47 protein-coding genes and 1 pseudogene (2 of these 48 cut by a window edge) are annotated in these 57,671 nt (G+C 37.8%); 16 read left to right on the top strand and 32 right to left on the bottom strand.

The features are described 5' to 3' along the window. From EGI26_RS09890 to EGI26_RS09825, 14 genes are all read right to left on the bottom strand, one after another. Positions 1 to 2,956 carry the 5' portion of a glycosyl hydrolase gene (locus tag EGI26_RS09890; RefSeq protein ID WP_255077981.1) on the bottom strand. 341 nt of this gene lie to the left of the window's left edge, so 2,956 of the gene's 3,297 nt are visible here — the first part of the coding sequence; it begins with the start codon at positions 2,954 to 2,956; the stop codon falls past the left edge of the window. 45 nt (positions 2,957 to 3,001) lie between these two features. After that, positions 3,002 to 3,895 carry an alpha/beta hydrolase gene (locus EGI26_RS09885; protein ID WP_255077978.1) on the bottom strand — a complete coding sequence of 298 codons (894 nt, stop codon included), beginning with the start codon at positions 3,893 to 3,895 and terminating at the stop codon, positions 3,002 to 3,004. 63 nt (positions 3,896 to 3,958) lie between these two features. Further along, positions 3,959 to 4,819, bottom strand: coding sequence for a PHB depolymerase family esterase (locus tag EGI26_RS09880; RefSeq protein WP_255077977.1), 861 nt, complete (start codon positions 4,817 to 4,819; stop codon positions 3,959 to 3,961). Positions 4,820 to 4,823: 4 nt separating this feature from the next. Then, a complete protein-coding gene (locus EGI26_RS09875; RefSeq protein ID WP_255077975.1) occupies positions 4,824 to 5,117 on the bottom strand; it encodes a Dabb family protein in 294 nt (97 codons plus the stop codon). 29 nt (positions 5,118 to 5,146) lie between these two features. Beyond that, complete coding sequence (locus EGI26_RS09870; protein WP_255077974.1) at positions 5,147 to 5,926, bottom strand: SDR family NAD(P)-dependent oxidoreductase; 780 nt, start codon at positions 5,924 to 5,926, stop codon at positions 5,147 to 5,149. 233 nt (positions 5,927 to 6,159) lie between these two features. Beyond that, on the bottom strand, positions 6,160 to 7,056 hold the full coding sequence (locus EGI26_RS09865) for an AraC family transcriptional regulator (RefSeq protein ID WP_255077972.1): 897 nt from the start codon (positions 7,054 to 7,056) through the stop codon (positions 6,160 to 6,162). A gap of 103 nt (positions 7,057 to 7,159) precedes the next feature. Then, complete coding sequence (locus EGI26_RS09860; RefSeq protein ID WP_255077970.1) at positions 7,160 to 7,915, bottom strand: cyclase family protein; 756 nt, start codon at positions 7,913 to 7,915, stop codon at positions 7,160 to 7,162. A 109-nt stretch (positions 7,916 to 8,024) separates the two neighbouring features. Beyond that, on the bottom strand, positions 8,025 to 8,762 hold the full coding sequence (locus EGI26_RS09855) for an SDR family NAD(P)-dependent oxidoreductase (RefSeq protein ID WP_255077969.1): 738 nt from the start codon (positions 8,760 to 8,762) through the stop codon (positions 8,025 to 8,027). A gap of 88 nt (positions 8,763 to 8,850) precedes the next feature. After that, positions 8,851 to 10,140 (bottom strand): histidinol dehydrogenase, encoded by a 1,290-nt coding sequence (gene hisD / locus EGI26_RS09850; RefSeq protein WP_255077968.1) that lies wholly within the window; start codon positions 10,138 to 10,140, stop codon positions 8,851 to 8,853. Positions 10,141 to 10,229: 89 nt separating this feature from the next. After that, positions 10,230 to 10,532, bottom strand: a complete 303-nt coding sequence (locus EGI26_RS09845) for an antibiotic biosynthesis monooxygenase (RefSeq protein ID WP_255077967.1) — start codon at positions 10,530 to 10,532, stop codon at positions 10,230 to 10,232. Positions 10,533 to 10,824: 292 nt separating this feature from the next. Beyond that, positions 10,825 to 12,141 (bottom strand): MFS transporter, encoded by a 1,317-nt coding sequence (locus tag EGI26_RS09840; RefSeq protein WP_255077966.1) that lies wholly within the window; start codon positions 12,139 to 12,141, stop codon positions 10,825 to 10,827. Between the two features lie 11 nt (positions 12,142 to 12,152). Next, entirely contained in the window at positions 12,153 to 13,064 is a 912-nt protein-coding gene (locus EGI26_RS09835; protein WP_255077965.1) for an AraC family transcriptional regulator, read from the bottom strand. 633 nt (positions 13,065 to 13,697) lie between these two features. Further along, positions 13,698 to 15,512: a sugar phosphate isomerase/epimerase and 4-hydroxyphenylpyruvate domain-containing protein gene (locus EGI26_RS09830; protein ID WP_255077963.1), complete on the bottom strand. Its 1,815-nt coding sequence runs from the start codon at positions 15,510 to 15,512 to the stop codon at positions 13,698 to 13,700. Between the two features lie 4 nt (positions 15,513 to 15,516). Beyond that, positions 15,517 to 16,533 carry a zinc-binding dehydrogenase gene (locus EGI26_RS09825; RefSeq protein ID WP_255077962.1) on the bottom strand — a complete coding sequence of 339 codons (1,017 nt, stop codon included), beginning with the start codon at positions 16,531 to 16,533 and terminating at the stop codon, positions 15,517 to 15,519. Positions 16,534 to 16,788: 255 nt separating this feature from the next. Between EGI26_RS09825 and EGI26_RS09820 the strand changes: the two genes are divergently transcribed. From EGI26_RS09820 to EGI26_RS09765, 12 genes are all read left to right on the top strand, one after another. Then, positions 16,789 to 17,310 carry a DUF3237 domain-containing protein gene (locus EGI26_RS09820; RefSeq protein WP_255077959.1) on the top strand — a complete coding sequence of 174 codons (522 nt, stop codon included), beginning with the start codon at positions 16,789 to 16,791 and terminating at the stop codon, positions 17,308 to 17,310. 1 nt (position 17,311) lies between these two features. Further along, positions 17,312 to 18,199 carry a response regulator transcription factor gene (locus tag EGI26_RS09815; protein ID WP_255077958.1) on the top strand — a complete coding sequence of 296 codons (888 nt, stop codon included), beginning with the start codon at positions 17,312 to 17,314 and terminating at the stop codon, positions 18,197 to 18,199. 165 nt (positions 18,200 to 18,364) lie between these two features. Beyond that, positions 18,365 to 21,163 carry a TonB-dependent receptor gene (locus EGI26_RS09810; RefSeq protein ID WP_255077957.1) on the top strand — a complete coding sequence of 933 codons (2,799 nt, stop codon included), beginning with the start codon at positions 18,365 to 18,367 and terminating at the stop codon, positions 21,161 to 21,163. A gap of 302 nt (positions 21,164 to 21,465) precedes the next feature. Further along, complete coding sequence (locus tag EGI26_RS09805; protein ID WP_255077956.1) at positions 21,466 to 21,996, top strand: DUF3237 family protein; 531 nt, start codon at positions 21,466 to 21,468, stop codon at positions 21,994 to 21,996. Between the two features lie 57 nt (positions 21,997 to 22,053). Next, entirely contained in the window at positions 22,054 to 23,163 is a 1,110-nt protein-coding gene (locus tag EGI26_RS09800; protein WP_255077955.1) for a S9 family peptidase, read from the top strand. 169 nt (positions 23,164 to 23,332) lie between these two features. Then, positions 23,333 to 24,652 (top strand): MFS transporter, encoded by a 1,320-nt coding sequence (locus EGI26_RS09795; RefSeq protein WP_255077954.1) that lies wholly within the window; start codon positions 23,333 to 23,335, stop codon positions 24,650 to 24,652. Between the two features lie 20 nt (positions 24,653 to 24,672). Further along, positions 24,673 to 25,440: a crotonase/enoyl-CoA hydratase family protein gene (locus EGI26_RS09790; protein WP_255077952.1), complete on the top strand. Its 768-nt coding sequence runs from the start codon at positions 24,673 to 24,675 to the stop codon at positions 25,438 to 25,440. Between the two features lie 216 nt (positions 25,441 to 25,656). Continuing rightward, a complete protein-coding gene (locus tag EGI26_RS09785) occupies positions 25,657 to 27,450 on the top strand; it encodes a feruloyl-CoA synthase (protein WP_255077951.1) in 1,794 nt (597 codons plus the stop codon). A 116-nt stretch (positions 27,451 to 27,566) separates the two neighbouring features. Then, positions 27,567 to 28,334: a 3-hydroxyacyl-CoA dehydrogenase gene (locus EGI26_RS09780; RefSeq protein WP_255078068.1), complete on the top strand. Its 768-nt coding sequence runs from the start codon at positions 27,567 to 27,569 to the stop codon at positions 28,332 to 28,334. Between the two features lie 67 nt (positions 28,335 to 28,401). After that, entirely contained in the window at positions 28,402 to 29,508 is a 1,107-nt protein-coding gene (locus EGI26_RS09775; RefSeq protein WP_255077950.1) for a 5-methyltetrahydropteroyltriglutamate--homocysteine S-methyltransferase, read from the top strand. 172 nt (positions 29,509 to 29,680) lie between these two features. Further along, complete coding sequence (locus EGI26_RS09770) at positions 29,681 to 31,462, top strand: acyl-CoA dehydrogenase (protein WP_255077949.1); 1,782 nt, start codon at positions 29,681 to 29,683, stop codon at positions 31,460 to 31,462. A gap of 2 nt (positions 31,463 to 31,464) precedes the next feature. Continuing rightward, complete coding sequence (locus tag EGI26_RS09765; protein WP_255077948.1) at positions 31,465 to 32,331, top strand: amidohydrolase family protein; 867 nt, start codon at positions 31,465 to 31,467, stop codon at positions 32,329 to 32,331. Positions 32,332 to 32,425: 94 nt separating this feature from the next. Here the strand turns inward: EGI26_RS09765 and pcaF are convergent, their stop codons facing one another. The 9 genes and pseudogenes from pcaF to pcaH form a co-directional block, all read right to left on the bottom strand. After that, entirely contained in the window at positions 32,426 to 33,634 is a 1,209-nt protein-coding gene (gene pcaF / locus EGI26_RS09760; RefSeq protein WP_255078067.1) for a 3-oxoadipyl-CoA thiolase, read from the bottom strand. Positions 33,635 to 33,702: 68 nt separating this feature from the next. Beyond that, positions 33,703 to 34,062 carry a hypothetical protein gene (locus EGI26_RS09755; protein ID WP_255077947.1) on the bottom strand — a complete coding sequence of 120 codons (360 nt, stop codon included), beginning with the start codon at positions 34,060 to 34,062 and terminating at the stop codon, positions 33,703 to 33,705. A gap of 95 nt (positions 34,063 to 34,157) precedes the next feature. Next, complete coding sequence (locus EGI26_RS09750; protein WP_255077946.1) at positions 34,158 to 35,504, bottom strand: 3-oxoacid CoA-transferase; 1,347 nt, start codon at positions 35,502 to 35,504, stop codon at positions 34,158 to 34,160. A 64-nt stretch (positions 35,505 to 35,568) separates the two neighbouring features. Then, the gene (locus EGI26_RS09745; protein WP_255077945.1) at positions 35,569 to 36,780 is read right to left on the bottom strand and encodes a 4-hydroxybenzoate 3-monooxygenase; all 1,212 of its coding nucleotides are present in this window, start codon (positions 36,778 to 36,780) and stop codon (positions 35,569 to 35,571) included. 27 nt (positions 36,781 to 36,807) lie between these two features. Next, positions 36,808 to 37,209, bottom strand: coding sequence for a 4-carboxymuconolactone decarboxylase (gene pcaC / locus EGI26_RS21310; protein ID WP_409035361.1), 402 nt, complete (start codon positions 37,207 to 37,209; stop codon positions 36,808 to 36,810). After that, positions 37,204 to 37,986, bottom strand: a pseudogene (gene pcaD, locus EGI26_RS09740) (3-oxoadipate enol-lactonase); the annotation flags it as partial. The gene pcaC and the pseudogene pcaD, both read right to left, overlap by 6 nt. Continuing rightward, a complete protein-coding gene (gene pcaB / locus EGI26_RS09735; protein ID WP_255077943.1) occupies positions 37,979 to 39,289 on the bottom strand; it encodes a 3-carboxy-cis,cis-muconate cycloisomerase in 1,311 nt (436 codons plus the stop codon). The gene pcaB and the pseudogene pcaD, both read right to left, overlap by 8 nt. 4 nt (positions 39,290 to 39,293) lie before the next feature. Continuing rightward, entirely contained in the window at positions 39,294 to 39,818 is a 525-nt protein-coding gene (gene pcaG / locus EGI26_RS09730; RefSeq protein WP_255077942.1) for a protocatechuate 3,4-dioxygenase subunit alpha, read from the bottom strand. A gap of 2 nt (positions 39,819 to 39,820) precedes the next feature. Next, positions 39,821 to 40,528, bottom strand: a complete 708-nt coding sequence (pcaH, locus tag EGI26_RS09725; RefSeq protein WP_255077941.1) for a protocatechuate 3,4-dioxygenase subunit beta — start codon at positions 40,526 to 40,528, stop codon at positions 39,821 to 39,823. A gap of 236 nt (positions 40,529 to 40,764) precedes the next feature. Between pcaH and EGI26_RS09720 the strand changes: the two genes are divergently transcribed. The 3 genes from EGI26_RS09720 to EGI26_RS09710 all read left to right on the top strand — a co-directional run bounded on the left by EGI26_RS09720 (position 40,765) and on the right by EGI26_RS09710 (position 44,163). Then, entirely contained in the window at positions 40,765 to 41,637 is an 873-nt protein-coding gene (locus tag EGI26_RS09720) for an AraC family transcriptional regulator (protein WP_255077940.1), read from the top strand. A gap of 67 nt (positions 41,638 to 41,704) precedes the next feature. Further along, on the top strand, positions 41,705 to 43,012 hold the full coding sequence (locus tag EGI26_RS09715) for an MFS transporter (protein WP_255077939.1): 1,308 nt from the start codon (positions 41,705 to 41,707) through the stop codon (positions 43,010 to 43,012). Further along, positions 43,009 to 44,163 (top strand): glycosyltransferase, encoded by a 1,155-nt coding sequence (locus EGI26_RS09710; RefSeq protein WP_255077938.1) that lies wholly within the window; start codon positions 43,009 to 43,011, stop codon positions 44,161 to 44,163. Before EGI26_RS09715 ends, EGI26_RS09710 begins: the two co-directional genes overlap by 4 nt. Here EGI26_RS09710 and EGI26_RS09705 read toward each other — a convergent pair. Beyond that, on the bottom strand, positions 44,125 to 45,126 hold the full coding sequence (locus tag EGI26_RS09705) for a hypothetical protein (protein ID WP_255077937.1): 1,002 nt from the start codon (positions 45,124 to 45,126) through the stop codon (positions 44,125 to 44,127). The genes EGI26_RS09710 and EGI26_RS09705 overlap by 39 nt on opposite strands. Continuing rightward, on the bottom strand, positions 45,126 to 46,517 hold the full coding sequence (locus EGI26_RS09700) for an MBOAT family protein (protein WP_255077936.1): 1,392 nt from the start codon (positions 46,515 to 46,517) through the stop codon (positions 45,126 to 45,128). Before EGI26_RS09700 ends, EGI26_RS09705 begins: the two co-directional genes overlap by 1 nt. 98 nt (positions 46,518 to 46,615) lie before the next feature. Between EGI26_RS09700 and mnmE the strand changes: the two genes are divergently transcribed. Beyond that, positions 46,616 to 47,947: a tRNA uridine-5-carboxymethylaminomethyl(34) synthesis GTPase MnmE gene (gene mnmE / locus EGI26_RS09695; RefSeq protein ID WP_255077935.1), complete on the top strand. Its 1,332-nt coding sequence runs from the start codon at positions 46,616 to 46,618 to the stop codon at positions 47,945 to 47,947. 90 nt (positions 47,948 to 48,037) lie between these two features. Here the strand turns inward: mnmE and EGI26_RS09690 are convergent, their stop codons facing one another. The 7 genes in view from EGI26_RS09690 to EGI26_RS09660 are tightly spaced (at most 25 nt apart) and all read right to left on the bottom strand, a layout consistent with a single transcriptional unit that may run on beyond the window. Beyond that, a complete protein-coding gene (locus EGI26_RS09690) occupies positions 48,038 to 48,913 on the bottom strand; it encodes a hypothetical protein (RefSeq protein ID WP_255077933.1) in 876 nt (291 codons plus the stop codon). 13 nt (positions 48,914 to 48,926) lie between these two features. Beyond that, positions 48,927 to 50,684: a hypothetical protein gene (locus EGI26_RS09685; protein ID WP_255077932.1), complete on the bottom strand. Its 1,758-nt coding sequence runs from the start codon at positions 50,682 to 50,684 to the stop codon at positions 48,927 to 48,929. Between the two features lie 25 nt (positions 50,685 to 50,709). Further along, a complete protein-coding gene (locus tag EGI26_RS09680; RefSeq protein WP_255077931.1) occupies positions 50,710 to 52,113 on the bottom strand; it encodes a hypothetical protein in 1,404 nt (467 codons plus the stop codon). Further along, positions 52,110 to 53,846: a hypothetical protein gene (locus tag EGI26_RS09675; protein ID WP_255077930.1), complete on the bottom strand. Its 1,737-nt coding sequence runs from the start codon at positions 53,844 to 53,846 to the stop codon at positions 52,110 to 52,112. The genes EGI26_RS09680 and EGI26_RS09675 overlap by 4 nt, the downstream gene beginning before the upstream one ends. Positions 53,847 to 53,857: 11 nt before the next feature. Further along, positions 53,858 to 55,270, bottom strand: coding sequence for a hypothetical protein (locus EGI26_RS09670; protein ID WP_255077929.1), 1,413 nt, complete (start codon positions 55,268 to 55,270; stop codon positions 53,858 to 53,860). After that, complete coding sequence (locus EGI26_RS09665) at positions 55,267 to 57,639, bottom strand: hypothetical protein (RefSeq protein ID WP_255077928.1); 2,373 nt, start codon at positions 57,637 to 57,639, stop codon at positions 55,267 to 55,269. Before EGI26_RS09665 ends, EGI26_RS09670 begins: the two co-directional genes overlap by 4 nt. A gap of 12 nt (positions 57,640 to 57,651) precedes the next feature. Further along, a protein-coding gene (locus EGI26_RS09660; protein ID WP_255077927.1) for a hypothetical protein crosses the window boundary here: on the bottom strand, positions 57,652 to 57,671 show its 3' end. Its footprint extends 1,525 nt past the window's final position; the window shows 20 of its 1,545 coding nt (coding positions 1,526–1,545); its start codon lies off the right edge, out of view; its stop codon occupies positions 57,652 to 57,654.

Below are 57,671 nucleotides of genomic sequence, written 5' to 3'. Positions count from 1 at the left end.
TTCCTGAGAAATATTTCACATCTGAATCTGTATTTTCTGACCATGAACTTAATTTTTCAAACATTGTGTTTTTAGCTCCAAATTTCACTTTCCATGATGTCGAAATTTGAGCCAAAGTGGTTTCAGCCTTTTTCGGCAGTGTCAAACTGGTGCTTGTAGTTTTCTCTCTAAACACCACAAAGTACGCATCCCAAGACTCAAACTGCAATGGAACAACCGTACGACCGTCTTTTATTTGATAACTCAGTTTTTCGGTTTTTCCTGTTTGAGCATTCCAAAGTTCAGGTATTTTGTCAGTAACTCTAAAACTTACCTCGGCCGTTGTAGGAGCATCACTCCTGTTATTTAGCCAGTAAACCTCATGCCCCTGACTTGGCTGAGCAGAGCCAAAGCCCGTACTTCTATGCCTGAAAAGAATTTTATTATTTGTTCCTGAAATTTTTACATCTGGCTGAATATTAATATTATCAATAGTTGTGACTTTATTACTTTTCCAAATTTCATCAGCCAACTTTTGGAATTCTGAATCGCTATCAGCCATACTTGGAGACTTTTCCGGTCTAGCTCCTACTATTTTTACTCCACTATCTACCAAAGTTTTTATTTTCTTCAAAACCGGCAAAGTCATCAGCTTAGCACTTTCGTCGAGCATCAGAACTTTGTAGGTATTACCACTTTGAGCCACCAATTGTCCATTTTTAGCTTGAATGGCATTGATAAGAGCTGAAGAATTAACAAAATCAAATTCTAATCCTTTTGGAACATTCGGCAAACTTTTGCGGCTAATCCAAGTGATATTGGTGTTCTCGCCGTATAAATATAGAATATCAGCCACATTTTTGCCTTGTTGCAGCATATATGAACTTCTACCCAAATAAGCCATCCAAGCTTTGGCACCTGCCCCAGACCATGTTTCTAATCTTGAAAAATACTGACCAAATGGCCCGAGCGAAAAACCAGGAGATTTATCTAAAGGCTGATGAACAGAGGTATGAATCACAAATCGATTAAGGCCAGAGGCCAATTCTAGATCGGCAGTTCTTTTGAGTTTTTCTGGATATTCTTGAAAAGGCTTACCCACAGAAGTCATGGACTCGGCTGCCACGAAAGGTTTACCATAAATATTAGCTACAGATGCGGCTTCTCTAATGTCGGCTTCACTTCGCACTTCTTCGTCTGCACCAGGCACCAAACTACCTGGTGTCCACATGGCAGCCATCGGGATATCCGCATTTCTTTTCACATCCATACCGTCGGCCAAATAAATCCTACCGCCTTCATGTGACTCCGTATATCTTTTCATTCCTCGCTTGGCCAACTCCTCCCCTATAACATCATAATGATTTTCGGCTATCATTTCACCAATGGTTTTTCTGAAATCCCAAAGAAATTTCTCACTTTCATCCAAACCATTTACAACTCGACCAGTGAGTACAGGAAGATATTTGAACAAGCTATAACCACGTCTTTTCTGAAACTCCTGTGGCATATTTAGCGTCCAGTTCATGTGACCTGCCTCATAGCTATCCAAAATCATATATTCTAGTCCCTTGGCACCCATTTGGCCTCCAGTAGCATCTTTGTACAAATCCAAATACGTATTTATGTATTTTCTGACAGCTTCCTTATCCAATTTATCAACTTCCAGACCAGTGGCTTCTGGCGAAGCAGGATGGTTTTGGCGACCAGTTAGACCGTATCCTAATCGCAAAACTATCCATTCTCCGCCATCAGGAGCTGTCCAATTAAGACTACCATCAGCACCAATTTTTGAAGTTAAATCAATAATATTTTGACTTTGAATCACATCAGGAGTTTCGGCTTTAAAACTTAAATCTCCGTATTCACTGTCTTCTTTCCAAGGCGAAAAACCAGCTTTGTCTTCTGCTTGATTGATTCTAGAAGTATTAAAAAGCACAAATTCAGCCACATTGACACCGTCTGGCTTGGTAGGTGCTGGCATACCCATCATAGCCAACATTGGACTAATGGTAATCGGCAGTGTTTGAAAACACATACGCCAGTATTTGGCGGTGGTGGTAGGAATAGAAACAGTATTAAAAGGAACAGTGCTACCCGATACCTTTCCTACTAAACGCCAGTTTACACCATCATCGCTTACTTTTAAGCTTCTGTTTTCAGGTGCACCGTTAAACTCCGCCAAAGCATCTTGACTGGCTCCAGATACAGCAAATGCTCTGAAAGTTTGTGGCTCATTAAACGAATATTGAACATACATATCCTGCCCAACTTCCATAGGCGGTATGGAATAAGATGTTTTAATATCATGATCTAAAAGTCCTTTAACGTCAAAATCACCTCCTGAAACCGTTATTTTTGGATTCATCTGCGGCAAGTGTTTTTCTTTATCTGAAAGTCTATAGGCTATCACATAAGCATCTGCTGCAAACTCGGGTTTTACACCAACGAATCCTCCCGAAATACCTCCGCCACTTTCGGCCACTTCTTGATATTTACCGATATTATTAGGCAAAGCTGGAAGTTTGCCATTAAAGGTTTCTCCGCCTTTTATCAGTACCTCCGACCACACTATTTTCTTCATGGCATCTTTGGGTTCTACCCATGGCCCACCCGTTACACTCCAACCTGGTGAACCCGCAATGGCCATTTCTAAACCGTTTTTTATAGCCAAGTCAGTGGTAAACTTAAAGGCATCTTTCCATTCAGGATCCATGAAAACCAGTTTTTTAGGCACTACAACAGGAGTAAACAAATTAGCATCGAAATTTTGAAAGCCGCCAATTCCAGTCTTTTTCATCCATTCAAGGTCTTTTTGGATACCCTCTTTTGAGATATTACCGTTCATCCAGTGCCACCATACACGAGGTTTGGCTGCATTTGGCAATGTTTGGAAGCCTGTCTTTAAGTCTTGGGCATTCACCACAAAACTGAAGAATACCAGTCCAGCCATCAGATATTTTGCTTGTTTTTTCATTTTAATAAATATTTATATCAAGAATTTAAGGTTTCTATAGAAGATTTATTTCAGTACGTCTTTAAGAAAAGCTACGACTTTAACTCTAATTTCTTCAACGTCGAACATATTTCCGAAATGTGGTGCGTATTTAACGATAACTAGCTCATTTTTAACACCTTTGAGATTCAGCCAAGAACTTAACAACTTTGACTGTTGATTTGGAACACTTTCATCTTTTTCCCCATGAATGATAAGAAATGGAGGATCGTTTTTGTCTACAAAAGTCACTGGACTTGCTTTTTCGGCTAAATCAGGACGATTTATAGGTGTATCTCCTAACAAAATAGATTCAGGGACTTTTGGGTCATCTGTATTTTTCAAACTTATCAACGAAGATGGCCCATAAAAGTCTACTACTCCTTTTAAATTGAATTTCTGGCTAGAATTAGGCATGAAAAAATCTGAAACATTATTGTTCTTTGAAAGCCCCATTAGAGATGCCAAATGCCCACCGGCAGACCAACCCATCACCGCAAATTTATTTTTGTCCAAGCCATATTTTTCGGCGTTATCATAAAGAAATGAAGCCGCCCTGTTACAATCTTGAATCAATGCCGGAAAAATAGCCTGTGAAGCCCAACGGTAATCTACGGATGCCAAGGCAAATCCATTATTTAAAAGTTCGGCAGTTGTTTTCTTCATGTACCCCAAATCGGCGTATTTGTCATTCACCAACCAACCACCACCATGCACCATGATGACCAACGGAAGTTTTCCCTTTGCGTTGGCTGGCAAATAAATATCCAAAAGATGCTTTTTTAGAGTGTCATTGTTGTAGGGGATGTTTCCATGCAAAAATGTTCCCGCGGGCATGTCTTTCATCAGTCGGTTTTCGGACTGAGAAAATACCTGGAATTGAAGGAAGATTAATCCAATAAGGAGGGTTAACTTTTTCATTTTCATCTAAGGTTAAAATAGTAAACTTACAAAATCTGAACACCGCAAAATTTAGAGGCTCATTTAGTTTCTCTTAAAAAACGCCCAAGCTTCAAGGTAAATATCTATGTCGTTGGGATAATCGTGTTTGCCACCAATAACTTTAAAGAGTGTTATTTCTGGCTTTCTTTTTGACTTATACGTATATTTTTCCATTGTTTTGCCATCTTTAGGGTCTCTATCTGGGACAGTTTCCATTTTTGGAGAACCTTTATAGCCTGCAAGACTTGACCAATAATTAAGCGTTCTGTCGGTTGAACGAACAAAACCTAAGTTCACTTTTGGTCCCAATTTTACTTCTCCTCCATTGTATGGGTTTATTTCGTCAGCTGTTCCGTTGACTATCATTACTGGTTTTGCAATGCGTTTTTCTGAGCAATCTAAGTTATTGGTATCGGGCAAATTGGCGATAAATGCGGAAATGGCTCTGAATTTTTCGGGCATGGTCAAAGCCAATTTATAAGCCATGTGTCCACCTCCAGAAGTACCTATTGCAAAAACTTTCTTTTCGTTGATATCATATTTTGTTTTGAAATAATCTAACATTTGGCTGAAAAACGCCTCCTCATTGATATTTTCCATGTTGGCTGCCGAATTGGCAGTTTTACGGCATTCGTTCCAATACCTTTTATAGCCGTTGGGATATACCAAAAATATATTTTCAGCGTCGGCAATGCCCTCTAGTTTTTTCTCGGCTTGGCTTTTTCTGATAATCTGCCCGTCGCCTTGCGAGCCGTGTATTACAAATACAAGCGAGGCTTTGGGCTTTGGGGCGGGAATAAAATAAAAACTTCGGTGATGGTTCTCAATAAGTATAGAATCGGCCAAAGTTTGGGCTTGGCAGAAAGGACTCGAAACAAATAAAAAGAATATTAATTTTTTCAATATTTTAAATAAAATGAGTGTAATCAATTTCTAAAAAATCCTCAACGTTGGGAATCCAGAAGTTTTGAATAAAATCTACATGAACTGAGTGATTGGAATAAACATCGTATTGAATTTGACTGTCAAACTCCATCGAAATACCATATTCAAATCTGTTTTTGGGACTTATTTGATTCAAAACCTCAAACTTCTGAACATCAGGAATATCTGCAAGTGTATCAACCGCTTCAAAAAAGGCCTGCTTTTCAGCTTCGCTAATGGTTTTTTTTAATTTTAGAATTACGGAATGGCGTATCATATTTTTAAGATTATTTCAAAAAAAAATTATTAATAAGGCGAAACTCCCACCGAGGTCCATCCACCATCTATTACCAAATTTTGCCCAATAATTTGCCGTGAAAATGGCGAAACCAAAAACAATGCAGCGTGAGCAATGTCTTCTATTGTGGCAGGTCTACCAGTTGGCGTAATTCTTGACCAAGTAGAAATGTATTCAGTATCTTCCAAGGTTCGCTCCGTAAGTGTCGCCCCCGGAACAATGGTGTTTATATTGATACCATGCGGAGCTAAATCTACAATCAGGTTTTTTGCAAGTTGGTCTATCGCCGCCTTTGTCATGCCATAGGCAGCCAAGTTTTTATGGGCAGCATGAGCAGTTACAGACGAAGTAAGCAAAACACTTCCGCCTTGCCCCTGAGCCACCATTTGTTTGGTGGCCGCTTGTGTCAGAAAAAAAGTACCGAAAAGATTAACCTGCAACAAATGCTGCATAGAAGCTGGTTGATATTCCCAAAAATCGCCAAAGGTTGTAATACCTGCATTTGCAATTAAAATATCCAGTCTTCCAAATGAATTTACAGCAAATTCAACAATTCTCTCAATGGCTGTCATATCTGAAACATCACCTGCAAAGGCTTTGCAAATTCCCCCGTTTTTAGAAATATTTTGACATGCTTTTTGTGCTAATTCACCGTCAATGTCGTTTAGAACCACACTGGCTCCTTTGTCAGCCAATTTACGAGCAATCTCAAAACCTATCCCAACACCAGCACCTGTAACTATCGCTACTTGATTTTCAAAAAGACTATTTTCTTGTTTTTTGTTCAATTTATATTTTATCAATTAATAAGCATAAAAGTATTAAAAAACTGATTTAGGAAATCACAGAAGCTTATTATTTAATCTCACCATTACTTCAAACCTAGATCATTTAATTCTTAAATTAAAAAAAAACAAATCAATTTTGAGAAGTATAAATCTCTACCAAAAATAAAGAAAACAATTCCACAAACTCTACTGCACTGTTGTTGATTTTTAGAGTTATTGTTGTTATTAAACCATTACTTGTACTCTTTGGGCATCATGCCTGTTTTGCTTTTGAAGAAACGAGCGAAATTACTCGGTGTCTGGTTTCCCAATTTTATGGCAATTTCGGCAATGTGCAGATTCGAATACTTCAAAAGTGACTTTGCCTCAAGGATCATCATTTCATTCAACAAATCCTGCGATGATTTCATGGTTATGTTTTTCACGCATTTATTTAAGTGGTTGGGTGTTACATGCAGATAATCAGCGTAGTCACTAACCTTTTGTTTCTGATAAATAAATTGAGAAAGTGCTTCTTTATAACGTTGAACAAGGCTTGCTGCAGCATTTTTTTGAGGTTTTGAGTCGGTCTCGGCATACAAAGCCGCTTCTTTGAGCAATGCAAAAACATAAAAAGCAATCAAATCCATTTGTTTGTTTTCTGCAACTTGGTCTAATGCCTCTAATCTATAAAAAATATTTAAAATTGCCTCAATAGCCTCATTAGGTACGGCTACGATTGGGTTTGAAAGGAAATTTAAGAAATTGAACTTATTGAGGTGCTTGTCTAAAGAATAATGTTTGAGAATATCTGTATCAAAATGAACGAAAAATCCTTCCGCATCTTGACTCATAAACTCATGAGAAGTAATTTGATAAGGCGGCAAAAAGAAAAACTGACCATTTCCGAATTCATAATTAGCCAAACCCTTACTCCTAACCGACTTCCCTTTTGTAAGAAAAATTACGTCATATACTGTTTTACGATGCGGAGGAAGTGGGAACGAGAGCTTGTCTCTGTAGTTTTCAATGCGATTGATATGAAAAAGATTATGATCTTTGCTCAAATTAAAAGGCCAGCTGACCCCACCGAAATGGAAGGAATCCATTCCGTTGGGTTCTATAACTGGTATGTTAATTTCTTTTTTCATTTTTTGCAAAAACATCAATCGGCTCCGCTCAGTGACTGCCTCTTCGCCTTGTGACCATGGCTCAATTCAGTGACTGTGGGCTTTGCCCAGTAACCAAACCTATTTACTCAAAAATAGCTACCGCTCTTGTCCAGCCAGCACTTGCTTTTTCTATTTTGGCAGGAAAACAAGCCACTTTAAAACCAAAAGGTGGCAATTGATCCAGATTAGCAAGTTTCTCTATTTGACAATATTCTTTTTCTATTCCCACATAATGGGCTTGCCAAATAACCCCTTGCCTTGGATTAGCCTTATAATCAGCCGCTTGAATGTGCAACGGAATATCCCAACCCCAGCCATCAGTACCCATTACTTTTATGCCTTGGTCTATTAGCCAATGTGTCGCTTTTGCCGATGCCCCCACATGAATTTTTACGAAGTCGTCATTGTGAATACGTTTGTCTGCATCACAACGGATCAATACGATATCAAACGGCTTTAAAGTGTAATTTATCGCTGCCAATTTCTCAATCAAATCCTCAGGTTCAAACATATAACCATCAGGCTTGTCTGTAAAATCTAAGACTACCCCATCGTGAAAAAACCAATCCAGCGGCATTTCGTCAATCGTACGAGAAGGTTTACCTTCACAGGTTGGGTAGTAATGGTAAGGTGCATCTACGTGCGTGCCACAATGACTTGTTACGGTAAGAGTCTCACCAGCAGGGCCGTTATCATTGATAAAACAATCGGTCATACCTCCAAAAAGCATCGCTCCTATCTTCTTTGCACCATCTTTATGACCTTCATAATCGATTTTGGTGGCCATGGGTTCTTTTATTTTTTCCGAAATTGTCACTGAAAGATCTATTATTCGCATGTCTGGTTATTGGTTAATTGGTTACTGTTTGATTGATTAATGGTTACTGACAAGCTATTTTTACTCCTTGGTTTTCTTAGTTATGACTATTACATCAGTCATAATTTCATTACTTTAAAAGTCTACCACCATCAACAGTGATGATATTTCCTGTAGAAAAAGTCAACTGTGTAGCAACCGCAAAAACTGCGTTGGCCACATCATTTCCATTTGCAAAACGCTCCAAAGGTGTGTTATCCATTTGGTTTTTCAGAAAAGCTGGATCAAAACTTTTGGTGTATTCCCCTTCTACAAAACCTGGAGACACCGACACCACTCTTATTTTTGGAGCCAAGGCTCTGGCCAAAGACCTAGTCATGGAATCAACGGCGGCCTTTGAAGCACAATAGGCTACATTTGAGCCAATACCATAAATTCCAGCAATAGAAGAAATGTTTACTACCAACGCCGACTCTTCCTCAGACTTACTCAGCAAATCTTTAAAAGCTCTCACCATAGCAAAACCTCCTCTAAAATTGGTCTGCATTATTTTATCTATCCATTCGTCAGATAAAGCATCCAAATCTTCATGTTTTACCGGAGTTGTGATGCCCGCATTGTTTACCAAAACATCTAATTTTCCGTACTTTTCGAGTACAAATTGCTTCAAAGCTGCTACTTTCTGAGGGTCAATAGTTGGTGCTTGAAATACAGAATGGTTTCCATGATGAAGCGTAGACAGCACTTTTTCAGCCTTTTCGGCATTAGAATTATAGGTGATAATTACGTCAAAACCATTCTCTGCAAATTTTCTACAAATAGCCGAACCAATTTCACCAGCTCCACCTGTTACTAAGACTGTTTTCATAAATCTAAACTTTAAAAATATTAATCAACGAAAATTGAACCCAAAGTATCCTATAAATCTAAAATCGTTAATACTAAATAAATATTACTCAAAGCCATGCTGGAGAGCCATATCGTCTCACCCTTATATCTGCCTGCTCTTTGTGCCCTGCGAAATTCTCTATCTCACATAATCTTGAACAATATTCACCTATTAAAGCACTTGCCTGGGGCGTTCTGATTTCTTGATAGGTACAGGTTTTCATAAATTTTCCCACCCATAGTCCTCCTGTATATTTGGCTCCGTGTTTGGTTGGCAGTGTATGATTTGTACCTATTACTTTGTCTCCGTAGGCCACGTTGGTATATTGCCCCAAGAAAAGTCCACCGTAATTGGTCATTTTCTCTAAGAAATATCTTGGGTCAGCCGTCATCACTTGTACATGCTCACTAGCTATAGCATCCGCCTCGGCCACCATCTCATCAACAGAATCCACAACGATTACCTGTCCGTAATCTCTCCAAGATATGCTTGCCACATCCGCAGTGGGGAGAGTCTTTAATTGCCTTTCTACTTCTAGTATAGTTTCTTGTGCCAATTTCTCGGAGTTTGTCAGCAGTATTGCTGGCGAAGTAGGCCCATGCTCGGCTTGACCAAGAAGATCAGTGGCACATATTTCGGCATCACTTGTATCATCGGCTATCACCAATGTTTCCGTTGGCCCCGCCAACAAATCTATCCCAATTTTACCAAAAAGTTGACGCTTGGCCTCTGCTACATAGGCATTGCCCGGGCCTACAATCATGTCTACAGCCCCTATTGTTTCAGTTCCTAAAGCCATGGCTGCTACTGCTTGTACACCGCCTAAAAGATAAATTTCGTCGGCACCTGCCATGTGCATAGCTGCCACTGTGGCGGCAGGAATTTCTCCTTTTATGGGAGGAGTACATGCTATAACACGCTTAACACCAGCCACCTTAGCTGTCAGCACACTCATGTGTGCCGAAGCCACCATGGGATATCTTCCACCCGGTATATAACATCCGACACTGTTTACCGGAATGTTTTTATGCCCCAAAAAGACCCCGGGAAGTGTTTCAACTTCAATATCAACCAAGGCATTTTTTTGATGCTGAGCAAAATTTCTTATCTGAGCTTGAGCAAACTCAATATCTGTAATTACCTGAGAAGGCAAACTGGCTATGATATCTATAATTTGACTCTTTGATAACTTAAAACTTTCAGGTGACCAATTGTCGAGTTTTCTCGAAATATCTCTGACGGCCTTGTCGCCACCTTCTTTTATTTCAGCTATAAAACCCTCAACAGTTTCTCTTACTTTTTTGTCGTTCGACTCTGCCTCAAAGAGTGCAATGGCCGATTTTAATATTCTTTTCATGTTTTTTTATAAATAGAAGCTAGGCTGAAAAAGACGCAAAAAAATATTCATTCCTTTGCATATCTTTAACTCAGCTTGGATGTTTCGTTTTAAATTAAATTATAATGTAAGGCCACAGGTGCCGAGTTGAAATAAGGCGAAAGTATGGCCCTCCATTCTGTGAATAAGGGAGATTCTCTAAAACCTACCGTATGATCTTCTAATGTTTCCCATTTTATAAATGCTAGGAATCTGGTTGGCTTTTCGAGGCATTTCCTGAATTCTATACTTACAAACCCTTTGGATTGACTAATTACTTTTTTAGCCGAATGCGTAGCTTCTTCAAACAAATTTTCGTTTCCAGAGCTTATATCAAACTCCGCAATTTCAAGTATCATATTCCAATCGTTCAAATTTTATAAATATTACTATTTTTTATTGCACAAATGTATGTTACTTTTTTAATATTTATTAATCCCGAAAAAGTATTTTATATTCAATATCAATCAATATTAATAGTTTTTAGAATAATAGGCAGTTTATATTAATCAATGGAAAACAAAATTGTCGTTTTTAATTAAAAAATCAGTCAATACCTCTTCTCTTTTTTGGATTCAAAAAGTGAACTAGAAAAAGAATATTCTCTCAGAAAACAAAAAACGCATACTATCTGGGTAAAACCATGACGTATGCGTTTCTGAGAATCTACTTCAAATTTTTAGATGGAACATTATAGGCAAAAAATGCTGCTATTAGCAATGGAATAGAGAAAATAATAAATCTTGAAGCTACGGAATATCCGGAGTCAGTTAATATCCCGAAAATGGCAGGCCCAATGATAGCACCAAAACGGCCAATTCCCATAGCCAAGCCCACTCCTGTGGAGCGAATTTCCTCCGGATACACCCTCGTGGCTGTAGGAAAAAACGTATTGAAACCACCTTGAACCAAGAAACCAATAAAAAAAGTGAGAATAAACATAGCCAGATAACTCAATGAAAAAGTACCGTAAGAAACCATCACCAAAAAACCCAAAGTCAGAAACGTGACTATTACTTTTTTTATACCAAATTTGCTTATTGAGAGCCCCATGACAAATACACCTGTAAAAGCACCCAAATTCAAGGCCGTACCAACATAAGTAGCTAATGCATAAGGCATACCAGACTCTTTGGCTACATTCGGAACCCAACTCATGAGTGTATATAAGGTTAAAAAACCAAAAAATATAGCAGTCCAAAGCATAAAGGTCGAGGTTTTGAACTCCGGCGAGAATAGCCGTCGAATATTACTGCTTTCATTTTCTATGGTTTTCTCTGGCAACCCATCTATAGGCGGGTGACCTATTTTAAGCATTATATTATTAATTTTTTCAAGAGCATTTTTAGGCTGTTTTTTTAGTAAAAAACCTATTGACTCTGGCATGAAAAAATAAATGGCAACTAACATGGAAAATGAAATAGTGCCGGCCAATAAATAGCAAAACCTCCAGCCATACTCAGGAACAAGCCAAACAGTTATAAATCCAGTAAGGATGGCTCCTAGTGGCCAGCCGGCCTGAACAATCCCCACATTAAAGTCTCTTCGTTTTTCATTGGATATTTCTGAGGCTACTGAGGCCAAATTGGGCAAAATACCTCCAATTCCCAAGCCTGTGATGATTCTAAATATTAAAAGCTGCCAATAAGCCTCTGCCAAATAGACCAATAACATGCCCGATGTTATCAAAGACAAAGAGATCAGAAAGATATTTCTTCGGCCAATTTTGTCTCCAAGCGGGGCTATTAGCAAACAACCAGCTGTCATACCTGCCAAACCTGCACTAAAAATATAGCCCAACTGAGACTTAGACAATCCCCATTCGCTAGAAATATCTGAGCCTGTAAATGACACAACAAGTACATCGATACCATCGTTAAAATTTAAAATAAAACAAATAGCCACCACCACTACTTGATACCAACCCATGGGGCTTTTGTTGACTATTTCTTTTAGTCGTGATTGCAGATTTTCATTGTTCATAGGTAATAGTTTTAATAATTTAAGGCAACTCCATTTTCTAATATATCATTGGTGAGGTTTTCACCTCGGTATTGGGCAGGCGAATGACCAACTTGTTTTTTAAAAAACCTACAAAAATAACTTACATCTTTAAAATCAAGTTGATAAGCAATTTCGGAGATTGTCATGTCGGTGTGTGCCATCAATACCATCGATTCATTTATGAGATATTTACTAATGACTTCTTTGGTGGAAACACCAGCTATAGCTTGGCAGACACGGTTTAAATGGGTCTTGCTTATGCCTATTGAACTCGTAAAATCGTTGATATTTCTATTGGTTGGAACGGTACTTTTTACCATTTTCATGAATTCCTTGTAATATGCCAACTCCCGAGACGACGCCACAAATTCTTTCTCGGACTCTATCGTCATTCTATACATCTTGATAATGAGAAGCAATAGCAAAGTTTCCAAAAACAAAGTCTCTTTTTCAGATTCTGATGAAAACTCCTTCAGCATTCGGCGAATAGAGTCCATTATATCGTTAAATTCTTCAAAATTATTATTTAGATTTATCAGCCTAACTCTATTTATTTGAAAAATCAATTCTTTGTCATTATTGATGATTTTATCGATAATATGCGAAGAAACCGAAAGCGTATAGCCCTTGGTGTCTTCGCTGAATTGAAAACCATGTAAGTTGTTCTCTGGAATAATAATCATGTTGATACCCGAAAAATTCTTAGCTTTTTCGTTGAAAATAAATGAGCCAGAACCCGATTCGATAAAAAAAAACTGATATAGATTGCTATGAAAATGCGGTTTTATGACCCAATTATGTTTTCTACAACTGGAATCTATTGACACCAAATTGATAAAATCAGCCGAAATAGTTGACTCTTCTCGGCCATACAATCCAAAGTTTTTAATTGCTGTTTTCACCTTCCATAATCATTTATAATCTAAACACCATTTTAGACTTCAAATACCTTAATTACCAAAAACTCATTTAAATGCTAATGGCTAGATAAACTCTATGTTTTTCTTTCAGAAAACACAATCAGGTATCAATTGCTGATAAAAATAATTTCAAACATTGGCAATATATAGTTGTAAATATTTATACCAAACTTTAGTTATTATCAAAAAAACAAATATGCTTAAAATCAGCTGATTCGCAATATTCATTATTTGTAATTTATTCATAGAATATTGCTAAAAAACCGCTATCAAATATATTATCATATTGTTAAAAAAAAAACAACAATGGTTCGATTATACCTTTACTTTTAACAAAAGTACCGTAAAAATACAGATGAAATGTTTTGAATTTTGCTAAAAAACGAAGATAAAGATTCAATTTTATGAGAAAACAATCATCATAATTTTAATTTTTGTACAAAAAATAACACTGAATGCACAATCACTTCGCTAAGAAAAAAAAACAGCAAAAGTTTCGATTTTACCAAAAAATGATAATCAAATTTCTTCTAAATAATCAAATATAGATTATCAAAAACGACAAGTAAAATATCTTTTGAATAATGAATTTATTAAGAAAAAAATTTTAGCGATTTAACTCTGTGCATGATCTCTCGACTGAGCGGTAAGGCGTAGCTGTGCGTTTATTTCACCGTAACGGTCGTACTGGCCAACTCTTTGAACAATCTCAAAAAACAAACCATTGATTTCTTTTAAATAAAAATGAAAAAACATGCCATCTGCATTTTTGTCTACCAAAATATTAAATTTTTCCATCTTAAAAAGGGTCGCTTGATCAACTAGGAATTTGGATTTCAAATCTTGGTAATAATTACTCGGAATCGGCAGAATGATATGCTTGTCTTTTATACATTGGGCGGTTTTAAATATATCGTGTGAAGCAAATGCAATTTGTTGTATTTCTGTATTTTCTGAGTGGCTCTTAAAACGATCCATGTTTGTATTTCGGCTCTTTGTAGAACTTAACGAAATTCGTATGTTATTGAATTCTGTTTCTTTCACTACCCGGCTGTTTACAATGCCGTTGGGGTCAAAAAGGTCTAAGGATTGTTCTATTTCTAAGCCAAGCATCGTTCTGTAAAACAAAGTATTAGCATGAAAATCATCAGGATTTACGGCATGACCGAGGTGGTCAATTCTAAAAATCCCATTTTCATTAGCTTCATTTTGAGTCGGCAGAAATTCGTTTTCTCTAAAAAATGATAAATCTGGGTTTTTATCAATTAAATAGAATGATAAATCTCCCAAACTCTTTATACTTGGACTATCTAACCAATTGTTTTTTGAATTTTCCTGCCAATTGTATTTTAACTTTCCTGCCCAATGCTCAATATTCTCTATACCTAAAGTACTTAAACCAACCGACATCACCCTCGGTTCAACACCTTGGTCGCTCGCCATATTGATAACAATATTGGCATGTCCGTTCTGAAAGACGCTTGTGTCCAGTGTTTTGTGCGTATGCGTTTCAGCAAATCCGAGATTTTCTAATATGTACAGTAAGCTCATCTGCTTACCTGAACGCACCGAAAACTCCACAAATTCAAAATCACTAACTTTAACTTTTGAAAGTGGATTTTCGGCAATACCCGTAACCCAAACCAACGATCGTTTTCCGTCTTCCGCCACTGGTTCTAACAAACCTGACCTAAAATCATCACTAAAAATTTCGTGCGAAATATATCCCCGATACCCTGTGGCTATTATGGCCTGCATATATTCTATCACTGGATAAGAACCCTGCCCTGGAAAACACCTGTAATGCCGCCCAAGATACATCGGGCTCATTTCAAAGAAAGGTGCGTCGGCAATTTGAGCAATGGTAATTTTGTCACCATTTATTTTATAAATATCATCAATTGGCGTACCCACAACCCCAATGTGGTAATTATCTAAAATATGGCCAAGGTTAGGATGGTTTGCCCTGTTGACAATCTCTACGGACTGAATATAAGTATTTACGTATCGACCCCACGACAAAGCCTCGTAACCTATTTCTACTTTTTGTTTTTCGGCTAATGTGGCCAAGGCATGCAATTGCTCGGAGGCCAAATCAAAGGCGTTTATAGCAAATGGTGAGGTGTTGCTACAAACAAAGAGCTTGTTTGTTCCCAATTCATTTGCCAAATCAAGCTTGTATTTGGCACGTTCTAGATTTTGTAGGTGCATGCCTATGGGCATAGCCTCAAAATCTCTAAAAGGCTGTAATCCAACAATTTCAATACCTAAATCTGAAGTCATAATCCTCAGTTCCTTTGGACATAGATTAGAAACTGTCAAATCGTTTTCAAACAACTCAATGCCATCATAACCAGCCTTTGCTACGGCGTATATTTTCTCTTGCAAAGTACCCGGCAACGAAACAGAAGCTATTGAATGTTTAAACATTAGACTATTGAATGTTTACAATTATTTTTGAATGATTGCCTTCGGCTGCTAGATTTAATCCTTCCTCTATCTTATCGAGCGAAGTGTTTTTTGAAACTATAAACCCAGGGTTTATTACTTTGGTTTCTATAAGCTGAATGACCCTTTTAAAATCAAACGGATGATCGTAAATTATGGATGGAACAATGCTGATCTCTTCTCTGGCGATTTTTAATGGCTTAAAGCTTGCGTCTTTTTCTGAAAGCCCCACCAACACAATCTCGGAGCCACGGGGTGCTGCACCTGTGGCTAAAGTAGCGGTAAATGGCGACCCCGCACATTCAAAAATAGCTATAACGTCATTTTCTAGCCAAATTTTGGCCACCTCTGCGGTCTGCTGCTCCAATGTACCCGTGCTAACTACCGCTATTGCACCACTTTCAACGGCTATTTTAAGCTTTTCGGCATTCAATTCATTCACAAAAACCTTGTATCCGAGTTTCAAAGCTAAGTGTGCCAATAATAAACCTATAGCTCCAAGCCCCAAAACAGCAATGGTATCTCCCGGAATGGCTTTCGACGAAAATAAGGAATGATATGCAACGGCCATTGGTTCAATTGTGACAGCGTCATTATCAGAGATAGAATTGGGTATAAACCAACAAAACTCTTGTGGTAAACAGATGTACTCCGCAAAACACCCAGATTCGTTTAATCCAATCACTCTTTTGTTTACACATATATTTCCACGGCCACTTTGGCATTGTCTGCACTTCCTACAAGGTATATTCGGCTCTATCGCAACACGTTCGCCTAAAATTCTACCTTCAACTCCCTCTCCTATTTTGTCAATATATCCTAGCCCTTCATGGCCTATGATGGTAGGAGAGTCTATTTTTCTATGACCCATAAATAAGTGTACATCAGACCCACAAATTCCGACCTTTGTCAGCCTAACTCTCACTTCTCCCAAGGCAGGCTCAGGTATATCAAATTCTTTAATTTCGATTTCTTTCGGTTTCTTTAATAAGGCTGCTTTCATTGATTCTATTTAAAAATTCTAGCTTTGAGAAGACGGTGCAATTTTACATTAAAATTAAACCCTACACAAAAATGAATCAAAAGTGCCATATTTTTTGATGAATGTACCTAGATGCAACTACACTTTAAGACCAGACTTGTTACAAAACAAAAAAAATACAATTAAAAAGTATTTTATAAATAGGAGGAATAAAAAAATTTCGATTATTGAATAAATAATATAATATTGCAAAGGCAAAACTCATCAAAATTTCAAATGAAAAAAATACTTTTCCTCTTAAATATGCTACTAGCTAGCTCTTTACACGCCCAAACAATGCCCCAAGCACCAAGCCTTGAATACCTCTGTGAATTAAAAGTAAAACTAAACCCGCCCTACTTAGTGGGGGAAACACCTCATGGATTAAGACGAATAATACCTATAGTAGGCGGCACGGTGGAAGGTCCCAAAATAAAAGGAGAAATACTTAACGGAGGAGCTGATTGGCAGATAGTTAGAAAAGATGGCGTAGCCGAACTTGAGGCACATTATCAAATAAAAACAGACGACGGCGTAACCATATATATAAAAAACACTGGCCTGAGAGTTGCTACACCAGAAGTGGCGGCTAGGATTGGTCGCGGCGAACAGGTCAGCCCCACAGAATACTATTTTAGGGCTGTTCCAAAATTTGAAGCACCAACAGGTAAATATGAATGGATGAACAACGCAATTTTTGTATGTACGGGAGAAAGAAATCCTGACAATGTAAGTATAAAAGTTTGGAAGCTTTTATGAAATGAAGCATATACCACTCGTAAAGCCGGCTCAGTTTGACAACTATCTCTTCAAAAACTGGAAAGCTCCAGTTTTTAGTGGGCTTTACGATAATTTTCATATTGAGAAAATCGAAAACTATAAAGATCACCTGATTATTCCTACACCTCCACACAGGCGGTCGGTTTATTTCCTATTGTTTCTAACCCAAGGCGTGGTAGTCAGAACCAAGGGCCTAAACAAGTATGAATTAAAACAGAATTCGTGTTTTTGCCTAGCTGCCGATCAAATAACAGGTATAGACTATGTGAGCGACGATGCTGCAGGTTATTACATTCATTTTTTGCCGGATATTTTTAACAACCCCAACCTCAAAATCGACATTGGCAAAGATTTGCCCTTTTTCTCATTATTGAAAGAGCCTCATTTCGAAATTTCCAATCCCGAAAAGATAAAAAACCTGTTCACCCAGCTGTCTTCTGAATACCAAAGTCAAAACAAAAGTCTCATCTCTTTTTATCTAATAACCTTACTTTTCGAAATCCAAAACAACTCTATCTCAAAAGAAACAGATAAAAAGGATGCCTCTGCTATGCTGACCTTAAAATACAAAAACGCTCTTTCCGAGTTTATTTATAGTTTCAAAACAGTTGCGGAGTTTGCTGATCAGCTTTCAGTGTCACCCAACCATCTTTTAAAATGTGTAAAAAACACCACAGGAAAATCGGCGAGAGAATTGCTCGAAGAAATGAGAATACTTGAAGCAAAGGTTCTGCTCAAACAAACAGACATGAGTATAGGTGAAATAGCCTTCAAAATAGGTAAATATGAGCCCAGTGATTTTGCCCGATTCTTCAAATCTAAAACAAAAACTACTCCTTTTCAGTACAGAAATTCAAATATTGATTGATTGTGCATATATATTAAGTTTTTTTGCTTATTTAGGTAAAGAAAATTTCAGGACTTTTGCGTATTCTTTTTTAAAGATAAAATTGCACTTTTAAAAGAAGTCCAATTATTTTCTTCCAGAAAAGATTCAAAAAAAATGAAATAAAATACCCTAAAACCTTTGAAAATGAAAAGACTTATTTACCTATTTATCCTATGCACTTTTTCTGTCGGGGTCTATGCCCAATCGATAACAGGAAAAGTAACCAACACAAAGGGCGAAACACTCCCTGGCGTTTCTATAGCCATTAAGAACACTACCAAAGGCACCATAACTGATGCCAACGGAAACTACAGCCTCAACGCCGAAATAGGCAATACGCTGGTTTATTCATTTATAGGACATGAAACCAAGTCCATTACGTTAACTGATCAAACCAATCTCGACGTGGCCCTTACTGAAACCAACGCTAATCTTGATGAAGTAGTCGTAACCGGTGTATTTGATGCCCGTACTCGTTTGGAGGCTTCGAGCTCCATCAGTATCATGAAGACCAAAGATATTGAACGCATGGCAGCTACCTCAGGTGCCGATTTGCTTAAAAATATCCCTGGAGTTTTCGTAGATGCATCAGCTGGAGAAACCCGTAATACCATTACCACTAGAGGATTAACACTATTCCCTAGTGCAAGCGGTTATAACTATGTATCCATGCAAGAAGACGGCCTACCCATGTCAAACTTCAACTATGGCACTGATAATTATCTTAGACCCGACGTAACCACAGCCAGAGTAGAGGCACTTCGTGGAGGATCAGCCACCGTAACAGGTGCCAATGCTCCGGGTGGTATTTTTAACTATATTTCTAAAACTGGCGGTGAAACCATAGCTGGTGAAGTAAGAACAAAATTTGGTTTAGAGGGTGATGGCAAAAATCCTTATTACCGAGCAGATTTGGGTATTGGCGGCCCATTAAATAAAGACAAATCCCTAAGATTCTATGCAGGTGGTTTTTTAAGGTATTCCTATGGTGCTAGAAATGCTGGCTACTTAGCCAACAATGGTGGGCAGCTTAAAGCCAACATCACCAAAATATATAAAAAAGGTGACTTAAAGGTATACTTGAAATACCTAGACGACAACAATGCCGTAACGGCATCTACCCCGACTGAAAACTGGAACGACCAAAAACTCTCACCGGGCTTTAATTATACCGATAGTTATGATATTCCGTCCATCCAAGGCACACTCTCTCGCAATGGTGAGTTGGTAGATTATGACTCAAGAAGAAAATTTGATTCTAAAGAAAAGGCTGTAGGCTTAACTTGGTCTCACAAATTCAATCCTACAACAGAGCTAAAAATTGCCTCTCGTATATCTGACAGAGACTTTTATCAGCAGGGTTCCACTATTATAGCACCGTTTATTCCAACTGCCGCCATATTTTATATACTTCCAGGGTTGGGTGGACGATTCGGCACCTACACATTTACAGACAAAGTAACTGGACAGCAGCTGGGTACATTCGAAAGACTGGCGGGCAAACCCATAGTGCCAGGAGCAAACAACAAATTTCCGGGCATCAATAACCAGGTATTGTTTATGCCAGCCTTTATGTCTGAAAGAGCCATGAGAGATTTTTCTAACCAAATAAGCGTCTCAAAAAAACTCAATAAAATGAGCTTTACATTTGGAGGTTATTATGCAAAATCATCAATGGATGCCACAGGCGTTAACACTGGCTCTGGCCCAGGAGCAGCTACTATTGAGCATCAGCCCCACATGATAGACATCAAATTAGCCTCAATTGACGGCAAAACCTATCAAGTAAGCAGCCCTGAAGGCTTTATGAAAGTAGACGAAGCTGGGCAAAACACGGGTCTGGCCAAGCAAGACCAGTACTCTTTATTTTTCGCTCATGAGTGGGATTTGGCAAAAGGCCTTACCTTGGATTGGGGATTGCGTTATGAAAGTGTTAAAAACCATGGTTGGAACGCCGTAACTGTGCCCATAAATACAACAGATAGCCCTACATTTGGTGGTGTTGACAATAATCCTTTGACGCTTTATGATAATTTTGGTGGCAAAAAAGGCCCAGAATTGAACTATACCAAATATGCCAAGTATTTGGCTTATTCAGCCAGTTTGAACTACAAAATATCTTCCAATCAAGCTATATACTTAAGAGTATCAGATGGTGGAAAATCTGCTGATGTCAACACTTTTACCTCGCTGCTGAATACGCAATTCAATATCGACAACACCAAAGAAAAAGATCTACAGCAGAAAATAACACAGTTTGAGCTTGGTTATAAATATTCATCGAACAATCTGAAGCTATTTATAACTCCGTTTTACAGCAAACTTGGCAACGTAGCCAATATACTTTATTTCAGAAATGTCGACAACACCGCCTACGCTCCACCGGTTCAGTTCAATAGCTTTACCACCAAAGGTGTGGAAATGGAGGCTGACATAAAACTTTCAAATCATGTAAGTGTACGAGCTACTTCGGTTTTTCAAAACTCTACAGCTACCACATACACCACTTGGATAGCTAACGCCAATGGCCCAGCCGACGACAAACTATTGGATTTTTCTGGAAATAAAGCAGGGGGCATACCTCCAGCTATGTTCAATATAGCCCCAAGGTATTCTAATGATAAATTCTTTGCCATTCTAAGTTATAATCACCTATCAAAAAGACCAGCCAATACGCCAAACGGCTTCGAAATGAAAGGTTACAACAACGTAGATTTCTCCGCAGGGTATGATTTAAATAGAAAAATGGCTTTGCAATTAAACATCAATAACGTAATTAACCAATTTGGAGTAACGAACTGGCTTGGCTCAGGTGGTTTCCCTACCAGCTTAAACAGAGACAGAATAACACCAGAATATGTTGCTTCTAATCCAAATGATACATTTTCAGCGTTACGCAACATGCCAAGAGCATATTTCTTGACATTTAGCTATAAATTTTAAAACCCGATAAACATTTATTATGATCGAAAGGTAGTTCAATCTTTGGGCTACCTTTTTTAAAACCAAATGCTTAGAAAATACATTAAGCATTGTTTCTAATAATTTCAATAGAAGGAATCTATTTTAACATCAAAAAAATACGATATTATTTTTATCTTTAAATATTATTTTGAAACCCTCATCCTGCTATCCGCTATATCTTTTTTGAGAGCATTGGTGGGTGAGCGTAGTAGAACACCAAGCCTCAAAAAAGGATGCCGCTGCTATCAGGGGGCCATATTCAAACTTAAAAAGAATTATTCATGAAAAACGCCCTTTTGTTTCTTTACATCATTATTTCTGTCAATACTTATGCCCAATTACAACCTGAGCTAGAGTTTGTTTGTGAACTTAAAGTAAGCACCGAAAAGGCTATGATTCTAGGCCAAACTACCCATGGCGAACGGAGAATCATTCCTATAACTGGCGGCACCTTCGATGGACCATTACTAAAAGGAACTGTACTCAACGGCGGAGCGGATTATCAATATTTCACTCAAAACTCCAATGGTGAATCTCGAACAGAAATAGAAGCCATATACACCGTAAAAACAGACGATGGCGTTCTCATACACATAAGAAATGTAGGATTGGTAAGCCGAACGAAAGAACAAAACGAAGCCCAAAAAGCTGGAACGCCTATTGATTTTTCAAAAATTTACTTCAGAGCCGCTCCAAAATTTGATGCCCCCACCGAGAGCAAATACAACTGGATGAACAATGCTATTTTTATATGTAAAGGAATTCCAACCGGCCAAGGTTTTGTACGAATTTTGGTTTGGAAAGTATTATAGTTCAAATTCGAAAAAATAATAAACAACGACCTTAATAAATATTAAAAAAACATCGAGATGAAAAAAATATTATTGCTCCTTTCACTATCATTAAACGCTTTTTGCCAAGTTGCAAAAACAGACACTGGAACTATAAAAAACGCCCAGTTTAAGATAATCTTTCCTGAAAATTATAAAAACAAATTGGTGATGTATGCTCACGGACATGAGTTTATGGGCTCTTTACCTCGTCAGAGTAAAAACCCAGCCTGGGTTGACCGCATGAAACCATTTCTAGATCGTGGCTTTGCTGTAGCGGCCTCAGATTATTCTCTACAAGGTTTTGCACTACCTGAAGGCGTAGATGATACAGAGAATCTTCGTAAGTATTTTTTCAAAAAATACGGCAAACCCGACAGTACCTTCATGGTGGGACATTCGATGGGTGGTGGCATAAGTATAGCCATCATGGAGAACTTTGATAAAAATTACAATGGTGCCCTACCACTCTGTCCGTTTGCAAGTCGGGCATATTTACAATGCCGCAAAGAGTTCGATATGTATGCTACTTTCAATGTATTATTCCCTGGTGTAGTGCCAACCTTATCAAACGTAATGGATGCCTCAGTACCTTACAAAGCACTTAATCCACGTGAGTTTGGTCCGAAAGGCAAAGCCATCAGAGACGGATTTATGAAGGATTCGGTGCTCGCAGCTGCCTTTGCCAAACGCTTTGACCTTAAACTTTCAGACTTACACATGTCATTGATGTTTAACGAAAATGTATTAAGAGACAATGCCCAAAAAGCAGGCGGAAACCCATTTGACAACACCAACACCATATACACAGGTTTTGGAAATGACCTCGAAATGAATAAAAAAGTAGAACGCCTAACTGCCTCTGGCGATCCTCGTAAGCTTTTTGACAGATATGACAAAACAGGTAACATCAACAAGCCTGTTTTAATGATGCACACCATTTATGATCAATTGATACCTCCTACATACGGTGAAGTAAACTTTGAAAACATGGTACATAAGCAGGGGAAAGACCAATATTTTACTGTAAAATACACCAACGGTCAGGCTCACTGTGCATTTACCCCTAACCAAACAGGCATCGCCTTTGACGAGCTGCGAGCTTGGGTTAAAACAGGCACAAAGGCAAAGGCTGGGTACATCGAATAAGGCGATTTATAGTACTTAATGAAAGTATAAAAAAGCATAAAAAATAAAAATAGAATGATTTCTTTTAAATCTTTAATTTGAAAACATATTAAAAAAAAGCTAAATTGAAATGTTTCTTATAACAATATTGAATCAAGAACGCATCCTAAAAAATAAACCTAAAAAATAAATGAAATCAAACAAGCACGCTTGGTTAGCCATATTTATACTCACACTCGCCAATATTTCTTCTTTTATAGATCGGCAAATCTTGGCCTTATTGGTAAAACCTATAAAACGTGATTTGCATCTTTCTGACACCGAAATGAGCCTATTGATGGGTCTAAGTTTTGCTTTATTCTATTCATTATTTGGCATAATGATAGGCCGGTTAGCCGACACCAAAAACCGAACAAAAATAATCATGTTAGGCATTAGTATTTGGTCGGTTATGACTAGCTTATGTGCTGGTATAGGCAATTATCTCCAGTTTTTTTTAGCACGGATGGGCGTAGGCGTGGGTGAGTCTACCTTGTCGCCATCAGCCAACTCTCTCATTGCTGATCTTTTTCCAAAAGAAAAATTAGCAAGAGCCACCAGCGTATTTACTTTAGGTGTTTTCTTAGGGTCGGGCTTAGCCACACTTATAGGGTCAGGCATTGTGGCCAAACTACCCACTGAAGGCATGGTTTCGGTACCGATTTTGGGTGATATTTTCCCTTGGCAAATGATTTTTCTGTATATTGGTATTCCAGGCTTTTTGATTGCCCTCCTATTTTTATTTATCAAAGAACCTGCAAGAACAAATTCCCTTCAAAAAAACGGGGCAATAGCCAAACTAAGCCTTACAGAGTCATTTAAAATAATTTTTACCCACAAAAAAGCATTTCTTTTAATCTGTTTTACCGTTGCTTGTCAGGCTTTTGTAAACTACGGAATGAACGCCTGGATACCCACTTTCGTAAACCGCACCTATGGCTGGGAAGTACCCAGAGCAGGTTTCTTTTATGGCATAGTAAGCTGTTTAGCAGCCATTAGTGGAGCACTTACCGGCGGGTGGCTGGCCGACAAATGGACCAATGCCGGTAAAACCGACGGTCGATTAAGAGTAGGAATAGTAGGCATGACCTTGGGCTTGTTGGGTTTGTTGGTGGGATTAGCTCCAAAGGCGGAATGGGCTATTCTATTAACCGCATTGCCAGTTTTTGGAATGGCCATGCCCTATGGGGCAGCCACTGCGGCTATTCAAGAAATCATGCCGAACCAAGTCAGAGCTACTGCTTCGGCCGTATTGTTATTTATTATAAATCTCTTGGGTATGGGGCTAGGGCCATTTGTGGTAGCGTTTTTTACAGACACCGTCTTTAAAGACGAAAGCATGATTCGGTACTCGTTGATGCTTTTGTTTATAATTGGCGGCAGCGTAGGCCTGATATTAAGCTATATGTCACTAAAACCATACAGGAAGATATTTTCTGATAGAGAGGGAAGTTTGGGGATTGAAGGTTGAATTAAAAAATAAAATGAAAAATGACAGAACATATTATAGTAAAACAAGAAGCTGAAATACTTTTTGTAAAAATAAACCGCCCTGAAAAAAGAAATGCAGTAAATGATGCCTTGATTTTGGGACTTGAACACATATTTTCAAACATACCCGACGGCGTAAAATGTGCAATAATATCAGGCGAAGGCCAACATTTCAGTGCAGGTTTGGACCTTTCTGAACTAAAAGAAAGAGATATCATCGAAGGTCTGCAGCATTCAAGAATGTGGCACCGAGCCCTGGAAAAAATACAGTTTGGCACTGTTCCTGTAGTGGCAGTTTTGCATGGTGCCTGCGTGGGTGGCGGTCTAGAGATTGCCTCGGCTTGTCATATTCGTGTGGCCGAAAAAAGCACTTTCTATGCCTTGCCCGAGGGCCAAAGAGGGATTTTTGTAGGTGGAGGGGCATCTGTAAGACTACCCAAACTTATCGGAATGGCCAGAATGGCCGACATGATGTTTACTGGCAGAGTAATTAAGGCTGAGGAAGGCATGGCTATGGGGATGTCTCAGTACGTTGCCGAAGATGGCTTAGGCTTAGAAAAGGGTATAGAACTGGCAAAAAGAATCGCCCAAAACGCCGAAACCACCAATTATGCATTGATGCACGTGTTGCCCAGAATAGTAGATTCTGGCCAAGCGGAAGGCTTAATGATGGAGTCTTTGATAGCCACCATTTCTTCGTCATCGCCAGAGGCAAAAAAACGCCTAAATGATTTTCTGGAAGGGAAAGCCAAGAAAGTAGGTGAATGATTCGATTGGTCAATTTACGATTTTTGATTGTAGATTAACGACTGTAGAATTTTCAAGAATGACAATAAAAACAGCTGACAATAGCCAAAATCTGGTGTTTAAATATAGCTAAAAACCGATGTTTGAGCGGAGCAAAAACCTCAAAGTTTGAATCAAACAGAGACCTGGTGGTTGAGCAGAGCCGAAACCACTTTTTCAAAACAATATTAAATAGAGATGTTCAAAAATACTTCATTCGGACCCACGTCAACAACCAAAACCGTTTTGGACGATGGTTCTATTTTGTTAAAACTTGACCAAGAACTTGGCGATTTCCCCGAAAAAATAACCGAAAAACTTATTTATTGGGCAGAAAAGACACCAGATAAAATATTTATAGCCCGCAGAAGAAGTTTGACCGAAAATGACTGGGAGAAACTCACTTACGCTGAAACTTTACAAAAAGTAAATGCGATTGGGCAATACCTGCTGAATCTTAATTTTTCGAAAGATGAAACGATTGTAATTTTATCTGAAAATAGTATTGAACATGCTCTGTTGGCTTTAGCAGCATTGCATGTCGGGATTACTTACACGCCAATTTCACCGCCATACGCTTTGGTGTCAAACGACTTTGGCAAACTCAAGCACTGCCTCGGACTCATGACGCCTAAATTGGTTTTTGCCCAAAATGCAAAACACTATGCCAAAGCCCTTGAACTGACTAAAGAGCTTTTCCCAGAAGTACAAATTTTAACAGCCGAAAACTCAAGTGAAACTGATTTTTCAGAAACCATAAATACCAATATTACGGCAGAAGTTGAAAAGGCTTTTGAAAAAGTAAATGGAGATACCGTTGCAAAAGTTTTGTTTACATCAGGCTCTACTGGCTTGCCCAAAGGCGTAATAAACACACACAAAATGTGGTGTGCTAACCTGCAGCAAATCACGCAGGTGTTTTCATTTATGCAAAATGAGCCACCTGTTTTCATAGATTGGCTACCATGGAATCATACTTTTGGTGGAAATCATAATTTCGGACTAACACTTTACAATGGTGGGACTTTATATCTGGATGAAGGCAAACCGACCGCCAGGGGAATAGAAAGCACAGTTCAAAATCTTAGAGAAATATCACCCACCGCATATTTCAATGTACCGAAAGGATTTGAGATGTTGATTCCGTATTTTGAAAATGAGCCAAAATTGAGAGAAAAATTCTTCCAAAACCTCAATATTCTATTTTATGCAGGAGCGAGTTTGGCTCAACCTGTGTGGAATCGTTTAGAAGAATTGGCGATGGAAACGATTGGCGAAAAAATCCCAATTATAACCGGTCTGGGCTGCACTGAATCGGGTCCTTCCGCCATGTTTGCAAGTTGGGGTGGTAGTTTCTCAGGTCTTTTAGGAGTTCCCGTGGCCGGTATGGAAGTCAAATTAGCTAAAGACGGCGACAAAATGGAGGCCCGTTACAAAGCTCCAAATGTTACTACCGGATATTGGAGAAATATTGAAGAAACATCAAAGGCTTTCGATGAGGAAGCATATTATAAAACCGGTGATGCGGTAAGGTTTGTCGACGAAAATGAGCCGAGCAAAGGCTTGGTTTTTGATGGAAGGATAGCCGAGGATTTTAAACTTTCGACGGGCACTTGGGTAAATGTAGGGGTACTAAAAGCCAAAATAATATCTGCTGGCTCGCCAATTGTTCAAGATGTGGTGATTGCCGGATTGGATAAAGAATATATTGGTGTTATTTTGTTTTTAAATGCAGATTCTTGTCGAAATTTGATTGGAGAAAATTTGGAAAACAAAGAAGCCTATTTGCACGAAAAAGTGCATCATTTTTTAGGAGAAATGCTCGAAAAGTTCAACGCACAATCGACTGGAAGTTCAACAAGAGTGGAAAGGATAATCATTGCCGTCGAACCACCATCTATAGACTTGGGAGAAATAACCGACAAAGGATCATTGAATCAAAGAGCAGTTTTAAAACATCGAGCAGATTTGGTGGAGGAGTTGTTTAAATAAAATAAAAACTGAACACAAGTAACATAGATTAATCGTGATGAACTCTGAAAAAATCAGTGAAAATCAGCAAAATCTGTGCGGCCGGCGTACTGGTCATCTGTGTTCCAATGAATATCATGGAAATACAAAATAAAACATTCTTAGTGACGGGCGGAGCCTCGGGTTTGGGTTTTGCTACAGTTGAAATGATCATTAAAAACGGCGGGAATGCCGTACTTTTAGATGTAAATTCTGAAGCAGGAGAACAGGCCGAAACAAAATTGGGCAAAAATGTCAAGTTTGTAAAAACTGACGTAACTAATGAAGACCAAGTTCAAAATGCCGTTGAAATGGCGGTTCAACATTTCGGAGGAATTCATGGCGTGGCCAATTGTGCCGGAGTAGGCCCTGCGATGCGAGTAGTTGGCAAAAATGGTCCTCACGGACTTGATTTCTTTTCTAAAGTAATCAATATCAACCTCATAGGCACTTTCAATGTGTTACGTTTAGCAACAAACATGATGCAAAATAATGAGCCTAATGAAGGTGGTGAAAGAGGCGTAATTATCAATACAGCTTCGGTGGCTGCATTTGACGGGCAAATCGGTCAGGCCGCGTACTCAGCTTCAAAAGGTGGAATAGTAGCTATGACTTTGCCGATTGCTAGAGAATTGGCCCGAATGGGAATAAGGGTGATGGCCATCGCACCTGGAATTTTTGAAACCCCGCTATTGGCCTCTTTGCCACTGGAAGTTCAAGATTCTCTTGGCCAGCAAGTTCCATTTCCATCAAGGCTTGGAAAACCAAAGGAATTTGCAAGTTTAGTTAAGCAAATAATAGAAAACCCGATGCTCAACGGCGAAGTGATACGACTAGACGGAGCCATAAGAATGGGAGCCAAATAAAATAATCATTTATATTTGTAAAAAAACTATCAATCATATTTCAAAAAAAATGAATCTTAAATAATATATGGAAAACAACAATTTCAGAGCAGATCATGTGGGTAGTTTATTAAGAACGCCAGAAGTGAAAGAGAATAGAGATAAATGGAAAAACGGCCAAATATCTGCAGAGGAACTCAGAGAAATCGAAAATATAGGTATTACAGAAACTGTAAAGAAACTTGAAGCTACAGGTATGAAAGCCATAACTGACGGCGAGTTTCGTAGAGATTATTTTCATTTAGATTTTCTAAAGGAACTGGATGGAGTTACTGTAACAGGCGGTGTTGGTGGTGGCCAAGCCAAAGTGGCTTCTGACGGTTTTACTCCTCCTGTTTTGAGTGTAACAGGAAAATTAAGGCATCAACACGACATTCAAGTTGCAGATTTTAATTTCTTAAAATCCATTGTTACTGCAACACCAAAGGTATCAATTCCTTCACCAACCATGATTCACTTTAGAGGTGGACGTAAATCTATCGATATCAATTCATATCCTGACATGGACGAGTTTTTTCATGATTTATCTAATGCTTACAAGGAGGAAATTGACCATCTTTACCAGGCTGGATTACGTTATTTGCAACTAGACGACACCAACTTGGCTTATCTATGCGACCCAAAAATGCGTGCTGCAGCCGCCGAAAGAGGTGAAGACCCGAACGAATTGCCAAAAACTTATGCTGCCCTTATCAATTCTGTGATAGACGGAAGACCAGACGATTTGACAGTCGGAATACACTTATGCAGAGGAAATTACCGCAGTACTTGGTTTGCCGAGGGCGGTTATGAGCCGGTTGCCGAAATTTTGTTCAACGAAATAAATGTGGACAGATACCTTTTGGAATACGACGATGAACGCTCTGGAGATTTTGCTCCATTAAGATTTGTCCCAAAAAACAAAAAAGTAGTTTTGGGTATAATTTCCTCGAAAAAAAGAGAAATGGAGAACATTGATGACCTTTGCAAAAGAATTGACGAAGCTGCCCAATATATGCCATTGGAAAACATGTGTGTAAGTCCGCAATGTGGATTCTCAAGCACACACCACGGCAACGACATGAGCCACGACGACCAATGGCGTAAAATGGAATTGGTAGTAAATACGGCCATAAAAGTGTGGGGCGAAAGCTGATTTTGTTTTTATGGGAACACAGATGACCGGTACTCCGGCCGCACAGATTTAACAGATGAACACAGATTTTTTTTTACTTTTAAAATACTATTAATAGATCAAAGTTGATTTCAGTGTAAATCAGTAAAATCCGTGTTATCTGTGTTCTAAAACGATCCTAAACAAACAATAAATGCAATTATATTCGAGAAGAAATATAGATTTCATATTGCATGAAGTGCTGAAAGTGGAAGAACTCTGCGAGGATGATTATTTCAAAAATCATTCGAAAGAGACCTTCGATTTGGTGCTTGATATGGCCGATGAAATCAGTCAAAAAACTGCTTTACCAGCTTTTGTCGAAAGCGATAGAAATCAGCCGCAACTGATTGATGGTCAAGTGAGCGTTCATTCTGGCGTACGTACTTTCGTAAAAACTTATGCAGATGCCGGGATGATTTCAGCCACTTTTGATGAGACCTTTGATGGCCAACAATTACCCAAAACGGTATATGCTGCATCAGAATACATCGGAATGAGTGCCCATAATAGCTTCATGATGTTCACTGATTTGGCCAACGGATGTGCAAATCTTATCGCCATGTTCGGCAATCAGGATCAAAAAGAGCTTTACGTTCCCAAACTTCTCTCGGCTGAGTGGCTAAGCAGTATGTGTCTTACCGAGCCTCAGGCGGGCAGTTCACTTTCAGATGTTGCCACAAAGGCCACTCCTCAAACCGATGGAACTTACAAAATTTCAGGACAAAAAGTTTTTATTTCTGCTGGAGACCATGACATTACGCCCAATATTATTCATTTGGTTTTAGCCCGAATTGAAGGAGCTCCAGCAGGCGTTAAAGGCATTTCTTTATTTATTGTTCCAAAAAACCATGTAGATAATTTGGATAAATCCAACGATGTGACTTCGATTGGTATTTATCACAAAATGGGTCAAAAAGCTACTCCAGCTATGCATTTGGCTTTTGGCGAAAATGACAATTGTTTTGGGTATCTTTTAGGGGAAGCCAATCAAGGTCTAACCCAAATGTTCAAAATGATGAACAGTGCCCGTTTAGGAGTGGGCATGACCGGAATCGCTTGTGCATCAGCGGCATATCATCATTCTCTAAAGTATGCAAAGGAACGAATTCAAGGAAAACGTTTGGATTTGAATCAAAAAGCTGTTTCTGCCAAAATCATTGAACATCCAGATGTACGCAGAATGCTCTTCAAACAGAAAGCTGTTGTAGAAGGCGGATTGGCTTTTATGTTGCAATGCTATTTTTATATAGATCAAACTCGAGTAAACCCTGAAAAAAAATCCTACTACGACACTTTACTTGAATTATTAACTCCAGTGGCAAAAACGTTTGGTGCTGAAATGGGCATTGTTTCTGTAAATCAAGGATTGCAAGTATTGGGTGGCTATGGCTATACAGAAGATTTTCCGTTGGAACAATTGGCCAGAGACGTAAGGATTTGCAGCATATATGAAGGAACAACCGGAATTCAATCTTTGGCACTTTTGGGAAGAGAGGTTTTTAGAAATGATAAAATTGCTCTAAAATATTGGCTTTCTGAAATAGAAGTGAGTTTAGAAAAAGCCAGAAAATTAGCAGAACTAAAACCATTTGTAAATAATTTTGAACAAAAACTAAGCATTTTTGCCAAAGTTAATGAGCATTTAGAAAAAATACCAGAAGAAGGAAATTTAGAAATATTTTTGAAAGACGCCACAGCATATATGGAATTATTCGGGCTGCTAAATGCTGCTTGGCAATGGCTAAAAATGGCAGAAAAAGCTCAAATGCAGATTAATGGCAGTACTTCTGAAAGTAAATTTTACCTTTCAAAAATACAAACCCTGAAGTTTTTCTTTAAATATGAACTAAGTAAAGTGGAGCAATTGGCTGAGTTACTTTTCCAAACAGACACATTAACTATTTTTGACCCGAACATTGAACTCATAGATTGATCATGATAGACATAAAAAAAGTAATCGCAATTGACGTACATACACACGCGGAAGTATCTTGTTGTCAACCACACGATGATTATCGACCAGAATTTGATATAGCTTTTGCAAAATATTTCAAATCAGATAAAAGGCCGACCATTCAAGAAACTGCCGATTTTTACAGAGAAAACAATTTGGCATTTGTGATGTTTACGGTTGATTCTGAGCATGAAGTGGGCAAAAAACGTATTCCAAATATCGAAGTAGCTGAAGCTGCTCTGAAAAACGACGATGTGATGATAGCCTTTGCGAGCATAGATCCTCACAAAGGCAGAATGGGTGCTCGTGAAGCCCGTGATTTGATCGAAAATTATGGTGTAAAAGGTTTTAAATTTCATCCTACAGTTCAAGGATTTTATCCGCAAGACAAAATGGCTTATCATCTGTATGAGGTCATCGCAGAATATAAATTACCCATGCTTTTTCATTCAGGTCATTCGGGTTTTGGTTCGGGAGTTCGTGGTGGTGGCGGATTAAGACTGGAATACTCCAACCCCATGCACCTCGACGATGTAGCCATAGATTTTCCTGATTGTCCGATTATCATAGCCCATCCAAGTTGGCCCTGGCAAGACGAAGCCCTTTCGGTAGCTATGCACAAGCCCAATGTTTACATTGATTTGAGCGGTTGGTCTCCTAAATATTTTCCTAAACAACTGGTGCAATATGCCAACACCATGCTCAAAAACAGAATCCTTTTCGGCACAGATTTTCCGTTAATTACACCAGAAAGATGGATGAAGGACTTCGAAGAGGCTGGATTTAAAGATGAGGTTAAACCTTTGATTTTGAAAGAAAATGCGATTCGGATGTTGGGCTTGATGTGAAATTTAGTTTCGCTAAATTGGAACACGGATGACACAGATATTAAAATACCACGGATTAACACTGATTTCTTAATTTCGTGGTATTTTTTTAAATTTATACCCGCTCCAAAACAACAGCATATCCCATGCCCACACCTACACACATTGAGGCCAAAGCATAACGCTTCTTGGTCCTTTGCAACTGATTTACAGCCGCTTGAATAATTCTTGTGCCTGACATACCCAAAGGATGCCCCAAAGCGATAGCTCCACCGTTTGAATTGATTCTGGCATCATCATCTGCCAAACCGAGATTTCTTGAAACAGCCAAACACTGAGCTGAGAAGGCTTCATTGAACTCTATTACATCGATATCATTTAATATTAAACCTGCCTTTTGTAAGGCTTTTTGGCTAGCTCCCACTGGCCCAATTCCCATTATTCTCGGCTCTACTCCTACCACTCCGGAGCTTACGATTCTGGCCTTTGGAACAAGATTATAAGACTTTATGGCATTTTCAGAGGCTATAAACATAGCAGCAGCTCCGTCATTTAACCCCGAGGCATTACCTGCAGTAACCGTTCCTCCTTCTTTCTTAAATGCAGGTCTTAATTTCGCCAAAGTCTCAAGGCTTGTGGTTCCTTTTATAAATTCATCTTTATCAAAAATAGTTACGTTGCCTTTTTTATCTGTCAGTTCAACGCCAACTATTTCTTCGGCCAATACTCCATTTTGCTGTGCAGCATAAGCTTTTTGTTGAGAGTTATAAGCAAACAAATCCTGATCTTCACGACTGATATTATACATTTCGGACAAATTTTCGGCTGTAATACCCATCGCATCTGTTCCGTACATTTTGTTCATCAGCGGATTTACAAACCGCCAGCCGAAACTCGAATCGAACAGCTGCATATCACCACCAAAGGGCTTGGAAGATTTGCTCATGACCAATGGACCTCGCGTCATGTGTTCCATTCCTCCCGCTATCAACACCTCACCATCACCAGCTTTTATGGCTCTATTGGCATGAATCACCGCAGACATACCCGAAGAACATAATCTATTGACGGTTTCGCCAGGAATAGTGAATGGTAAACCTGCCAAAAGTAAGGCCATTCGAGCCACATTTCTGTTGTCTTCGCCTGCCTGATTATGACAACCCAATATCACATCTTCGATTACTTCAAGAGGAATATTGGGATTTCTTTTTACCAATTCTTTGATTGGAATTGCAGCCAAATCATCGGCTCTAACAGGTGACAAACTACCACCAAAACTTCCAATGGGAGTTCTTATTGCATCTATAATGAAAGCCTCTTTCATAAGTTTAAATTTTACCGTTAGGTAGCTAGGTACCAAAGAAATATTGATTCCTTTGGTACCTAATGACCTCATTTCTTTATTTTATTACCAAAAATATACAACCAAATAAGCCTAGAAAGTCTAAAATTCAGAGGAAAAAGAATTATCATAAAAGCTATGATAATCAAAAGATTAGCATAGTCGAAAATCTCATTCCCAAACGAAACACAAGCAAATATCACCATCAAACCCTCCAAACTAGCCAAACCATAGCTTACAAACATGGCTCCCCAATAGAAACCGTTTTCAGGAAAAAAATTATAATTACAGTTTGGACATTTCTGGTTCATATCCGTTAACTGCAAAAATGAAAACAAATTTCTATTGATAAAAATATGCCCTTTTTTACAATCTGGACATCTGTTTTTAAATATATGAATTAGAGACATAATGAGTTTTTTATAAGACAAAATTAATCTTTTTACTCCAAAGCTGATATTTAAATGATTTATTAGAAAATCAAAACAGATTTTTCCGACCGAAATTATCTCAAATCGATAGCAAACTTCGCACTGGTTTTTGCCTGAACTTCCTCCAAAGTAGCGTTTGGAAGCAAATCTACTAATGTTAACACGCCATCGGGATAAGAAAATACAGCCAAATCTGTAATGATCATATCCACAACACCTGATGCGGTAAGTGGCAACAAACACGAAGGAACAATTTTCGGTGAACCGTCAGAATTGGTGTGCGTCATGGTAATGATGAGTCGTTTGGCTCCTTTTGCCAAATCCATAGCACCACCTACACCCAAAAGAGGTTTTCCAGGAACAGCCCAGTTGGCGAGATTTGCAGCTTCGTCGCACTCCAAACCACCCATAATGGCCACATCTATATGCCCACCACGAATCATAGCAAAAGACTCTGCACTATCAAAATAACTACTTCCTAGCAAGGGAGTTACAGGTATTTTCCCAGCATTTACAGGGTAATTCATTGCTCCTCCCCCATCAGTTGGCACAGGACCAACGCCCAACATTCCGTTTTCAGTATGGAGTATAATTCCGTGTTCTTCTGTAATTAAATCCGCCACCAAAGTCGGGATTCCGATTCCCAAATTTACTACATCGCCTTTTTTTAACTCCGCCAATGCACGTTTTGCCATGTTCATTCTCACTTCATCCACTTTTTTTGAAGAAGATACTGATGCTGAAGTGCCCAAATCCTCCAGCGTAAGTGTTGCTTGGACTAAATAATCTACAAAACAGCCTTGCGTATGGATATTCTCAGGGGCGATTTCGCCTACTGGAACAATTTCTTCTACTTCTGCAATGACCAAATCTGCGGCAGTTGCCATAGCTTTATTAAAGTTATTTTCGGTCATACGGTATTGCAAATTTCCTGCGGTATCTGCTCGCCAAGCACGAATGAAAGCTACATTTCCTCTTATGCCTTTGATGAAAACTTGCTCTACTCCGTCAATAATTTTGGTTTCGCGGCCTTCGGCTATTTTTGTTCCAGCAGAAGTTTGGGTATAAAAACCGCCTATGCCCGCTCCACCTGCTCGAATGGCCTCGGCGAGTGTACCTTGCGGCAAAAGCTCGGCTTCTACCAATCCCGATTGAACGGCCTTGACTGCATTTGGATTTGAGGTAAAAAACGAACCAATTATTTTTTTCAATTGCCCATTCGCCAACAATCTATCGCCACCCAAACCAGGCTCGCCAGTATTATTTCCAATAAATGTCAAATTTTTAGTATCAGTCTCTGCCAAGGCATGCATCAAATGCACAGGATTGCCTGTCATCCCGAAGCCTCCTTGAAGGAGAATGTCTCCGTCTTTTACAAATTTAACGGCCTCAACTAAGCTCAAAACAGGTACTTTTTTCATAAACTTTTTCCAATCAATTCTTTAAAAATATATAGTTCATACTTCTTCCTTTGCTATTTTGGCACTAAAAAACATCAAAAGGCAAACCCACATAGTTTTCCGCAATCGTTTTTTGATATGCTTCCGAAATCCTCAGGTAATCAAATTTTGATTTTTGTAATAGCTGCTCAAAACTTCCATTTTCGGCCTGTTTATGGCAGAAATAAGTCATGAAATTTGAGAAATCTTGTACCCTCCAAACCCTCGCCACACATTTTTCAGAATAACTTTTTAGCAATTCATCGCTTCCGTTTTTATAAAATTCAGTTACACCTTTTGCTAGATTTCGAACATCCGCCACTGCCAAATTTAAGCCTTTTGCACCCGTTGGAGGCACGATATGTCCAGCATCACCTGCTAAAAATAATCGCCCAGCTTGCAGATTATCAATCATAAAACTCCGCATAGGAGTTATACTTTTCTCAAAAATATCACCTTTATCTAGCTCTATCCCTAATCTATTTTCGAGTTCTGCCCAAATTTTTTCATCCGTCCAATTCTCTATTTTCTCATCGTTAGGAACTTGCAAATACAACCTGCATACTTTTTCTGAACGCATGCTTGCCAAAGCAAAACCTTCATTGTGATAAGCATAAATCAGTTCGTCATAATTTGGTTTTGAATGTGCTAAAATCCCCAACCAACTAAACGGGTACTCTATTTTGAACTCATTGTACGTTTCTTTAGGTAGAGTTTTTCTACCTAAGCCATGAAATCCGTCTGTACCTGCCACAAAATCGCAATTCAAAACTTTGTTTTCACCCAAATGAGTAAATGAAATACTCGGTTCGCCAGTCATGAAATCGTTAATTTCTGTGGCCTCGGCCTCAAATAATATCTCAATATTTCTATCAATACAGGCTTGAATCAGATCTTTTACCACTTCTTGTTGACCATAAATAGTCACTTCTCTTTGGGTATGTTTTTGAAAATCAATTCGTTGAATCACTCCATTGTAAGCAATATAACATCCATGATGCACTAAGCCTTCTTTGTGCAACCTGTCCGCCACACCCAGTTCTTCAAAGACTTCAACCGTATTATGCTCCAATAAACCTGCTCGCACTCTGTTTTCAACATATTCACGACTGCGATTCTCAATTATAATGCTCTGAATTCCTTGTTTTTGAAGCATTAAAGCCAAGGTGAGACCAGCTGGACCAGCTCCGATAATTCCTACTTTAGTCTTTATTGCCCCCAAACCCCCAATGGGGGCTTTTTTTTCTTTATCTTTCATACAATTAGATTTATACTTTTTTAGTTATTAAATTCCCCCATCGGGGGTTAGGGGGCTAAAAACTTCCAGTGCCAAGTGAAAGGCATCATTGGCGGCTGGTAATCCACAATACAAAGCCGATTGCATGATCACTTCTTTGATTTCATCCGCACTAACTCCGTTATTAAATGCAGCTTTTACATGCATTTTAAACTCAGCTGGGCGATTTAGTGCTATCAGCATAGCCAGAGTGATTAGGCTTTTATTGTGTTTGGACAAACCCGGCCTTGTCCAGATTTCACCCCAAGCATAGTTTGTGATAAAAGACTGAAAATCAGCATTAAAATCATTGATTTTACTATTGGCTTTATCTACATGGGCGTCTCCCAAAACACTCCTTCTAACATGCATTCCCCTATCAAAAGTGTTATTTCCAACAAAAAAATCAATTAACACCGATGCATACTCTTTCGGTAGTTCGGTAGCGGCTAAATGTCGGGCATGAAGCACTTTTAAAGTAGCATTAAGAATATTAGTCGCCAAAAACTCAGCGTGTTCTACATTTGTAACTGGATCTTCATCGCCTGTAATTACCAAGGTCTCTACACTCAATTTTTGTAACTGTTCTCTAAAATCAGCATCACGAATGGCACAACAACAGTTTGAATACCCTTGAACATCACTGCGTAAAAACATGGCTTTTGTTTCAGCAACTTTTTCAGGATTTTGCCTTCTAAATTCTTCAGTAAACCAACGCTCCATTGTATCATCGACAATGGCCTGCATTCCGTCTTTTGAGATGGTCTCTATACGGCTATTCCAACGCTCATCATTACCAATTTTTGCTCCGGTGTTACTCAAAACTATCTTTATGAAACGATTCGGGTGATGTATTCCTAAATATTGCCCAATCAAACCACCCATAGAAAGACCGCAGAAATAGGCTTTTTCGATACCAAGTTCATCCATAAGCTGGATTACGTCTTCTCCAAGTTGTCCTATAGATTTTTTATGCTCGGGTAGAAAAACCAAACTACTTCCGTGGCCTCGGGTATCATACTGCAACACCCTGAAATAGGGCAACAAATAAGGAATCAGCTCATCCCACATCATCATTTCTGAACCCAGTGAGTTAGAGAAAATCAGTACTGGGCTATTTGGTGTTCCTTGTATTTTGAAAGCCCCTTTACCCCCAGTAGGGGATTTTGAAACATTATTATTATTCATACTTTTTTAATATCGCATCCACAATTTCTACACTATTTCCAATAGAATTTTCAGGATTAAATAGTTCATCCAAACTCTCTATTTCTGTACTGTTTTCAATCAAAATTTCTTTCAAATGTCTGTTTTTTGAAACTGCCGCTTTGCAGGCCTTTTCAACCAGTTCGTGAGCCTGAATTTTTCCAATTTTTGAAGCCAAGGCCAACGACACATTTTCAGCAAAAATTAAACCTTGTGTAATTTCAATATTGGCCAACATTCTCTTTTCGTCAACTTCCAATCCTCCAATCAACTCCGTAGTTTTTTCTAAACTTCCAGCAGTCAAAAGCATAATTTCGGTCAAAACCTCCCATTCGGCATGCCAATTACCTGCCGAACGCTCTTGTTCCTGAAGCATTGATGAGAGCATGCTTCCAACCAAATGAGGAACTCTTGTGGCGTTGGCCAAAATAGCCGCACATGTAACAGGATTCCTTTTGTGCGGCATGGTACTCGAGCCACCTTTTCCCTCGGCCGCTCCCTCAAAAACCTCTCCCAATTCAGTTTGCATCAGCAATGAAACGTCTTTGGCTATTTTGCCCAATGAGCCTGTCAAAATGCCCAGCTTACCTGCCAATTCATTGATATTATCTCTTTGAGATTGCCAAGAAAATGAAGGATTTAAGCCTAAAATTTGGGCAAATAAATTTACGACCTCATTAGAAATATTCTTATTTTGACTTCCAACAGCTCCAGAAAGCTGAACCACCAGAAGCCTTTTTTTCATTTCATCGATTCTTTCAATTGATCTACAAAGGCCTTCTAACCAAGCACTAGTTTTGAGACCGAATGTGATTGGGCGAGCTTGCTGCAAAAGCGTCCGGCCTACCATCACTGTCCTCTTGTACTTTTCAGTGATTTTCATCAACTCAATCTTCAAAACGGTAAGTTTATTCTCTAGCCAATTCAAATACTGAGCTATTTGGAGTATAGAACCCGTATCCACAATATCTTGACTGGTAGCACCAAAATGGACATACTTCGAGGCCTCAAAGTCTTGATTTTTTACAACCTTTGTAAGTTGCTGCACCAATGGAATGGCTGCATTACCACCAAGTTTAACCTCCTTTTTAAGTTTATCAATATCGACAAAATCAATGCTGCAGCAATTAGAAATAACATTGGCAGATTCTTTTGAAATAATGCCAATTTCTGCCTGTGCTTGAGCCAAAGACGACTCCGCAACCAGCATTGCAGCTATAGTATTTTCGTCTGAAAAAAGCTCATTTACCTCAGAAGAATAAAAAAGTTGGCTGTATAAACTCATAATTTCAAATGTCAAAGAAAACTGTTTCGCTGTCGCCCTGCATGTGGATATCGAATAAATAGTAATTATCCTTTTTCTGAGCTATCAAAGTTCTTCTTCTATCATTGTCTATTTGATTTAGAACTTCATCTGTTGCATTTGTAACTTCATCAGAAAAATAAATTCTTGTATATGAATGGATCAATTGGCCACGCATAAATAAAATCACAGACAAACAGGGGGCATTTCCAGCAATAGATTGCGGTTTTTTGGTTTTAAAAACAAAGCCTTTATCTTTTTCAGTACCCGTACCGAATCTCCCAAATAGGTTATTTTGATTGTCCCAAATCTCCAACATCGCATCCGGAATCACATTTCCTTCTCCATCAAAAACTCTTCCTCGAATAGTAATCGAGTCATCATCTATCGAAACCAACTCATTGTTTGCCAAGCTCTTAAAATCATATAAATATTGCTCTGAAGTAAGGCCATAGGCAAAATAAGGTCCGACTGTCTGAGATGGCGTTTGTTTATACATGTTATTGCTCATAATTATATTTTTTCAAATGGTGTAGCATTATGTCCTCTCAAAACAAAATCAAAACGATATCCCAATGCAAAATCAGGCTCGGTAGCTTCAAGGTCAAACCTTGAAATCAACAAATCTCTTCCTTTTGGAGGAACAGCCAGAAAGATCGGATCATGCTGCAAAAGTGGATCGCCAGGAAAATACATTTGTGTCACCAATCTGTTAGTAATATTGGCACCAAACAACGAAAAATGTATGTGATTTGGTCTCCAGGCATTGTAATGGTTTCCCCAAGGATATGCTCCGGGCTTGATGGTATAGAACTTATAATTGCCGTTCTCATCTGTCATACAACGACCAGCACCTAAAAAATTAGGATCAAGAGGAGCATCATGCTGATCTACTTTATGAACATATCTCCCGCATGAATTGGCTTGCCAAATCTCTATCAATGTATGTGGAATAGGCTGCCCGTTTTCATTAAAAACTGTTCCATGAACGACAATTCGCTCGCCTAATGGCTCCCCATTTTTTATTGAATTCTTTGTTAAATCATGATCAAATTCACCCAAATTAAAGTCTCCGAAAACTGGCCCCGAAAGTTCGGCCAATGATTGTTTCAACAACACCAAAGGCTTAGTTGGTGCCCGAAGAATAGTTGACTTATAGTCTGGCGATAATCTAGGAGGATGCACCTCCATGTCAAAAGGATTATATATCAATTGACTCATAAATTTTGAATTTAAAATTGAACGATGACACAAATGTATATTGAAAGTATAATTTATTCTTGGACTAATTAAAATATAATTTGTACTTTTATAACATAATTTTAGCTGTAAAAATATACAAATTAAGTAAACAAAATTAAATTCAAACCAAAATAACAGAATAACTATTGATAAACAATACTTTATAGCTTCAAAAAGCATCAAAAAAATGAAATTAACAAAAGCACATTTATAACATGAAAGCAAAGCTCGTAATATTCAACGGACTTTATGGCGACAACCATTATAAGCCCATTCTTGAATTCATCCACGCAGAGCCCTTAGAGTCGAGAAGTAAAATGTATAATTGGGAAATTAACGAACATTTGCATACCGACTTGGCTCAGCTTTTTGTTATTGAGGAGGGATCTGGAATTCTAATTTCGGAGAAAAAAGAGACTATAGTTTCAGGCCCAAATATCATTTTTATTCCTACAAATACGCTCCATGGTTTCACATTTCAAGATAATATAAAAGGAGAAGTAATTACTTTTGCTGATTTTTTTATTGAAAACAACTTTAAGCAAAACCAGAAAATCGTCTTTGAATTAAGTCATTTACAATGTTTTAACTTTGAAAAAAACAATGCACTTTTTGAACAAATAAATACACTTAAAAAAATGATAATTAAGGAATTAAACGAAGAGAATGCTGAAAAACGTATCTTCATCAACTCTTTGTTTCAAACAATATTCTTAGCTATTTTCAGGTTAAATCAAATACAAAAAAAAGCCGTTAAAGTAACTGACAACAAAACTTTAAAGTACTTTCAAATTTTTCAGAAAAGCATAAAACAAGGTTTTTCAGAAACCAAAACGATTAGTCAGTATGCAAAAGAAATAGGAATCACCACCATGCACCTGAACCGAGTCTGCAGGAGCGTTTTAGACAAATCACCCATTCAAATAATTCACGAGCAATTAATTATAGAAGCTAAAAAATACCTCTTAAACACATCCTACTCCATCTCTGAAATAAGCTATTTCCTGAATTTTAATGATCCAGCGTATTTCACAAGATTGTTCAAGAAAAATGTAGGAGTTTCGCCGAGCGATTTCAGAAAAACTTAAAATTGATTTTTATTCTTAATTTTGTGACAAAGCTTTTTTTATATTGCCTAATATTTAAACCCTATACATGAATTTTATAAACAACAAAAAAATCTGGAACGCATGGTCAATGTATGATTGGGCAAATTCAGTGCATAATCTGGTCATTACTACTGTCATTTTTCCGATATATTACCATGCAACAGCAGTCGGAATTAATGGCAGTGACAAGGTCTTTTTTTTCGGATTCGAAGTCAATAACAACTCATTATATAGCTTTACAATTTCGGCAGCAGCGTTAACATTGGTCTTTCTTTCGCCCATTCTTACTTCTATAGCGGATTATTCTGGCAGAAGAAAAATGTTTATGAAGTTCTTTTGCTATTTAGGAGCTGCTTCGTGTGCCTATTTTTACTTTTTCACGAAAGAAAGCCTCAACAGCGTAATGATAGCTTTTGGGCTTTCTATAGTTGGTTGGGGTGGAAGTATCGTGTTCTATAACTCTTATATACCGCAAATTGCTACCGAGGATAATTTTGACAAATTAAGTGCCAAAGGCTTCGTTTTTGGTTATATTGGCAGTGTTATACTGCTAGTTTTCAATCTTTTAATGATTCTTAAACCAGAACTTTTTGGACTATCAGAGGCTGATTCTAAATCAGGATTAACTTCAAGAATTGCCTTCTTAACAGTGGGTATTTGGTGGTTTGGATTTGCACAAATTCCTTTCTACTTTTTACCCAAGGACAATAGCAAAAAATTTGAACTTAGTTGGGTAAAAAAAGGAATTAAAGAACTTCGATCAGTAATTATAGAAGTCAGACAAAACAAAATTTTAACCAAATTCCTTACCGCCTATTTTACATACTATCTTGGTGTAATGACGGTGATTTACGTAGCCACTTTATTTGCTGAAGACGAACTCAAAATTCCACGAGATGGACTGATAGCCACGCTTTTAGTTATACAGTTGGTGGCCATTCCTGGTAGTTACTTGGCATCATACTTGTCTCGGAAATTTGGCAATTCGGTTGCCCTTAGAATTCAAGTTTTCATTTGGTTTTTGGTGCCGCTAGGAGCCTATTTTACTACAACTGCCACACAGTTTTATGTCATAGCAGGAATGGTGGGTTTAGTAATGGGCGGCATCCAGTCACTTTCTCGTTCTACCTTCGCCAAGTTGATACCCGAAGACATCAAACACACAGCCTCGTACTTTTCGCTTTTTGATATTTTAGAAAAGGCATCTATTACCACCGGAACCTTTATTTTTGGATATCTCAATGCCGTAACCGGCAGCATGAGAACCTCTATTTTATTCTTGATGGTGGCTTTTTTTATAGGATTTTTACTTTTGATGCGTGTACCATCCAAAACAGTTTATCACGATAAATGAGGATTTTAATTACGGATTTAAACATAAAACTGGATGGGCATAAATTTGGCTATGTCATCAATTTATTGAAATACATTGAAGGTTTAAGCACTGAAAATGAGTACTTTATTTTAGTGAATTTTTCAACAGAATTTAAACTTGAAACGATCAAAACAAACATTAAAATTCTCACCACTACTGAGGAACAGCAGCTTGTCATTACATCACAAAAGCACTATTTCCAAAAGTCTGCTGAAGAATGGAAAATCATACACCACGAATGCGTCAATAACAAAATCAACCACCTGGTTTTGATGGAACTCGACCCTTATCAGGTTGAAATAGGCAAGACAAAAACGACTTACAGTATTGCGGGTATTTGGTTTAGACCGTACGCAAGAATGCAAAAAGAAGGCCCAGGATTAAGGAATCAAATCATATTTTGGAGAACCATTTTACAGAAAAAATTGACCATCAAATGGGCTTTGGTGAATAAAAACTTAAAAAAAGTATTTATTCTAAATGACGAAGCCATGCCGAATTGGTTAGATAGTCGGCGATACTTCTACCTCCCTGACCCCTATTTTGAATACAAATTGCTTGAAAATTTCAACCTTCGAGATAGATATAAAATCCCGAAGGAGAATTTGATTTTGCTTCAGTTTGGCAACATGGACGAACGCAAAAACAATGAAAACATAATAGCAGCCCTGAATAGTTTAGATGATATAAAAGCACAAAAAATCACTTTGGTCATCATCGGAAAGTTCAAAGGCGGCTATCTGGAGAAAATCAAGAGTTTAATTCCTCAGAATTCAAAATATCAAACTATTATTAAAGACGAATTTGTGAGCGACGAAGAAATGGAGTCTACTTTTGAGCAGTCAGATATAATTCTCAGAATGAACATCAACTTCTTTGGTTCAAGTGGCATTGTTGGCCAAGCCGCAAACCACAACAAGCCCTGCATAGTATCCAACAACGGCGTAATGGCTGAACAAGTCGAAAAGTATAAACTTGGGAGCATCATAGACCCCTATGATATCAGTGCGATAAAAGACACGATTATTTTCTATCTAGAAAACCCAAAAGAAAGGGAAATTGATGGCACTTTTTACAAACAAACGCATGATTTAGAGGCTTTTGGAAGCATTTTGCTGCGTATTCAGTAATTTCTCATTTACTTTATCGACCCATATCTGCTGCCCTTCACAATTCCAGTGAGAATCACCTTTCAAGTACAGATTCTTCTTCAGAAAGTCCTGGTAAACACTTATGGTAGGCATTTTAAGGCTGTTATTCCCTTCAATTTTTTCAATCAAATGATTGTATTCACCCAAATCTTGGGCTAAAATACTGGTCTTATTCGGAATAATACTTAAATAAACCTCATCAAATCCCAAGCTTTTGTAATAATCATAAGTAAGATTAACATTCTTGACCATAAGTTCTATTTCGCTATCCTCAATTCTGTCAAAACTACTGCTGATTCCAGGATTCACATCCAAATAATACAGTAAATGCCCATTGTAAAGCTTTACTTTATCATCAGTTTTACCAAAAAGCCAGAGATTTAATTGAGCTTTGATTTCTCTAATTTTCATCATAAAGTCCGAGCCAAAAAGCAGAGATTCATGCATCTGAGTATTGTACGGCACATTGATACCCAGCAATTTTTCCTCTAAAGTTTGGTCACTTACAATCTCCTTTCCTGTAGCAATATCCCAGTTTTTCCAGGGCTTTTGAAAACGTTCTCTAAAATGCCTCTCTACTGTCTCAATTACCAATATTTTCTTGCCTGGCAAGAGAGCAAATCCTTTGTTAGGTTCGGCCACAAAACCTCTAAAATAGTTTTCAGTTGCAAAATTATCACCCTCTAATCTGCCATTTTCTGTAAAACTGTCTCCTGCCAAATATAAAGCTACATTGAGTTTCTTACTGGTGAAGTCTTGATCACATTTTTCTACTTTGACTCTAAATTCTCCCAAATTCGCCAAACGATACAAATCCCCATAACGATAGTCATCTTCAACAATATGGTGGTCATAAGCGTACTTCGAGGCAGTTTTAGAACAACCCAAAAACCAAAGAAATGCGAACAAAATGAGCGTGGAATATTTAAGTATTTTCATCATCAAAATTGGAAATAAATAAATTGATTAGAAGAAAATATACCGAAGAAATAGCAAACCAACAGTAAGCCTACAAATTTGGCATAAAACATAGGTGTGTTCGAGGTTTTTATTTCTCTCATAAAAATGTCCTTCAGAAATAAAATCAACATCAAAATCCAGCAAAAAACAAACTCGTTAGTAGTGAAAGGCATAGAAAAGCTGTCATAATTTCCAAAATTAAAAATTTTAGAGAGGATTATTTTAGCATTATACAATCCTTTTGCTCTAAAAAACACCCAAGTAATCATGACCAATACAAAAGTGAAAAGTATGGAAAGAAACGTATTTTTCGGCAACTTAAATGGCAAATATTTATCTCTCATTATAGCTAAAACCAGATAAATCCCGTGTAAGGCTCCCCAAATAATAAACGTCCAGGCAGCTCCATGCCACAAGCCGCTAACTGTAAAAACTATCAAATAATTGACATACAATCTCCCAGAACTTACCCTACTCCCACCCAATGGAATATACAAATAATCTCTAAACCAAGTAGATAGCGAAATATGCCAACGCCGCCAAAACTCTGAAATACTCCTGGAAAGATATGGAGCGTTGAAGTTCAACATGAGGTCATAACCCATCGTTCGGGCCGCCCCGATGGCTATATCTGAATATCCAGAAAAATCACAATAGATTTGAATTGTAAAAAATACAGTAGCCAAAAGCAAAGTTAGACCCGAAAATTGGGTGGGATTGTCGTAACAATAATCCACCATAATCGACAGTCTATCAGCTATGACCACTTTTTTAAACAAGCCCCAAGCCATAAGCATCAAACCCGACTTGAGTTTTTCAAAATCAAACTTAAAATAAGTATGAAACTGTGGTAAAAGATTTTGCGGACGTTCGATTGGACCAGCAACCAGCTGTGGGTAAAACATCACATAGAGTGAATACACTATGAAGTTTTTTTCTGGCTTTTGATTTCTTCTATAAACCTCAATAGTATAACTCATCGCCTGGAATGTGTGAAAAGATAGACCTATTGGTAAGTCGAAGGGATAATCATGAAAAGGATTTTCTGTACCAATAAGTCCAAGAGCAATAGAAATATTCTTGTTTATAAAATTCCAATATTTAAAAAAAGCTAAAAAACCGACATTGGTAATGAGACTCAGAATCAGCAACCATTTTCGTTTTTTGCCCTCTGACTGACTAATCCAAATGCCGGCAAAGTAATCTACTACAATAGTTATCAGTAGAATAAAAATATAAACGGGCTTAAAAACCAAGTAGAAATAACTACTCGCCAAAAGTAGAAGCCATACTCTACCCTTATGCCTTAGGGAAAAATACAGAATGGTAACAACTATATAGAAAAAAACAAATTGAAGGGAATTAAAAAGCATAAATAGGCTTCAATGGGTTTGATTTAAGTTCAAAATTAATTGAATTGTCTCAATAAAAGACCTGTTTTTGAGTTATTTTTGCACAAAAATAAAAGCGTTTGAATCAACAAGAAACCATTTGTGCTTTAGCTACTCCTCAGGGTATCGGTGCCTTGGCCATCATCCGAGTATCTGGGCCTGAAACTTTCAAGAACGTCAATAAGATATTCAAGGGCGTGGATTTGGAAAAAGCCAAAGCCAATACTGTGCATTATGGAAAAATAATGGACGGTGATAAGATGATAGACGAAGTACTGGTAAGCGTTTTCAAATCGCCCAAAAGTTTTACCAAAGAAGATTCTGTTGAAATATCAACCCACGGAAGCGAATACATTGTTCGATATGCACTTAAACTACTCATAAAAAGTGGTTGCCGTATGGCAAACCCTGGAGAATTTACGCAAAGAGCATTTTTGAATGGCCAATTTGACCTTGCACAAGCCGAGGCCGTGGCCGACTTAATTTCCGCAGACTCTGAAGCCTCGCACCAAATAGCCATCAACCAGCTAAGAGGTGGATTTTCTAAAAAATTGGCCATTTTAAGAGAGAAATTGGTACATTTTGCCAGCTTAGTAGAACTCGAGCTCGACTTTGGCGAAGAAGATGTAGAATTTGCAGACAGAGATGATTTGCGAGCCTTGATAAACGAACTTCAAAGTCAGCTAGAGCCACTTATTTCATCATTTGAAAGTGGTAATGCTATTAAAGAAGGAATTCCTGTGGCGATCATCGGAGTTCCGAACGCAGGTAAATCAACACTTTTAAATGCCCTTTTGAATGAAGAAAAAGCAATCGTAACCGATATAGCAGGCACCACCAGAGACGTCATTGAGGACATAGTTTTTATTGAAGGTCAAAAATTCAGGTTTATCGATACGGCTGGAATACGTCATACAGAAGATATCATAGAATCCATGGGTATTGAACGTTCCAGAAAAGCGATGCATTCGGCTAAAATTATAATCTTTTTGTTTGATAATGAAGCAAATAAACACTTTTTAGATCAACTCGAGAGAGAAACCACAAACGCAGATATTCTTTGGGTTCAAAACAAAATTGATCTCAATGAAAAATTTGATTCGAATGTTGATGTGAAAATTTCGGCTAAAAACGACTTAGGAATAGAAGAACTAAAAAAAGCTTTGGTAGCCAAAATAAAACTCCAAAGCAGCCAAGACACCACAGTAACCAACCTCCGCCATTACGAACACCTCCTAAAAGCCAACGAAGCACTTACGGAAGTACTGAGTGGCTTGGATTTAGGCATAACTGGGGATTTTTTGGCTCAAGATATCCGGCTTTCGCTACATCATTTAGGAGAAATTACAGGGACAATAACTACAGAAGACTTGCTGGCTAACATTTTTGGGAAGTTTTGTATCGGAAAGTAAGAATTCAATGATTCAAAATATGATGCTTTTTCGATTAGATAGTAAAAATGGTATTATATATCTTAGATTGCAATCACAGCATTTCGTAAGTTATTTATTTCCATACTTTTGCATCTCTTTCCGATAAGTGAAAGTCACCACTTCGCTTTTGCCTTGATTTTCAAAAAACAAATCTCGTCCTTTTGCTACCACCTGAAAAGCATAAACCTGCCCATCTTCAAGAGAAATATCACTCGGTTTGTACTGATAAAAATTCGTGGAAATATCCTCTTTAAACAGGATCACTCCAACCCGATAAGTCAAAGCGTTTTGTAAGGCTTCATAAGCGTTTTGTCCATTTTTTAGCTTAACCAAAACCATATCATAGGTTATTCTAGAATTCAAAATATTACCTATTGGTGTTGCCCAAGTAAAAACAGGAAATTGACCAATCACGGATCCTATATTGATTGGAGATAAAATTTGAGGTGGTTTTATATAAGAAATATTGATAGTAGAACAACCTAAAGGATCGGCTGGACTCAATGGATTTCCTTTAAAAAAATCTAATACTCTTACACAAAAACGATAGGTTCCTTGAGGCAAATATCCATTTACAAAGAGTTGTTTTTTTTGATTACTGTTCAAGCTGGTTTCTACATTTTTTGAAGCAAAAAAATCTAAATTTTGATTGTTGGCCAGTAGAACATTGTTGCCAGGCTGCAAGACTATAGGAACCTGTGGATTGTAATTATCAAACGTTTTCCATACCAAGCCATTATTGCCTTCAATGCTGCCTATTAATTTAATATTAATGGCCGATCGTGAACTGTTTGTCAGCAAAACAAATGGTTTATTATAATATCTTTCAATATATGGACTTGGGCTCAAACCCAATAAAGGGGTGACATTCACCGAAAAGTTGGATTGGGAACTAAGCCGTAATCCACTAAATATCAAAACAATAAACAATAATATCTTTTTCATTTGAAAATTTAATTTATAAATCTACTTCATAACCCACAGAGGTTCGAACTTCCGAAAACGGCTTTAAGTCTGATGTTGGAGCATCAACAGCATTATTGAGCAGTGAAGCTCTAAACCAAATCTTATGACCCTGAACAACAGCATAATTAAGGTTCAATCCAAACTGATGTGTATTACCAAAATTCCCATCACCATATTTATTAAAAAACAAAGAATAAGATCCACCAGCAGAGGCTTTATTTTTAAGAAAATTTTGCGAATAACCTGCATTCAATCCTGTATTACTTTGTGTCTTTTTGTCAATATCTGATAGATTTACTCTCCAGAGACCAGCGTCAATGGTCGAGGCTTTTTTCAACAAAGTGAGGTTGTAGCCAAGATTGAGTGTGTAAATATTAAACAAAGATGGTGTCTTCACGCTTTCAAAAACAATGTCATTCTGAATGTTATTGTACATTGCAGTGAGTGTAATGAGATTAAAAACCTTTGGTGTATCAAAAGTCAATCGCGAAACCATAGAAACATTGTGTAAATTACTTGTGCTTCCATATTGGTCACGGGTAAATCCCTTGGCATTTTGGTTACTGAGGGTTCCGGTATATTGAATAAAAGTGCCGAATTTTTGGCTTGGGAAAAACAAGATTTCAGCAAGACCCAACAATGTTTTCCCAGTGTAAAAGTTATTCTTGCTTATATTATTTTGCTCATAATCGAGTGATGAATTCATAACCAACTTGCCTTTCATTTTTTGAAGCGATGATGCAAAATTCAGCCTTCTTACATCGGTATCATAGAAATTATTATAGCTTCCTAGCGATTTGTAATTGGGAGAAATCTCCCGATATTTTAATTTGAAACTAAATGTGCTATCCCAATAACTTATAGCTGACTCAGCACCATAACTCAACTGCGAACTCGAGTTTACATTCATAAAATTTGACAACAAACTCCTTTGAAGCCTGTTTATCAATGGGTTTGAAACCTCACTTACCTCAAAAGGCTCCGCATTCTGGTTTGCTGTGTACAAACTTGTGGCCATGTCAGTAATCCAAAACAGTCTTTTCCCCAGCCTAATGTTAAACTTCGACCCCACTACCAAATTTTCAGCCGGACTAATAACTTTTAATCCGTCTTCACCGATGCTAGTGATATCAGGAATAGAATTCAGCCTGTCTTTTCCTTTAAAAACAAGCAAATCGATGTAAGTACTATCTTTTATGACCCAGCCAAGTTTGGCGGCAAAACTATATCGGCCATAAGCTGGGAAAGGTGTTTCCACCAAAAAAGTACTTGGGTTGTCTGGAATAGAAAAATCCTCGGTCACTGAACGTTGCATACGGCCATAGATAAAGCCAACACGAAAGTGTTTGCCGGGATATAAGTCAAAGCCTAAACCCGATATTCTGTGGGCATTTAAGCTAAAAGGAGAATATGCAAGGTAGGTGTCGCCGACATAAAAACGTCCCCAAGTAAAAGTTGGGATGAAACCAATATAGTTATAAGGCTGTTGATTTTTTCGGCTCAAGGTCGAAACGAGAAAATTAATGGGCATATAAAAGCTTTTGTATTGAATCAGAGGCTGACCGGAAACCGTAAATTCAAAAGGGTTTTGGCGGTCTGATATTTTGAAACTTTTGTATTGATTCACTCCGACATTAATTTTCCCAGTAGTTATTTTTACTTTTTCCTTAACGGTCTTTATTGAATCCTCTTGAGCAAAAGAATTACACCAAAACAAAGAAAGAGCAATAAAAAGTAGTTTTGTTTTCATAGTGATTTTTTAAAATTTTCATGAGCTAAATACCTAGCATAGTAGGATTTATCAGCAAATACACTTCCGTTAATTCTCTCATTTCTGTTTCATAAATTTTCTCTTTTCCGTTGAGTAGAATTTTATAATTAATGGGTACTTTTTTGTCAGAAATTAAAGATATTTTTCTTTGAAATACTGAGGAGTTTTTAGTGAAATCTAAAGTGTTTTTTTGTTGCTTTTGCATAAATGAATAACTGACTTCTACTTCAATGGAGACCAATGAAGTATCTTGAAGCATTTCGGGGTTTATTTCAAACTCAAAGTCAGAAGTTTTGTATTTTATTGAATCTAAGGGTGTTGTGATATCAATCACCTCCACCCAATTGTCTTTTGAGACCCATTCAAAAGCCACTTTTTCACCATCCTTTTTGTATTCTGTTATTTTATACCTAAGCGGTTTGGTCAGTTTTACAGCATAAGGAAAACTTGCCGATATGGTATTTATGCTTGGTTGAGAACTCAAAAACTTAATACTTGGAAGACTTACAGGGTTGTTATTCAGCCCAGTAGCTTCGATTTCTAAAATCTTCACGGCCAAATCTGGCCGAAGTTGATTTGTAAAATCATAACATCGGGCCTCCAAAACGGAATAGGCCGGCGGGATATTCTCATTGATATCAATTTTCCTGATAAGATTCCATTTCTGCGTGTCTACATTGATAGAAAAAGCATCAGCTCTCATCGGAAGACTCGTAACCAATGAGTCTACTTTAATTATTTCAACCACTTCTGATTGGACACTCTGAAAAACCTGACGAGGATTTATAACTTTTTTTACCACTTTTGTTCCCTTTATGACTTCAGAAATAATGGCGTAGTTGAAACTCAAAAACAGTTTTCCATCTTGCATCAAGCTACTCACCAATTCTGCCTCTTGGTTTTCAAGATGAATGGAGTAAGTTCTTTCTTTCCAAAACCCAAATGTATTTTCGTCGTTGCTAGAAGCCGTAAAAGAACCAATTCTGCCTAGTTTCTGAGTAGTTTTTTGAGCTGTTGCAGCTGGCATCAGTACGGTGGTTTCAAGATTTTTTATGGGCATCATCAACAAGTTAACATGGTTTCCACCCAACTGATTCTTCAAGTTTTTAATGGCTTCCAAGTCCATACTTTCCATGGTTATACCAAACTGAAGTATGTTTCTAAATTTTTTTTCACCCACGTCCCCATAAACAGAACTACCTGTATATCTGCTACTTATCAAAGCAAGCCTAGGTTTTCCATCAGACTCTTTGATTAGTTGTAGCTTTGGTGGCATCAAATAATAGGTGTTTTCTTTTCTGAAATCTTGAAAAAAGATTATACCATTTACTGTCTTCTTCGAACTCAAATCTGGCTGAGCGAGTAAGCTTTTTGAAAGGAAAAAAAATATAAAAAACAATTGTTTCATTTCTTTATCAAATCAGTAACCGTTTTTTCACCAATTATCAAAAGCAAATCGTTGGTTTGAATCCAATCACTCTCCGTTTTTGAAGCATCTTTGTCTATTCTTATGAGTTTATACTGATAAGTAGGCTGATCATTGTTAAGAATAAATAGCTCTCCTCCATTGATTGCAGTATTATCTTCTTTGATGGTGACCATGGGCAATATCACTTCATTAGTACCTCTAGGATCGCCTTGAATAGATTTAAACAGTAACCTGAAAGAGTTTGCACCAGTGGAAGAAATTGGAGTAAGCACCTGAATTTCAATACGCTTTACCAATTTATTTGAAGTTCCTTTTAATAGTTTTTCTTGAATTCCAAGGTCACACTCCTCGCAAGTTTTGGTAGAGTAAGTAAACCAAACTTGCTGTGCATCCTGGCTCTGTATTTCTTTAGATTCTTTTGGCTCCTTTAATATGTCTTTTATGTTTAAAGAAGCACCGGGCTGCATTTTGGAGTATTTTGTTTCAAATTTCTTGACTTCATAATTTTTGCCTTTTTCATTTAAAACGTTTGCACTTTCAATCACAATAGGATACTCAAAACTGTTATTTACGATGCCTGAAAAAGTGTTTTCATCCTTTACAAACTGTAGAGTACCAAAGGTATCCTTATCGTTAAATTTGATTTTAAAAGGCACCGGAATCTGCTTAGCTCCATCTGTGTTGGGAGAGAAATATACGTTGCCCGGTATCTCTAGGTTGTTTGTAAGTAGATTTACCAAGTTATTTGCCGAGTTGGCATCCATTTTCCAAGAAACCGTAATTGGATCAAAAATATCAGTTGGGGCATGGGTCGAAATATCAGCTTCTGCTATGTTGTAATTGGTTTGGAGAAAGTTTTCAAACGATATTTTTGGAGTATTATTCAATGGCAAAGGAACCAATTGGATATCTTTTTTCAGCTCTTTCCTGAGTATTTTTTCAGCAATCAAAATATCTTGTTCGTCTATGTTGGGATACAACTGTGCCGTGGCAATAACTCTACCTTCACTGGCATCTGCTGTTTTATAAAACACATTAAAAGAATAATCTTTTTTGTCTGGTGAGTATTTGATCTGATAACTTTGAGGCAAATAATAAATAACTTTGGCGTCGGGATTTTTATCGTCAAATACTTCGTCAGAGATATTTATTTTATCGAAAAAAGGCTTCAGTTCTTTGTCCTTCAATAATAAACGAACATTCTTTTGAACGGCCACATTAGGCCCCAACGCTCCTTCAATTTTGACAGCCTTTTGTCTTGTAAATAAGCTCTTTACCAAATCATTGTTTATTAATTTATCTACTGCACTCGATACTTCTTCAAAATTTGGATTGAAACCTCCGCCTCCCGGACTAGTTTCAGGTGTTGGAGAACTGGGCGTGGTAACGGGATTTGTAGTAGTAACTGGGCTTGGAGTTTTTCCGCCTGTTACTGGTGGTTTTATTACTCCAGGAATTATTGTACCTGTTACCACAGGAGTCGTATTTTTAATAACTGGACCGGTAATTACCGCCTGATTGACGTTTGATACAGGTTTTACCGTTGGTGTCACCACCGGCTTTACTGTTGGCGTAGTGGTTGTTTTCACAACTGGACTTGTAGTGATAGGCACCGTAGTTTTAATGCTAGGACTCACGGGTAAGGTTGTTTTTACCTGAGCAAATGCTCCTGTAAAAAACAAGAAAAGGATTAGAAATTTAATGGTTTTCATGGCTATTTTGGTTAATTCAGATTGTCGAAAATATCTTTAGATTTTATATATAAATAACTTTCAATTAGTTCTTTAGATTCGGTTTTTAGTTTACCACCTTTTTTTAGAGAGACATAAAAGGCATACAACAAAGGATGATTTTTATCAAAAAGAATGTTAGTTAGTAATCTTTGGGAATCATCAAACTTTATCAATTTGGCAACAGTTTTCTCATTAAGAAAATAAGAAAATTCAGCTTCAATTGTAGCAACACTATCTCGTATAAAACCCTCATTTTCAAGCTCAAATTCCAAGCTCTTATTTTCATATTTGTTCAAATCTAGAGGCGTAGTGATATCAATTAATTCGGTAAATGAGGCCTTTTCAATCCATTGACCTTCCAATCGCTTGCCATCTGAAAGATATTCGGTAACTCGATATTTGAAAGGTTGATACATGCGAACAGCAAAAGGAAATTGAATCTGAATAGAAAAAACATCGGGTTTGTTTTTTGTAAATCGCTTTGCAGGCAATAAAACTGGCTTTCCATTTACTCCAACAGCTTGTATTTCTAGCGTTTTCATAAATAAATCAGGACGCAGATTGTCATAAAAATCATAACAACGAGCCTCTAACAGTGCGTAGGCAGGCGGAACTTCCTCATTGAGGTCGATTTTTTCGATCAAGTCTGGAAATTTTTCATGGTCCAATTCAATCTGTAAAATATCCGAAGAAACTACTTGGTATCTAATAGTGGTGTCTTTGACTATCTCCGCCGAAATTTCAATTGGCTTTATCCTCTTAGTTCCTGTAATATTTACTGTTCCATCCACTCCATTGACACAGTCGCCCCAAAATGCATAATTAAAGCTTAAAGCACATTTTTTATGCTCTATTTGGTCTATCAATAATTGAGCATCTTCATTACTGAGTCTAAAATTGAGGCTTCTCTCCGTCCAAAAGCTTTCAGAACTTCCTGTTTTCTCCTCAATTATTCCGCTTGATTTAGCAATTTCTTTCTCTTTATCGTTGAAAAAAGCTACCAAATTGTTCTCTATATTTTTGACAGGAAAAGATCGAAGTTGAATTCCATTCCCGCCTAAAGATTGTTTTACAGAATTCACAACTTCTGGCTTAGGGCTTTCCAATTGCACGGTAAACTGAACAAGATTCGTAAATCTTTTATCACCACTATTCCCAGTGGCAGATGTGCCAGTGTATCTCATCGATAAAAGTGAAAACTTCGGTTTGCCATTGGCTTCTTTTACCAATTTTATATGACCTGGAGCAAAATAGAATATCTTTTTATTCAGAAAATCTTGATAGATAGTTAAATCATTTATAACCTTTTTAGTACTCATATTGGGTTGTGCAGTAATCATCAAAGTATTGACCAAAGCAATCGCTAAGGCCAAATACTTTTTGATATTTATTTTTGTCTTCATGGATTGGCAAATTGTGAGAATAATTCTTTTATTTGAGCTTCGCCCAAAGTCAAAATCAAATTGTCATGGGTTATCCAGTCACTTTCTAACAGCGTCCCATCTTTCATTAAAACATAGATTTTGTAATCAAAAGCCGGGTCTTTGCCTTCTGTTACAAACAAATCACCACCCGAAATAGACTTTAAATCTTCTTTTATATCAATAGTTGGAAGTAACTGCTCACTTTTCCCATTTGGATCGCCCATCACAGACTTTATCTGTATTTTTATGGCCGATGCTTTTGTGAATTCTAAGGGATTCATCACTTCCAAAGCAATTTTTTGAATTTTGCTTGACGTAGTACCATTCAGAATCTTTTGTTGAATAGCCAAATTGCAGTCGGCACAATTGTCAACACTATAATCCACCCATATACTTTCAACCTCCTTTTTCCTGATAGAGTCTCGTTTGTCATTCACGAAATCCATAGGCTCTACCAAGGTGGCTTTACTCACTTTGATAATATCGAGCGGATTAACTCTAAAAACCTCATGTGGTGGTGATGAAATAGAGGTGATTTTTATCTGCTCGGTGCTAAAATTAGTACCGTTATCTTTTTTCTTTAATACCAAAAGATTCTTGAGCGTAATTGGGTAATCAAAATTATTTTTTGGTTCTTTCAACAAAATCAAACCGTCATCATATCGCATTTGTCCGAATGTCTGAGCTTCATTTACTTTCATGGAGGCTATCACCGAAATATTCTTTTCTACATCTCCCATGGGCGAAAAAGTGATGTTTCCGGATAGTCCCTGGTCATTCATCATAGCACCTATGAGGTCTTCCACCCGAGTATCCATCCTCCATGACATGATTATGGGTGAAAAAACATCAGAAGGAACGGTGATATTTATACTTTCATTTTTCACATCAAAATTTGAAAGGGCACTTCCGAAATTAACCTTTGGTGTGTCTTTTAGAAGCATGGTCAATGACCTCAATTTTACTTCTTTTCCATAAGTTTTGGCCAAGAGTTTTTCTGCCAAAATCACATCTTCCTCTCTGATATTTGGAAAAAGTTTGGCAGTAACTATCACTGAGCCACGACTTCCGTCTGCAGCAGAAAGGTAATACACGGAAAATGAATAATTTTTTAGTTCCGAATCCCATTTTAGAGAGTACTTGGCAGGTAAATAATAATAAATATTGGACTTGGGATTTTTGTCTTCGTACAATTCATCAAACAAATTAATCCTTGTCAATACTTGCCTGAAATTTTCACTCACTTCTGCACGCATTAAATGTGGAATTCCGCTCATTTTTGGCCCCAAAGGATCTAATGACTCGGGTGCTGGAGGAGGAATTTGAGAAGGTGTGGTAGAACCCGGCAACTCAAATTTTGGCCTAATTACCAATATGTTGGGATTGTTTTTGATGATATCATAGGTATTGACTTTTTTCACTACCGGCGAAGTTTTGGTGTCTGAGCCTGAACCCTCTTTAATGAATGCAACAATATTGAAATCGTTGTTGAGTTTCATTTCCTGCTGGTTTTCATTAAAAACCGTCCACCTGCCTCCGCTGTACCAAACTCCAACCGGATGGACATTGTAAGTACCTATCCACTTGTGTGTTGCAAAAACTATAGCATTTGGATTATTATTAGCCGCACTGTTGTCTATGGTCATCAAATGGGGAATTTTTCGGTTTGAGACTTCTGTCTTTTGCTGAGAAGCCATTGCTGTAACTTCTCCATATTTTCGAGCTACATCTCCTTTGAGTACCAAAACATTGAATTTTGTCCCCACTGGCATTGGACTAAAATTCTGATTGAAAATTGTCCACTTGCCATTGTTCCACCAAAGTCCAACTGGCGAGGTATTGTATTTTCCATAATTTTGCGAAACTATGGCGATGATGTCACCTTTTCCATTGGTTTGGGGATTGTCAATAGTAGTAACATGGCCAGCGATATTACTTGTCTGAGTTGTATGTGTAAATACATTTCCAGGTGCATTGTCAAAAGCCAAGATATTAAATTTGCAGCCCATAGGTATCGGTTGGCGATTTTGGTTAAAAACTGTCCAAGAAGAGCCATCATACCAAACTCCAATTTCGTTGGCATTGTAATTGCCAAATTTTTGCATGGCAAACACCACCGCATTTGGATTTCCGTTACATGAAACATTGTCTAGTTTTAGTATATGCCCTTTTGTATTAGCCTGACTGGCAGTTACTTCAAACACAGCTGGCACCTTCACAAAACTCACAACACTTGGTTTTAAAACCGTGGCAGTTTTGACGGTCTGCAAATCTCGCGACAGCACCCTTGTAGGGGGCTGTGCGAGAGAGCAAATACTTATGAAAAATAGGATTATTGTGTATTTCATGGCTGTTGAGATTTATCGTAAAATTCTTGAAG

This window comes from Lacihabitans sp. CCS-44 (genome assembly GCF_024343735.1).
GTDB lineage: Bacteria > Bacteroidota > Bacteroidia > Cytophagales > Spirosomataceae > Leadbetterella.
This window is presented reverse-complemented; position numbering and strand designations above follow the sequence as displayed.

Bases quoted from the DNA above. Each gene is read 5' to 3' on its own strand.
- EGI26_RS09885 (WP_255077978.1), bottom strand. From the start codon at position 3,895: ATGAAAAAGTTAACCCTCCTTATTGGATTAATCTTCCTTCAATTCCAG.
- EGI26_RS09875 (WP_255077975.1), bottom strand. From the start codon at position 5,117: ATGATACGCCATTCCGTAATTCTAAAATTAAAAAAAACCATTAGCGAA.
- EGI26_RS09865 (WP_255077972.1), bottom strand. From the start codon at position 7,056: ATGAAAAAAGAAATTAACATACCAGTTATAGAACCCAACGGAATGGAT.
- EGI26_RS09860 (WP_255077970.1), bottom strand. From the start codon at position 7,915: ATGCGAATAATAGATCTTTCAGTGACAATTTCGGAAAAAATAAAAGAA.
- EGI26_RS09855 (WP_255077969.1), bottom strand. From the start codon at position 8,762: ATGAAAACAGTCTTAGTAACAGGTGGAGCTGGTGAAATTGGTTCGGCT.
- hisD (WP_255077968.1), bottom strand. From the start codon at position 10,140: ATGAAAAGAATATTAAAATCGGCCATTGCACTCTTTGAGGCAGAGTCG.
- EGI26_RS09840 (WP_255077966.1), bottom strand. From the start codon at position 12,141: ATGAACAATGAAAATCTGCAATCACGACTAAAAGAAATAGTCAACAAA.
- EGI26_RS09830 (WP_255077963.1), bottom strand. From the start codon at position 15,512: ATGTTTAAACATTCAATAGCTTCTGTTTCGTTGCCGGGTACTTTGCAA.
- EGI26_RS09825 (WP_255077962.1), bottom strand. From the start codon at position 16,533: ATGAAAGCAGCCTTATTAAAGAAACCGAAAGAAATCGAAATTAAAGAA.
- EGI26_RS09820 (WP_255077959.1), top strand. From the start codon at position 16,789: ATGAAAAAAATACTTTTCCTCTTAAATATGCTACTAGCTAGCTCTTTA.
- EGI26_RS09815 (WP_255077958.1), top strand. From the start codon at position 17,312: ATGAAGCATATACCACTCGTAAAGCCGGCTCAGTTTGACAACTATCTC.
- EGI26_RS09810 (WP_255077957.1), top strand. From the start codon at position 18,365: ATGAAAAGACTTATTTACCTATTTATCCTATGCACTTTTTCTGTCGGG.
- EGI26_RS09805 (WP_255077956.1), top strand. From the start codon at position 21,466: ATGAAAAACGCCCTTTTGTTTCTTTACATCATTATTTCTGTCAATACT.
- EGI26_RS09800 (WP_255077955.1), top strand. From the start codon at position 22,054: ATGAAAAAAATATTATTGCTCCTTTCACTATCATTAAACGCTTTTTGC.
- EGI26_RS09795 (WP_255077954.1), top strand. From the start codon at position 23,333: ATGAAATCAAACAAGCACGCTTGGTTAGCCATATTTATACTCACACTC.
- EGI26_RS09790 (WP_255077952.1), top strand. From the start codon at position 24,673: ATGACAGAACATATTATAGTAAAACAAGAAGCTGAAATACTTTTTGTA.
- EGI26_RS09785 (WP_255077951.1), top strand. From the start codon at position 25,657: ATGTTCAAAAATACTTCATTCGGACCCACGTCAACAACCAAAACCGTT.
- EGI26_RS09780 (WP_255078068.1), top strand. From the start codon at position 27,567: ATGGAAATACAAAATAAAACATTCTTAGTGACGGGCGGAGCCTCGGGT.
- EGI26_RS09775 (WP_255077950.1), top strand. From the start codon at position 28,402: ATGGAAAACAACAATTTCAGAGCAGATCATGTGGGTAGTTTATTAAGA.
- EGI26_RS09770 (WP_255077949.1), top strand. From the start codon at position 29,681: ATGCAATTATATTCGAGAAGAAATATAGATTTCATATTGCATGAAGTG.
- EGI26_RS09765 (WP_255077948.1), top strand. From the start codon at position 31,465: ATGATAGACATAAAAAAAGTAATCGCAATTGACGTACATACACACGCG.
- pcaF (WP_255078067.1), bottom strand. From the start codon at position 33,634: ATGAAAGAGGCTTTCATTATAGATGCAATAAGAACTCCCATTGGAAGT.
- EGI26_RS09755 (WP_255077947.1), bottom strand. From the start codon at position 34,062: ATGTCTCTAATTCATATATTTAAAAACAGATGTCCAGATTGTAAAAAA.
- EGI26_RS09750 (WP_255077946.1), bottom strand. From the start codon at position 35,504: ATGAAAAAAGTACCTGTTTTGAGCTTAGTTGAGGCCGTTAAATTTGTA.
- EGI26_RS09745 (WP_255077945.1), bottom strand. From the start codon at position 36,780: ATGAAAGATAAAGAAAAAAAAGCCCCCATTGGGGGTTTGGGGGCAATA.
- pcaB (WP_255077943.1), bottom strand. From the start codon at position 39,289: ATGAGTTTATACAGCCAACTTTTTTATTCTTCTGAGGTAAATGAGCTT.
- pcaG (WP_255077942.1), bottom strand. From the start codon at position 39,818: ATGAGCAATAACATGTATAAACAAACGCCATCTCAGACAGTCGGACCT.
- pcaH (WP_255077941.1), bottom strand. From the start codon at position 40,528: ATGAGTCAATTGATATATAATCCTTTTGACATGGAGGTGCATCCTCCT.
- EGI26_RS09720 (WP_255077940.1), top strand. From the start codon at position 40,765: ATGAAAGCAAAGCTCGTAATATTCAACGGACTTTATGGCGACAACCAT.
- EGI26_RS09715 (WP_255077939.1), top strand. From the start codon at position 41,705: ATGAATTTTATAAACAACAAAAAAATCTGGAACGCATGGTCAATGTAT.
- EGI26_RS09710 (WP_255077938.1), top strand. From the start codon at position 43,009: ATGAGGATTTTAATTACGGATTTAAACATAAAACTGGATGGGCATAAA.
- EGI26_RS09705 (WP_255077937.1), bottom strand. From the start codon at position 45,126: ATGATGAAAATACTTAAATATTCCACGCTCATTTTGTTCGCATTTCTT.
- EGI26_RS09700 (WP_255077936.1), bottom strand. From the start codon at position 46,517: ATGCTTTTTAATTCCCTTCAATTTGTTTTTTTCTATATAGTTGTTACC.
- EGI26_RS09690 (WP_255077933.1), bottom strand. From the start codon at position 48,913: ATGAAAAAGATATTATTGTTTATTGTTTTGATATTTAGTGGATTACGG.
- EGI26_RS09685 (WP_255077932.1), bottom strand. From the start codon at position 50,684: ATGAAAACAAAACTACTTTTTATTGCTCTTTCTTTGTTTTGGTGTAAT.
- EGI26_RS09680 (WP_255077931.1), bottom strand. From the start codon at position 52,113: ATGAAACAATTGTTTTTTATATTTTTTTTCCTTTCAAAAAGCTTACTC.
- EGI26_RS09675 (WP_255077930.1), bottom strand. From the start codon at position 53,846: ATGAAAACCATTAAATTTCTAATCCTTTTCTTGTTTTTTACAGGAGCA.
- EGI26_RS09670 (WP_255077929.1), bottom strand. From the start codon at position 55,270: ATGAAGACAAAAATAAATATCAAAAAGTATTTGGCCTTAGCGATTGCT.
- EGI26_RS09665 (WP_255077928.1), bottom strand. From the start codon at position 57,639: ATGAAATACACAATAATCCTATTTTTCATAAGTATTTGCTCTCTCGCA.